The organism is uncultured Demequina sp., from assembly GCF_913055775.1.
GTDB lineage: Bacteria > Actinomycetota > Actinomycetes > Actinomycetales > Demequinaceae > Demequina.
Window position 1 is genome coordinate 1 of record NZ_CAJXJX010000004.1, and the last position, 40677, is coordinate 40677.

At 70.4% G+C, this 40677-nt stretch carries 37 protein-coding genes, 1 pseudogene and 1 riboswitch; of the genes and pseudogenes, 15 read left to right on the forward strand and 23 right to left on the reverse strand.

Features of this window, described 5'->3' with window-relative positions; translation table 11 throughout:
* The 6 genes and pseudogenes from QZ483_RS00705 to QZ483_RS00730 all read left to right on the forward strand — a co-directional run.
* Positions 1-467, forward strand: a pseudogene (locus tag QZ483_RS00705) (gfo/Idh/MocA family oxidoreductase); the annotation flags it as partial.
* 1 nt (position 468) lies between these two features.
* Positions 469-1656, forward strand: coding sequence for a dihydrodipicolinate synthase family protein (locus QZ483_RS00710; RefSeq protein WP_297081026.1), 1188 nt, complete (start codon positions 469-471; stop codon positions 1654-1656).
* The gene (locus QZ483_RS00715; protein ID WP_297081028.1) at positions 1653-2534 is read left to right on the forward strand and encodes a sugar phosphate isomerase/epimerase; all 882 of its coding nucleotides are present in this window, start codon (positions 1653-1655) and stop codon (positions 2532-2534) included. Before QZ483_RS00710 ends, QZ483_RS00715 begins: the two co-directional genes overlap by 4 nt.
* Before the next feature lie 51 nt (positions 2535-2585).
* Complete coding sequence (locus QZ483_RS00720; protein WP_297081031.1) at positions 2586-3266, forward strand: nucleoside triphosphate pyrophosphatase; 681 nt, start codon at positions 2586-2588, stop codon at positions 3264-3266.
* 193 nt (positions 3267-3459) lie between these two features.
* Complete coding sequence (locus tag QZ483_RS00725; RefSeq protein ID WP_297081033.1) at positions 3460-5247, forward strand: biotin carboxylase N-terminal domain-containing protein; 1788 nt, start codon at positions 3460-3462, stop codon at positions 5245-5247.
* A 20-nt stretch (positions 5248-5267) separates the two neighbouring features.
* Positions 5268-7403 (forward strand): endonuclease/exonuclease/phosphatase family protein, encoded by a 2136-nt coding sequence (locus tag QZ483_RS00730; protein WP_297081035.1) that lies wholly within the window; start codon positions 5268-5270, stop codon positions 7401-7403.
* A gap of 9 nt (positions 7404-7412) precedes the next feature.
* On the opposite strand, the gene QZ483_RS00735 is transcribed toward QZ483_RS00730, so the two are convergent.
* On the reverse strand, positions 7413-8813 hold the full coding sequence (locus QZ483_RS00735; RefSeq protein ID WP_297081036.1) for an NAD(P)H-quinone dehydrogenase: 1401 nt from the start codon (positions 8811-8813) through the stop codon (positions 7413-7415).
* A 108-nt stretch (positions 8814-8921) separates the two neighbouring features.
* Between QZ483_RS00735 and QZ483_RS00740 the strand changes: the two genes are divergently transcribed.
* Entirely contained in the window at positions 8922-9722 is an 801-nt protein-coding gene (locus QZ483_RS00740) for a purine-nucleoside phosphorylase (RefSeq protein WP_297081037.1), read from the forward strand.
* Positions 9719-11416 carry a phospho-sugar mutase gene (locus QZ483_RS00745; protein ID WP_297081039.1) on the forward strand — a complete coding sequence of 566 codons (1698 nt, stop codon included), beginning with the start codon at positions 9719-9721 and terminating at the stop codon, positions 11414-11416. Before QZ483_RS00740 ends, QZ483_RS00745 begins: the two co-directional genes overlap by 4 nt.
* 147 nt (positions 11417-11563) lie before the next feature.
* Here the strand turns inward: QZ483_RS00745 and QZ483_RS00750 are convergent, their stop codons facing one another.
* On the reverse strand, positions 11564-13921 hold the full coding sequence (locus QZ483_RS00750) for an excinuclease ABC subunit UvrA (protein ID WP_297081041.1): 2358 nt from the start codon (positions 13919-13921) through the stop codon (positions 11564-11566).
* 163 nt (positions 13922-14084) lie between these two features.
* A complete protein-coding gene (deoC, locus tag QZ483_RS00755; protein ID WP_297081043.1) occupies positions 14085-14756 on the reverse strand; it encodes a deoxyribose-phosphate aldolase in 672 nt (223 codons plus the stop codon).
* Positions 14757-14921: 165 nt separating this feature from the next.
* A riboswitch (guanidine-III (ykkC-III) riboswitch) is annotated at positions 14922-14984 on the forward strand.
* 12 nt (positions 14985-14996) lie between these two features.
* Here deoC and QZ483_RS00760 point away from each other — a divergent pair.
* Complete coding sequence (locus tag QZ483_RS00760) at positions 14997-15311, forward strand: multidrug efflux SMR transporter (protein ID WP_297081046.1); 315 nt, start codon at positions 14997-14999, stop codon at positions 15309-15311.
* A gap of 60 nt (positions 15312-15371) precedes the next feature.
* Here QZ483_RS00760 and QZ483_RS00765 read toward each other — a convergent pair whose 3' ends face one another.
* The 9 genes from QZ483_RS00765 to QZ483_RS00805 form a co-directional block, all read right to left on the reverse strand.
* Positions 15372-16439: an adenosine deaminase gene (locus tag QZ483_RS00765; protein WP_297081049.1), complete on the reverse strand. Its 1068-nt coding sequence runs from the start codon at positions 16437-16439 to the stop codon at positions 15372-15374.
* A gap of 222 nt (positions 16440-16661) precedes the next feature.
* Entirely contained in the window at positions 16662-17681 is a 1020-nt protein-coding gene (locus QZ483_RS00770; protein ID WP_297081051.1) for a hypothetical protein, read from the reverse strand.
* A 23-nt stretch (positions 17682-17704) separates the two neighbouring features.
* Positions 17705-19012, reverse strand: a complete 1308-nt coding sequence (locus QZ483_RS00775) for a thymidine phosphorylase (protein WP_297081054.1) — start codon at positions 19010-19012, stop codon at positions 17705-17707.
* Positions 19012-19410, reverse strand: coding sequence for a cytidine deaminase (locus QZ483_RS00780; protein WP_297081056.1), 399 nt, complete (start codon positions 19408-19410; stop codon positions 19012-19014). Before QZ483_RS00780 ends, QZ483_RS00775 begins: the two co-directional genes overlap by 1 nt.
* 7 nt (positions 19411-19417) lie before the next feature.
* The gene (locus tag QZ483_RS00785) at positions 19418-20707 is read right to left on the reverse strand and encodes an ABC transporter permease (protein WP_297081060.1); all 1290 of its coding nucleotides are present in this window, start codon (positions 20705-20707) and stop codon (positions 19418-19420) included.
* Complete coding sequence (locus QZ483_RS00790) at positions 20704-22011, reverse strand: ABC transporter permease (protein ID WP_297081061.1); 1308 nt, start codon at positions 22009-22011, stop codon at positions 20704-20706. The genes QZ483_RS00785 and QZ483_RS00790 overlap by 4 nt, the downstream gene beginning before the upstream one ends.
* On the reverse strand, positions 22008-23531 hold the full coding sequence (locus QZ483_RS00795) for an ABC transporter ATP-binding protein (protein WP_297081063.1): 1524 nt from the start codon (positions 23529-23531) through the stop codon (positions 22008-22010). The genes QZ483_RS00790 and QZ483_RS00795 overlap by 4 nt, the downstream gene beginning before the upstream one ends.
* A 118-nt stretch (positions 23532-23649) precedes the next feature.
* A complete protein-coding gene (locus QZ483_RS00800; protein WP_297081065.1) occupies positions 23650-24690 on the reverse strand; it encodes a BMP family protein in 1041 nt (346 codons plus the stop codon).
* 199 nt (positions 24691-24889) lie between these two features.
* Entirely contained in the window at positions 24890-25972 is a 1083-nt protein-coding gene (locus QZ483_RS00805) for a mannose-1-phosphate guanylyltransferase (RefSeq protein ID WP_297081067.1), read from the reverse strand.
* Between the two features lie 52 nt (positions 25973-26024).
* Between QZ483_RS00805 and sdhC the strand changes: the two genes are divergently transcribed.
* From sdhC to QZ483_RS00825, 4 genes are read left to right on the forward strand one after another with little or no spacing between them, the layout of a single operon-like run.
* A complete protein-coding gene (sdhC, locus tag QZ483_RS00810; RefSeq protein WP_297081068.1) occupies positions 26025-26399 on the forward strand; it encodes a succinate dehydrogenase, cytochrome b556 subunit in 375 nt (124 codons plus the stop codon).
* Between the two features lie 35 nt (positions 26400-26434).
* Positions 26435-26857 carry a succinate dehydrogenase hydrophobic membrane anchor subunit gene (locus QZ483_RS00815; RefSeq protein WP_297081098.1) on the forward strand — a complete coding sequence of 141 codons (423 nt, stop codon included), beginning with the start codon at positions 26435-26437 and terminating at the stop codon, positions 26855-26857.
* The gene (gene sdhA / locus QZ483_RS00820) at positions 26854-28623 is read left to right on the forward strand and encodes a succinate dehydrogenase flavoprotein subunit (RefSeq protein WP_297081070.1); all 1770 of its coding nucleotides are present in this window, start codon (positions 26854-26856) and stop codon (positions 28621-28623) included. The genes QZ483_RS00815 and sdhA overlap by 4 nt, the downstream gene beginning before the upstream one ends.
* A 14-nt stretch (positions 28624-28637) precedes the next feature.
* Positions 28638-29405 (forward strand): succinate dehydrogenase iron-sulfur subunit, encoded by a 768-nt coding sequence (locus QZ483_RS00825; RefSeq protein WP_297081072.1) that lies wholly within the window; start codon positions 28638-28640, stop codon positions 29403-29405.
* 71 nt (positions 29406-29476) lie between these two features.
* Here the strand turns inward: QZ483_RS00825 and QZ483_RS00830 are convergent, their stop codons facing one another.
* The 7 genes from QZ483_RS00830 to sigE all read right to left on the reverse strand — a co-directional run bounded on the left by QZ483_RS00830 (position 29477) and on the right by sigE (position 36205).
* Positions 29477-30217: a DUF4190 domain-containing protein gene (locus QZ483_RS00830; protein WP_297081074.1), complete on the reverse strand. Its 741-nt coding sequence runs from the start codon at positions 30215-30217 to the stop codon at positions 29477-29479.
* A gap of 114 nt (positions 30218-30331) precedes the next feature.
* Positions 30332-31792 (reverse strand): YihY/virulence factor BrkB family protein, encoded by a 1461-nt coding sequence (locus QZ483_RS00835; RefSeq protein WP_297081076.1) that lies wholly within the window; start codon positions 31790-31792, stop codon positions 30332-30334.
* 3 nt (positions 31793-31795) lie between these two features.
* Entirely contained in the window at positions 31796-32818 is a 1023-nt protein-coding gene (trpS, locus tag QZ483_RS00840) for a tryptophan--tRNA ligase (RefSeq protein ID WP_297081078.1), read from the reverse strand.
* Between the two features lie 177 nt (positions 32819-32995).
* Positions 32996-33322: a twin-arginine translocase TatA/TatE family subunit gene (locus tag QZ483_RS00845; RefSeq protein WP_297081080.1), complete on the reverse strand. Its 327-nt coding sequence runs from the start codon at positions 33320-33322 to the stop codon at positions 32996-32998.
* 5 nt (positions 33323-33327) lie between these two features.
* The gene (locus QZ483_RS00850; RefSeq protein WP_297081082.1) at positions 33328-34740 is read right to left on the reverse strand and encodes a S1C family serine protease; all 1413 of its coding nucleotides are present in this window, start codon (positions 34738-34740) and stop codon (positions 33328-33330) included.
* 11 nt (positions 34741-34751) lie between these two features.
* Entirely contained in the window at positions 34752-35597 is an 846-nt protein-coding gene (locus QZ483_RS00855; RefSeq protein ID WP_297081083.1) for an anti-sigma factor, read from the reverse strand.
* Complete coding sequence (sigE, locus tag QZ483_RS00860; RefSeq protein WP_297081085.1) at positions 35594-36205, reverse strand: RNA polymerase sigma factor SigE; 612 nt, start codon at positions 36203-36205, stop codon at positions 35594-35596. Before sigE ends, QZ483_RS00855 begins: the two co-directional genes overlap by 4 nt.
* A gap of 123 nt (positions 36206-36328) precedes the next feature.
* On the opposite strand from sigE, the gene QZ483_RS00865 reads away from it, so the two are divergent.
* Positions 36329-36961, forward strand: a complete 633-nt coding sequence (locus QZ483_RS00865) for an O-methyltransferase (protein WP_297081088.1) — start codon at positions 36329-36331, stop codon at positions 36959-36961.
* 66 nt (positions 36962-37027) lie between these two features.
* Here QZ483_RS00865 and QZ483_RS00870 read toward each other — a convergent pair whose 3' ends face one another.
* The 3 genes from QZ483_RS00870 to dapE all read right to left on the reverse strand — a co-directional run bounded on the left by QZ483_RS00870 (position 37028) and on the right by dapE (position 39204).
* Entirely contained in the window at positions 37028-37195 is a 168-nt protein-coding gene (locus tag QZ483_RS00870; RefSeq protein ID WP_083966629.1) for a DUF3117 domain-containing protein, read from the reverse strand.
* A 97-nt stretch (positions 37196-37292) separates the two neighbouring features.
* Positions 37293-38066: a TIGR00730 family Rossman fold protein gene (locus QZ483_RS00875; protein WP_297081092.1), complete on the reverse strand. Its 774-nt coding sequence runs from the start codon at positions 38064-38066 to the stop codon at positions 37293-37295.
* A gap of 43 nt (positions 38067-38109) precedes the next feature.
* Positions 38110-39204, reverse strand: coding sequence for a succinyl-diaminopimelate desuccinylase (gene dapE / locus QZ483_RS00880; protein ID WP_297081094.1), 1095 nt, complete (start codon positions 39202-39204; stop codon positions 38110-38112).
* Between the two features lie 53 nt (positions 39205-39257).
* Here dapE and dapD point away from each other — a divergent pair, with 53 nt between their 5' ends.
* Positions 39258-40205: a 2,3,4,5-tetrahydropyridine-2,6-dicarboxylate N-succinyltransferase gene (gene dapD, locus QZ483_RS00885; RefSeq protein WP_297081095.1), complete on the forward strand. Its 948-nt coding sequence runs from the start codon at positions 39258-39260 to the stop codon at positions 40203-40205.
* Here dapD and QZ483_RS00890 read toward each other — a convergent pair.
* A partial coding sequence (locus tag QZ483_RS00890) for a hypothetical protein (RefSeq protein WP_297081097.1) occupies positions 40180-40677 on the reverse strand: 498 nt, incomplete at its 5' end. The two genes, dapD and QZ483_RS00890, sit on opposite strands and share 26 nt — an antisense overlap.

The following is a 40677-nucleotide window of genomic DNA, read 5'->3' on the forward strand; positions in this document are numbered from 1 at the left end:
TCGCCGGCGGCATCACCGCCCAGATCAACTCGAGCTGGACCACCCGCGTCAACCGCGACGAGCTGGTCGAGTTCCAGGTGGATGGCACTCACGGCTCTGCGGTCGCGGGGCTGTTCGGCTGCAAGATCCAGCCGCGCAACGCCACCCCCAAGCCCGTGTGGAACCCGGACCTCAAGAACGAGATCGACTTCGACTCGACCTGGCTCGAGGTGCCGGACACCGAGGATGCTGTCAACGGCTTCCGCGCACAGTGGGAGCAGTTCCTGCGCCACGTGGTCGAGGATGCGCCGCACGCGTACGACTTCCTCGCGGGCGCCCGCGGCATGCTGCTCGCAGAGAAGGGACTCGAGTCAGACCGGACCGGCGCTCGAGTCGCGCTGCCGACGATCACCGCGGACGGCGTTCCTGCGTCGCCTGCCGGGGCGGACACCGCGCCCACCGACGCGCTCGCCTCCACGGACAGCTGACGTGTCCGACCTCACCCTTCTCGACGCGGACGGCGCGACGCGGACCGTCGCCCTTGCCGAGGCTCCTGCATTCGAGCGTCCCCCCGGCCCGCTCAAGTCCCGCGTCGCCTACGCCGCCGCTCACGTGGTGCCCCAGCCTCACGCCGACAACACCCCCGGGCAGCCCGCGGAGATCGATTGGGACGCGACGCTCGCCTACCGTCACCACCTGTACTCATGGGGCCTGGGAGTGGCGGACGCCATGGACACCGCCCAGCGCAACATGGGCCTGGATGCGGCCGCGACGCGCGAGCTCATCACGCGCAGCGCGGCCGAGGCCACCGCGGCCGGTGCGCGCCTCGTGGTGGGCGTCAACACGGATCACGTCGAGGACCCCGACCTCACTCTGGACCAGGTGATCGACGCCTACAAGGAGCAGCTCTTCCACGCCGAGGATGCAGGCGCTGGAGTGGTGCTCATGGCGAGCCGACACCTCGCGAGAGCCGCGCAATCCGCGGCCGACTACCGGCGCGTCTACGGCGAAGTTCTCGCGGTCGCGGGCGCGCCGGTAGTCCTCCACTGGCTGGGCACCGCGTTCGACCCGCAGCTCGCCGGGTACTTCGGCTCGGACGACTGGCGCGTCGCCTCGGACACCCTGATCGACATCATCGAGGCCGAACCCCAGGCCGTGAGCGGCGTCAAGATGAGCCTGCTCGACGCCGACTCCGAGGTCGCTGTGCGACGCCGCCTCCCGGACAGCGCTCGGATGCTCACCGGCGACGACTACCACTACTGCGCGCTCATCGAGGGCGACGAGAAGGGACACTCTGACGCACTGCTGGGCGCCTTCGCGGCTCTGGGGCCTCACGCCTCTGCGGCGATCCAGGCTCTCGACGCGGCGGATGTGGCGCGCTACCGCGACATCCTCGCCCCCACCGAGGAGCTGTCGCGGCAGATCTTCGCGGCTCCCACCTTCTACTACAAGACCGGAGTCGCCTTCATGTCTTGGCTCAACGACCACCAGGAGGCCTTCCAGATGGTCGGCGGCCTGCACGGTGCCCGGTCGCTGCCGCACCTGTCGCGCATCGTCGAGCTCGCGAACGCCTGCGGCGCGCTCGAGAAGCCCCCGGTGGCGCTCGAGCGCTGGCACGGCATGCTCGCGCTCAACGGCGTCGAGACCGCGCACCGTACGGCGGGAGCCCTCGCATGACCGCGCACCCCCGACTCTCGCTCAACCAAGCGACCGTCCGCAAGGCCACTCTCGCGCAGGCCATCGAGGCCGCCGTGGGCGCCGGCTATCAGGCGCTCGGCACGTGGCGCGAGCCCGTGCAGGAGGTGGGCCTCGACACGGCCGTCTCGATGATCGCGGACTCCGGGCTGCGCGTCTCGACGCACTGCCGCGGGGGCTTCTTCACCGTTCCCGAAGGACCGGACCGGCGCGCGTCAATCGCCGACAACATCGTCGCGATCGAGGAGACTGCGCGGCTCGCCGCCGCGGGCGCTCCAGGGTCGCGGCCCGTGCTCGTCCTCGTGGTGGGAGGCATCCCCGAAGGCTCGCGCGACCTCGTGGGCGCACGCGCTCGGGTGGCCGATGCGCTGGCGGAGCTGGCGCCGCACGCGGCCGCCGCGGGGGTCACGTTGGCGATCGAGCCACTGCACCCGATGTACGCGACCGACCGCGCGGTGGTGTCGACGCTGGGCCAGGCGCTCGACCTCGCAGAGCCCTTCGACCCCGCCGTGGTGGGAGTGACCGTCGATACGTTCCACGTCTTCTGGGACCCGCAGGTTCTCGACCAGATCGAGCGCGCGGGCCGCGAGCGTCGCATCGCGACCTACCAGGTGTGCGACTACGCGACGCCCCTGCCGGCGGACGTGCTGCTCGCGCGGCGGTACATGGGCGAGGGCGTCATCGACTTCGCGCTGCTGACCCGCGCCGTAGAAGCCACGGGCTACGACGGCGATGTCGAGGTGGAGATTTTCAACGCGGGCGTCTGGGCCGCTCCCTTCGACCAGGTCGCGGAGCGCACCGCGCAGGCGTTCGACCAGACGGTCGCCCCGCGACTGCGCACACCCTCTGCACTCGCGTAGCCCGGAGCAGCGAGCGGCGCCCGCCTGAGCCAGGCAGGTAGGCTCGCGCGCATGCCGGTCCCGTTCGTCCTCGCCTCGCGCTCGCCCGCTCGTCTTGCCACACTGCGGTCCGCCGGCGTCGAGCCGCGGGTGATCGTCAGCGACGTGGACGAGGACCAGGTCCTGGCCGATGCCCGGGACGCCGCCGCGCGCAACGTCGCCGCCGGCATCGGCTTCGCGCTCGAGCTGCGCGACCAGCCCGCGCTCCTCGCCCGCGCCAAGGCCGATGCCGTCGTGGCGCGCCACGACCCCGACGCGCTGGTCCTGGCCTGCGACTCGATGCTGGAACTCGACGGCGAGATCATGGGCAAGCCCGCGGATGCGGCGCAGGCCCGCAAGCGCTGGAGGGCGATGCGTGGGCGCATCGGCATCCTCCACACGGGGCACGTCCTCGTGGACAACCGCCACGAGCGCCGCGCGCCCACGGGATCGCCCACGCTCGCGGGCGACACCTCGTCGACCGTGGTGCACTTCGCCGACCTCACCGACGAGGAGATCGACGCCTACGTCGCGACGGGCGAGCCGCTCCACGTCGCCGGGGCCTTCACCGTCGATGGACTGGGCGGCCCGTACGTGACGCGAATCGAGGGCGACTTCCACGGCGTGGTGGGCGTGAGCCTTCCGCTCCTGCGCGACCTGCTGCGCACGTGCGGCGTGGACTTCCACGAGCTGCGCAGCGGCCGCGGCTCCTGACCGCCGCCAGGCTTCGACCGACGGTCCCGGTTGTGGAACCGCTACAACCTACGCGCACGTAACCCAAGAATTCACCAAGTCCGTTGGAGGAACCCCACAACGGCGCTGACTCAGGCCTATCCCGCCTGCCAAAGTTCCCCCGCCGCCCTCGCACCGGTGGGGAACGCCTGGTGAGGCGCGCTACCGTAGCCGCGTGTCTGCCTTCTCCTCCGTTCTGATCGCGAACCGCGGCGAGATCGCGGTCCGCATCATCCGCGCGTGCGCCGATGCCGGTCTGCGCTCGATCGCCGTGTACGCCGATCCCGACCGCGACGCGCCGCACGTCCACCTCGCGGACGAGGCGTATTCGCTGGGTGGAGCGACAGCGGCGGAGACCTATCTCGACATCCCGTCGCTGATCGACGTCGCCCGCCGCTCCGGCGCGCAGGCGGTCCACCCGGGCTACGGCTTCCTCGCGGAGAACTCGACGTTCGCCCAGGCCGTGATCGATGCCGGGCTCACGTGGATCGGACCGTCGCCCGCAGCCATCGACGCCCTCGGCGACAAGGTCAGCGCGCGCCACATCGCGCAGCGCGCCGGCGCTCCTCTGGTGCCCGGCACCCAGGACCCCGTCGCCAACGCGGACGAGGTCGTGGCCTTCGCGGACGAGCACGGGCTGCCCGTCGCGATCAAGGCGGCCTTCGGCGGCGGCGGCCGCGGCCTCAAGGTCGCCCGCACGCGCGAGGACATCCCCGAGCTGTTCGAGTCCGCCACCCGCGAGGCCGTTGCGGCGTTCGGTCGCGGCGAGTGCTTCGTCGAGCGCTTCCTCGACCGTCCCCGCCACGTCGAGACCCAGTGCCTCGCGGACAGCCACGGCAACGTGGTCGTGGTCTCGACGCGCGACTGCTCGCTGCAGCGTCGCCACCAGAAGCTGGTCGAGGAGGCGCCCGCGCCGTTCCTCTCCGATGAGCAGAACCGGCGACTGATCGAGGCGAGCGAGGCCATCCTGCGCGAGGCCGGCTACGAAGGCGCGGGCACCTGCGAGTACCTCGTGGGCACCGACGGCACCATCAGCTTCCTCGAGGTCAACACGCGCCTCCAGGTCGAGCACCCCGTGACCGAGGAGGTCACCGGCGTCGACCTGGTGCGCGAGCAGTTCCGGGTCGCGGCCGGCGAACCCATCAGCAACCTCGCTCCCGTCACCCGCGGCCACTCGATCGAGTTCCGCATCAATGGCGAGAACCCCGCGCTGAACTTCATGCCGTCGCCGGGCACGCTCCACCGCGTGCACTTCCCCACCGGTCCGGGCGTCCGCATCGACGCGGGTGTCCGCCAGGGCGACAAGGTCTCCGGCGCCTTCGACTCCATGATCGCCAAGGTCATCATCACGGGCGCGACTCGCGAGCAGGCCCTCGAGCGCTCGCGCCGCGCGCTCGCAGAGATGGAGGTCGAGGGCATCCCCACGGTCCTGCCCTTCCACCGCGCCGTGCTCGACGCGCCAGAGTTCACCGCCGCCCACGGGAGCTTCGGCGTCTACACCACGTGGATCGAGTCCGAGTTCGCCGATGCCGTGGCTGAGCTGGGAGGCGCCGGCGCCGGAGCGGATCTCCCGTCAGACGCCGACGCGACGGAGCGCGTGGTCGTCGAGGTCGGCGGCAAGCGGCTCGAGGTCGTGCTGCCCGCATCGCTCGCGCAGGCCGGGCGCGCCAACGCCCGTCGCACGGCGCCCGCGAAGCGCTCGACGCGTCGGGGCAACGGCGGCGGCCGCGCAAGCGTGTCCGGCACCTCGCTGACGTCGCCCATGCAGGGCACCATCGTCAAGATCGCGGTCGAGGACGGCGCGAGCGTCGCCGAGGGCGACCTCATCGTCGTGCTCGAGGCCATGAAGATGGAGCAGCCGCTGGTCGCTCATCGCGCGGGCACCATCACTGGTCTCGCTCACGCCGTGGGCACCTCCGTGAGCTCCGGCACCATCATCTGCGAGATCGCTGACCCCGCCTGACCCCAGGTACGGTGTGGTTTATGCACACCGCTCAGCGCCGTGTCCTCGGCGTCACGGCTGTCGCCGCGTGGCTGCTGCTCGACGCGATCCGCGCCGCAGGGCCCCTCGTCGCCAACCTCCTCGACACCAGCACGCTGCTCGCTCTCGGAGGCGCCGTCGCCGTGTTCGCGGCGGGCGGCGTCCTCGCGTGGGTGTGCGCGCTGGCCGGGCGGCACTTCGGCCACGGCGTGGTGCTCCTGTTCATGCTCGGCCTCGTGGGCATCACGCGGCTCGGCATGCCCCTGGTCGGCGGCGGCTGGCTGGTCGCGGCGGGCCTGTACCTGGCCGCGCTCGCGCTCACCACCATGGTGCTGGCCGCCCGTGTCGCTCTCGGCAACGGCGGCTCCGGACCTCTCGTCGCGGGCACGATGCTCGGGATCGCGGCGGCGATCGCCGAGCAGACGGTCCTGCGCACGTGGGACGCCGTGTGGCGTGGCGACCTGTGGGGATGGATCGCGCTCGGTGGCCTGGCGCTCCTCGCGCTGATCAACGGGTGGCGCTGCCGTCACCTCGAGCCTGTGGCATCCTCCCGAGGCTGGTGGTCCTACGGGCTGCTGTGGGGACTGATCGCAGTGGCATTCGGCAACCTCGCCTGGATCGCCGCACAGACCGGGCTGCGCACGTCGGCGACTTCCGCGCTCGCCATCGTCTCCCTGGTCACGGGAGCCGTCCTGGCCGCACAGGTGCGTCGCGTGTCCGCGGTCGTGACCGCAGTGCTGGCGGCCACGGGGCTGGCGGCGGTGTGGTTCCTGGTCGCCGATGCGGACGCAGGCCTCGCCACCGGAGGCGCCGCTGCGGTGGAGCCGGCGGTCTCGCTCGCCGCGATCGCGCTCCCGATCGCCGTTGCGGTCACGGCTCTGGCAGCGGCGCAGATCATGCGCCCGGCGCACAGCTCGGTCGCACGCAGGCTGGGCGCGGCGACGGTCTTCGGGCTCGCGATCCTGCTTCCGGCCGCCGGATCGGAGGCGTACGCGCTCGTCGACCTGCCGGGCGCTCCCGGCTGGGTGCTGGCCGCGAGCGCCGCCGCCGTGATCGCGGTCGCGGTGTGGCGCGCCTTCGCGCCTCAGCCTGCGCCCGGGAGCCACGAGCCCGCGGACGCAGACGCTGCCATGGTCGAGGACGGCGGGAGTGAGGGTCGGGAGGCCGCTGCCGTCGACGGCGACCAGGACGGCGGGGTGGGGGACCCCGACCCGGCGCCCTGGATCGCCCCCGGCGTTCTGCTCCGAGCCGGCCTCGGGCTCGTCGTCGCAGCAGGCGCCTACGCCTGGACCAGCGCGACCTACGAGCAGCCGCGGGCCCTGTCCGCTGACTTCCTCAACGCCCCCACCATCGCGACGTGGAACATCAACGGCGGGGTCCAGCCGGGCATCACTGGCGGGCCTGCGGTCGAGCTCGGTGAGATGGCGACCGCGCTCGTCGACGGCGCGACGGACGTGATGATGCTGCAGGAGGTTGAGCGTGGATCGCTCTTGTCCGGCGGCGCCGACACGCTGGAGTTCCTCGCCGGCGAGATCGACCTGCCGTACGCGTACGCGGGCGGCCACCACGGCGTCGCGCTCTTCACCTCGCGCGCACACACGAATCCTCGGTCGCTCGCGCTGCCGGCGGTCGACGGGCCGCGCGATCACGCCGCGGTCGCCGTCGACTTCATGGGCGCCACCTACGCGACCACCCGGCTGGCAGGGCCGGGCCTCGACGCCGACCGCGCCACTCAGGCGGACCAGCTGATCACCTGGCTCGACGCCCCGCAGCCCACGATCGTGGGCGGTGACCTCGGCGCCGAGCCCGGCACCCCGGTCCCGACGGCGTTCAAGGATGCGGGCTTCGTCAGCGCGCAGGACACCGTGGGAACGCCGGGGCCCACCTACCTGGGCACGGACCCGTCGGGATCCGCCGCCACCATCCGCGACTACGTGCTGGGCCGTGGCGTCGAATTCTCCGTCTTCGGCACGGTGGGGGTGCCGTGGTCCGACCACCTGCCCGTCGTCACGCGAGGCGCCACCGGCGCCGTGGCCCCGACGGACACCGATACGGACGTCAACGAACCCCAGCCCGAGGCCGGGCCTTCGGCGTCCCCGACGCCCACCGCATCGGCCTCCCCCAGCGCGGAGGAATAGCGCGCCGCGTCAGCGCCCCTGCGGGTCCTGCATGTGGTGCAGCCTCCGCGCCACCTCGGACACGGTGCCCGACAGCGACGGGTAGACCGTGAAGGCATTGGCGACGTCGTCCACCGTCAGGTGCTGCGCCACCGCGAGCGACAGCGGGAAGATGTGCTCGCTCGCGCGCGAGCCCACGATGACGGCGCCCAGCACCTGTCCCGTGACGGTGTGCCCGAAGATCTTGACGAAGCCGGTGTCGATGCCGAGCATCTTCGCGCGCGGGTTGCGCGCGAGCTCGAGCTTCGAGACCTCGTAGAAGATGCCTCGCTCCTTGAGCTGCGCCTCTGTCGATCCCACCGACGCAATCTCCGGAGCCGTGAAGACGTTCGAGGACACGTGGCCCAGCTCAAGCGGCTGCACGGCATCGCCGAGCGCGTGCGCCATCGCGATGCGGCCCTGCGTCGCCGCGACCGAGGCGAGCGGGAACACCCCCGTGCAGTCACCGGCGGCGTAGACGCCGCGTGCGGTGGTGCGCGAGACGCGGTCCACGCGGATGTAGCCGCGCTCGTCGAGCTCGACGCCGGCCTCCTCGAGCCCGACTCCTCTGGTGTTGGGCTCCGAGCCCACGGCCATGAGGCAGTGCGAGCCCTCGATCACGCTGCCGTCGCCCAGCGTGACGCGCACCCCGTCGCCGGCGTTCTCGACGGCCTCGGCGCGCGCGCCGCTCAGGAGGGTCATGCCGCGCGAGACGAAGACCTCCTGCAGCAGCTCGGCCGCCTCGGGGTCCTCGCCGGGCAGGACGCGCTCGCGGCTCGACACCAGGGTGACCTCGCTGCCCAGCAGGCGATAGGCACCGGCGAACTCGGCGCCGGTCACGCCGGAGCCGACCACGATCAGGTGCTCGGGAAGCTCCGTCAGGTCGTACAACTGCGTCCACGTGAGGATGCGGTCCCCGTCAGGAAGGGCCGATGCGAGGGTGCGCGGGCGGGCGCCCGTCGCCAGCAGCACGGCATCGGCGTCGAGGACCTCGTCGGGCGTCTCGACCTGCGTGGGGCTGAGGAGTCTCGCCTCGCCGTCGATGACGCGGATGCCGTTCTTCGCCATGCGGGTGGAGATGTCGTGCGACTGCTTGAGCACCAGCTTGCGGATGCGGGAGTTGACCGCCGCCATGTCCACGACGTGCTCGGCGAATTCCGCCGAGTCGGACCCGTCGAGGTCCCTGATGCCCAGCTGCGGTGCGCGGTCGGCGATCGTGCGCCACTCGGCCGTGGCGATGATGGTCTTGGACGGCACCACATCGGTGAGCACCGCGTTGCCGCCCAGTCCCTGACGCTCGACCAGGGTGACCTCGGCCCCCTGCTTGACGGCGACGATCGCCGCCTCATAGCCGCCGGGCCCGCCACCGATGATCACCATGCGTGTCGCCATGCCCACCATTGTCCCTGATCTGGGCGCGGGCGCAGGCACTGCCCCACCCGCGCATCGGCCCTGCTGCGCCAGCAGGTGAAGCCGCTGGAACGGGGATAGTCTCGAGGTATGACTGATGCCACCACTCGTGCGGCGGAGGCCGCCGATGCCCTGCGCGCCGCGACCGGCGTGGACTCCTTCGACATCGCCCTCGTGCTCGGCTCCGGCTGGGGCGGGGCGGCAGACCTGATCGGCGAGGAGGTGGGCTCGATCGAGGCGGCGGACCTGCCCGGCTTCGACGCGCACGCGGTCGCCGGCCACAGCTCGCGGATGCGCGCGCTGCGCACCTCCGACGGCCGCCACATCCTGGTGCTAGGCTCGCGCCAGCACTTCTACCAGGTGCGCGATGCCGGCAAGGTCGCTCACGGCGTGCGGATGGCCGCCGCAGCGGGCGCGAAGCAGCTCGTGATCACCAACGGCTGCGGCTCGACACGTCCTGAGGTGGGTCCGGGCTCCGTCGTGCTGCTCGCGGACCACATCAACTTCACCGGCGCGACCCCCCTCGAGGGCGCGAGCTTCGTGGACATGACCCAGGCCTACTCGCCTCGACTGCGGGACCTGGCGCGGTCCATCGACCCCGAGCTCCCCGACGGCGTCTACATCCAGTTCACCGGGCCCCAGTACGAGACCCCGGCCGAGGTGCGCATGGCCGCGATCCTCGGGGCGAACCTCGTGGGCATGTCGACCGCGCTCGAGGTGCTCGCCGCCCGTCAGGCGGGGCTCGAGATCCTGGGCCTCTCTCTCGTCACGAACCTCGCGGCCGGCATCGGTGGCGACACCCTGGATCACTCGGAGGTGCTCGACGTAGGCGCCTCGTCGGGCCCGCGCATCTCGCGCCTGCTCGCGGACATCGTGGAGGGCATGCAATGACGGACATCGGCGCGCTGGCTGAGGCGTGGATCGAGGACGACCCTGATCCCGTGACACGGGAGGAGCTCACGCGCCTGCTCGAGGGGTATCGCGCCGGCAGCGCGGACGCCGGCGCGGAGCTCTCCGACCGTTTCCGCGGCACTCTCGAGTTCGGCACCGCCGGCCTGCGAGGAGCGATCGGCGCCGGCCCCAACCGCATGAACCGAGCGGTCGTGATCCGCGCCGCTGCCGGGCTGGCGCAGTACCTGACGGACGCGCTCGCCTCTGTCGGAGTCGAGGGTCCGGCGCGCGTGGCGATCGGGTACGACGCGAGGCACGGTTCGCATCAGTTCGCCGTCGACACGGCCGCCGTCATGACCGCGGCAGGTCACGAGGCGCTGTTGCTGCCGCGCACGCTCCCCACTCCCGTGCTCGCCTACGCGACGCGCTCGCTCGACGCCGATGCGGGGGTCATGGTGACCGCCTCGCACAACCCCCCGCAGGACAACGGATACAAGGTCTACCTGGGCGGAAGGGTGGTCACAGACCAGGGTCAGGGCGCTCAGATCGTGCCGCCGTACGACGCGGAGATCGCCGCGCGCATCGCGGCCGTGGCGGCCGTGGCGGACGTGCCTCGAGCCGAGAGCGGCTGGACGACCCTTGGCGACGAGGTCGCGGCCGACTATGTCGATGCTGTCTCCCGCGTCGCCGGACCGTCGGACCCCGTCGAGCGCGAGGCCGTGCGCATCGTGCTGACCCCGCTGCACGGCGTGGGCGGCGACACGGTCGAGGCCGCGCTCAAGGAGGCCGGGTTCCACGACCTCCACACCGTGCCCGAGCAGGCGGATCCCGACCCGAACTTCCCGACCGTCGACTTCCCCAACCCCGAAGAGGCGGGCGCGATCGATCTGTCGCTCGCACTCGCCCGCGCGGTCGATGCCGACCTGGTGATCGCGAACGACCCCGACGCCGACCGCTGCGCCGTCGCGACCCAGATCGACGGAGCGTGGCACATGCTCCACGGGGACGTGGTGGGCTCGCTGCTGGGCGAGCGCATCGCCGGTCACGCGGACACCAGCAAGGGGACCGTGCTGGCCAACTCGATCGTGTCCTCGCAGCAGCTCGAGAAGATCGCCGCTGCGCACCACCTGGACCACGCGAACACGCTCACGGGCTTCAAGTGGATCGGGCGGGCGGACAACCTGCTGTTCGGGTACGAGGAGGCGCTGGGCTACTGCGTGGCGCCGGATCTCGTGCGCGACAAGGACGGTGTCAGCGCCGCGGTACTGGTCGCGGACCTGGTTGCCGAGCTCAAGGCGGCCGGGCGCACACTGCAGGACGCGATCGACGACCTCGCGCGCACGTACGGCGTGCACCTCACGCGCCAGGTGTCCGCGCGATTCGTGGACATCGCGCAGATCCCGGCACTCATGGAGCGGCTGCTCGCGTCCCCGCCGTCCACGCTGGCCGGATCGCCCGTGACGTCCACGGACGACATGAACGCGGGCTTCCGGGGGCTGCCTCCCACCAACGGGCTGCACCTCGCGACCGAGTCCGGCGCGCGGGTGATCATCCGGCCGTCGGGCACCGAGCCCAAGGTCAAGGCCTATCTCGAGGTGATCGAGCCTCCTGGCGAGGACGTGGCCGGCGCCCGGGAGGCGGCCGCGGCCGCGATGGACCAGCTCGAAGCAGACGTGCGCGCGCTCTTCCCCTGACCGCGTCCGGCACTCAGCGACCTCTATCTGAACCCCGCGCGTGCTGTCCGGCACTCAGCGACCCGCGCCGCCGGACAGGAAGCCGCGAGCGCGCACAGGGGTCTGCCAGTGCCGGACACCGGACTGGGCCATAGGCACCGCGGTGGCTCAGCCGCCCACGTACTCCTTGAGGTGCTTGCCGGTGAGCGTCGAGCCGTCGGCCACCAGCGCAGCCGGGGTCCCCTCGAACACGACCCGCCCACCATCGTGGCCGGCGCCAGGCCCGAGGTCGATGATCCAGTCCGCGTGCGCCATCACCGCCTGGTGGTGCTCGATCACCACGACGGTCTTGCCCGAGTCCACCAGCCTGTCGAGCAGCGCGAGCAGGTTCTCGACATCCGCCAGGTGCAGTCCCGTGGTGGGCTCGTCGAGGACGTAGACGCCGCCCTTGTCCCCCATGTGCGTCGCGAGCTTGAGGCGCTGACGTTCGCCGCCTGACAGGGTCGTGAGCGGCTGGCCGAGCGCCAGGTACCCGAGCCCCACGTCGACCAGGTGGCCCAGCGTCTTCGCGGCGGCCGGGGTCTTCGCCTCGCCTTCGGAGAAGTACGCGAAAGCAGCCTCGACGGACATCTCGAGGACGTCGGCGATCGACTGACCCGCAAGCAGGTACTCGAGGACCTCGTCCTTGAAGCGGCGGCCCTCGCACGCCTCGCACGTCGACTCGACCGTCTCCATCACGCCCAGCTCGGTGTAGATCGCGCCCGCACCCTTGCACACCGGGCACGCGCCCTCCGAGTTGGCGCTGAACAGCGCCGGCTTCACGCCATTGGCCTTCGCGAAGGCCTTGCGGATGGGCTCGAGTGCCCCGGTGTAGGTGGCCGGGTTCGAGCGCCTCGACCCGCGAATAGGTGCCTGGTCCACGGTGATGACCCCCGCATCGGCCGGGATGCCCCCGTGGATGAGCGTGCTCTTGCCGGAGCCCGCCACGCCGGTCACGACGGTCAGGACTCCCAGCGGCACGTCGACATCGACGTCCTGCAGGTTGTGCTGCGAGGCGCCGCGGATCTCGATGGCACCGTCGCCTGCACGTACGGCGTCCTTCAGCGACGCGCGGTACTCCAGGTGCTTGCCGGTGAGTGTGTCCGAGGCGCGCAGCGCCTCGACGGTCCCCTCGAAGCAGATCTCGCCTCCCCCGGTCCCGGCGCCGGGGCCCAGGTCGACCACGTGGTCCGCGATCGCGATCGCCTCGGGCTTGTGCTCGACCACGAGGACCGTGTTGCCCTTGTCGCGCAGCCGCAGCAGCAGCTGGTTCATGCGCTGGATGTCGTGAGGGTGCAGGCCCACGGTGGGCTCGTCGAACACATAGGTGATGTCGGTCAGCGCGGATCCGAGGTGGCGGATCATCTTGGTGCGCTGCGCCTCACCGCCGGACAGCGTGCCCGCGGCGCGGTCGAGCGACAGGTATCCCAGCCCGATCTCCACGAACGAGTCCAGCGTGTCCCGTAGCGAGACCAGGAGCGGCTCCACCGACGGGTCGTCGAGTTCGCGCATCCATGCGGCCAGGTCGCTGATCTGCATCGCGGCCAGGTCGTGGATGCCCTTGCCCGCCACGCGAGACGAGCGAGCCAACTCACTCAGTCGCGTTCCGTCGCAGTCGGGGCACGTCGCGAACGTCACCGCGCGGTCCACAAAGGCGCGAATGTGGGGCTGCATCGCGTCGGGATCCTTGGACAGCATCGACTTGGTGATCTTGGGGATGAGCCCCTCGTAGGTCATGTTGATGCCCGCGACCTTGACCTTCGTGGCGTCCTTGTAGAGCAGGTCGTCACGCTCGCGCTTGGAGTACTTCGCGATGGGCTTGCCCGCGTCCAGGAAGCCCGACTCGGTGTACATGCGCACGGCCCACCCGTCTGCGGTGTAGCCGGGGATCGTGATCGCGCCCTCGGCCAGCGACTTCGACTCGTCGACGATCTGCGCCAGGTCGAGCTCCGAGACCCGCCCCGTCCCCTCGCACCGCACGCACATGCCGCCGGTCACGGAGTACTCGCGATGCTCGCGCACGGTCGAGCCGTCCTTGCGGGTCACGGTCGCGGAGCCGCTCCCGCTGGACGTCGCCACGTTGAAGCTGAAGGCCTGCGGCGGACCCACGTATGGGTCGCCCAGCCGCGAGTACAGGATCCGCAGCATCGCGTGCACGTCAGTCGCGGTCCCCACGGTCGAGCGCACGTTCGCGCCCATGGGCTCCTGGTCCACGATGATCGCGGTGGTGAGTCCCTCGAGGACGTCGACGTCGGGGCGCTGCTGGCTCGGCATGAACCCCTGGATGAACGACGAGTAGGTCTCGTTGATCATCCGCCGTGACTCCGCCGCGATGGTCTCGAACACCAGCGAGGACTTGCCTGAGCCCGACACTCCGGTGAAGACCGTCAGCCTGCGCTTGGGCAGATCGACCGAGACGTTCTTGAGGTTGTTCTCGCGTGCTCCCTGGACGCGGAGGACGTCGTGGGCATCAGCGGCGTGGGACATGGGGACTCCCTTCGCGGCGGCGCGCCGCTGGGTTGATGGTGGCAGGCGGACGGCCGATGCGCGGGCGGGGCGCCGCGCTCACCCTCCAGCAGGAATCAGCGACACCTGGATTTCCACACTCACGCTCCTCTGGCACGCTAAGGAAGTGCCACCGGGGGTTGGGTCAGTAGGAGTCCGTCGACTCTGTGCCATCCAAGACCGCGCGGGTGCCGGACAGTCCGAGGCGCGTGGCGCCGGCCTCGATCATCGCGAGCGCATCCTCGGCCGTACGGATCCCGCCCGAGGCCTTCACGCCCAGGCGTCCGCCCACGGTCTCGGCCATGAGGCGCACCGCCTCGACCGACGCACCGCCGGCGCCGTGGAAGCCCGTGGAGGTCTTCACGAAGTCCGCGCCCGCGGCCTCCGCAGCACGGCACGCACCCACGATCGCGTCGTCGCTGAGCGCGGCGGATTCGATGATGACCTTGAGGATCTTGCCTGCGGGCACGGCCGCGCGCACCGCGGCGATGTCCGCCTCGACGTCCGCGAAGCGCCCCGCGTTGGCCGCGGCGACGTCGATCACCATGTCGATCTCGTCCGCGCCCTGCTCGATCGACAGCGCGGCCTCGGCGGCCTTTACCGACGAGTGGTGCTTGCCCGACGGGAACCCGCACACCGTCGCGACCGCGAGACCCTCGGGGGTCACGACGGGCAGCATCGACGGCGACACACACACGGAGAACACCCCCAGGTCTGCGCCCTCGGCGATCAGCGCGGCGACGTCCTCGGGCGTCGACTCGGGCTTGAGCAGCGTGTGGTCGACGTACTTGGCGAGCTCGGCGCGGGACAGGGTCATAGCGGGCCTCCTGGCAGATGGTGGACTGCCTCCAGCCTACGCCGCGCGAGCCCGCCGCACCGTCTAACGAGCCCACCCGGCCGCGCGGCCACCCCAGCCCACCTGCCGTGTGGTGACCTTCGTCACCACGCTTTGCCACCGCATCGGCCGTGTGCGATCCTCGAAGCAGAGCCCACCCGGCTCCCGGACGAGGTGACGTACCCGGCGCATGCGACAAGACGTCTCGAACGGGAGCACGTCATGGCGTGGGTCATTCTTCTCATCTCCGGCATTCTCGAGGCCGTCTGGGCGACCGCGCTCGGCCGCATCGACGGCTGGGCCAAGCCCCTGCCGATCATCGTGTTCGGCACCGCGCTGGCGCTCAGCATGGGCGGCCTGGGCCTCGCGATGAAGTCGCTGCCCATCGGCACGGCCTATGCGGTGTGGGTGGGCGTGGGAGCCGCGCTCACCGTCGGCTACGCGATGTGGTCCGGTGCGGAGTCCGTCTCGATCGCCAAGGTCGCGCTGATCCTGGGCATCGTGGGCTGCGTCGTGGGCCTCAAGCTGCTGCACTGACGCACACATGCGAACGGCCGGGCCCCGGCGCGGGGCCCGGCCGTCAGCTGCTCAGGGGCGCTACAGCTCGATGCCGTAGCCCTCGAGGATCAGCTCGGCGAGGTCGCCGCGCTCCTCGTAGGGCAGGAACGCGCCCCACGCGGCGGCCAGGGTCGCCTCGAGCAGGTCCTCCGCGGTCCAGCCGGCCTCGACCAGCGCAGCGAACTCCCCGGACATCGACACGCCGGACACGAGCCGGTTGTCGGTGTTGACCGTCACGGCGAAGCCCAGGTCGCGCAGCGCGTGCATGGGGTGGTCCTCGATCGACGGCGCCGCGGCGGTCTGCACGTTCGAGGTCGGGCAGCACTCGAGCGGAATCTGCTGGTCGAGCGCGTGGCGGGCGATCAGCCCGAGCACCGGCTCATCGGAGTCGAAGCCCTTGATGTCCTCGTGGATGCGCACACCGTGGCCCAGGCGGCGAGCGCCGTGGAACAGGGCGTCGGACACGGAGTCCGCGCCGTCCGCCTCGCCGGCGTGAATGGTCACGGGCAGATGCGCGGCTCGGAGGGCGGCGAAGGCGGCGGCGTGGTTCGAGGCCGGGAAGCCCAGCTCGGGGCCGGCGATGTCGAAGCCCACGCAGCACTTGTCCCGGTTCACGATCGCGAGCGCGGCGATCTCCTCCGAACGATCCAGGTGGCGCATCGCGTCGAGCAGTGCGCCCACGCGGATGCCGTTGCCGGCCTCGGCCGCCTCGGCGATGCCCTCCTCGATGCCGGCCTGCACGGCCTCGACGACCTCCTGCAGGTCCAGCCCGCCGGCGACGTGCTGCTCGGGCGCGTAGCGCAGCTCGGCGTAGATGACACCGTCCGCCGCGAGGTCCACCACAGCCTCGCGCGCGACCCGGCGCAGGTTGTCTGCGGTCTGCATGACCGCGGTGGTGTGGGCGAAGGCCTCGAGGTAGCGGACCAGGTCGCCGGAATTGGCGTTCGTGGAGAAGATGGTCGCGAGCTCGTCGGGGTCGGTCGAGGGCAGCTCGTGGCCGATCTCCGCCGCGAGCTCGATCAGCGTCGACGGGCGCAGGCCGCCGTCGAGGTGATCGTGCAGGAGGACCTTGGGCAGGGCGACGATCTCGTCGTGAGTGAGGGTCATGGCTCCAGGCTAGCCGCGCGCGGGCTTCCCCACCGACCGGCGCGGGCACCCGACGATCGTGTGCCCACCGGTCCTGCACACGCCTGGGACTGGCGTGACGCCTGAGGCCCCTGTGCCGTCACAGGGGCCACTCCAGCGACAGCGTTCCCAGCCGTGTGCAGAACGGGTAGCGGTCAGCCGCGGCGCACACCCGAGTGCTCCGACGCGAGGCCCGTGAGTCCGTCAGCGGTCCTCGCGCTTGCGCTGCGGCAGGATCATCCAGCACGCCCGCGACCACGCGCCATACGCGGGTTCCTTGGGCCCCGCCCCGTACAGCCGCGCCTCGCCGAGCGGCAGCACGCGCCCGGAACCGGGCTCGTAGACCGCGAACCCGTGCGACGTGCGCCCCACCAGCAGCACCACGTGCCGCGGCACCACGTCCGACAGTCCGCCGCTCGAGTCGCCGCCGGTGTACAGCGGCACCGGGATACCGTCCCGCAAGGAGGCCGATGCGTGGGCGATGGCCGCCGCGACCACGTCCCGGTTGGCGTCGTCCAGGATCGCGCCACGGAACCTCAGCCCCGCGAAGCGCGTCTCGTCGTCCACGCGCCACGGCGGCGTGCCCAGCGCGCGCGGCCAGGGCAGCGGTCCGAGCCCGCCTCGCGTGGTCCGCGCGTGCAGCACCCGCTGAAGCGCGCGCCACCGCTCCTCGAGCGTGCGGGCCTCGGGGTGACGCACGAGGACCTCCAGCACCTCGGGAGGGCTGTAGTCGCCGAATCGCCGGCCGGTCATCAGCCACGCGGTCACGAGCGGGTCACCCATCATCAGCATCACAGCCATCGACGCCGCGCCGCACGTGGTCTCATCGATCTGCTGGGCTCGCATGCCGCCGTAGCGCAGCGCCCCCATGCCCGAGCCCGCAGGGTGGCGGATCACCGCTCGATCGCGAGCGTTCAGGCCCGCCCACGCAGCCGCGAGGCCCGCGACGGCGGCGACAGGAGCGCCGGACGCAGCCGCGCGGCGGATCACCTCGGCGTCCTCTCCCACCTCGGACAGCGCCGTGGTGAGGGCTTTCGCATCGGCGGCCGATGCTGTGGCCAGCCGGCGCGACGTGGCCCTCGCGAAGACGGTGTCGGTCGAGGAGCCGCCGCGCTGCGCGCGGCCGGCGGCATGGGCGGCGCTGTAGGGCGTGGACCAACTGCCGCGCAGGCCGATCGCACGGCCGATGCGGGAGGCGACGGAGGTCAGCGTCCAGCCGGGCATGGAGTCAGGATGTCATGCGCGGCTCAGGTCGCGGTGCCGACGCGGTCGAGGATGATCTGTCGCTCCGGCGCCGAGTCGCCGATCTCCACGGCGCCCGCGCCGTCGCACGCCTCGTCGAGCGCCTGGAGACCGCGCGGCATGCGCGTCTCCGTCTCCGTGTGGAGCGTCATGATGACGTCGCCCTTCGACACCCGCTCGCCGAGGGTCTTGTGCAGCATCACGCCCGAAGACACCTCGACGGCGTCCCCCTGGCGGGCGCGCCCGGCGCCCAGCCGCCAGGCCGCGACGCCCACGCCCAGCGCGTCGAGACGGGTGATGACGCCATCCGACTCGGCGCGCACCTCCTCGACGTGAGGCGCGTCGGGCATGGCGGCATCGGCGTCGCCCCCCTGCGCCTCGATCATGCGCCGCCAGGCATCCATCGCGCGGCCGTCCTTCAGCGCATCGGCCGGGTCGACCCCAGTGACGCCGGCGCCGGCGAGCATCTCTCGCGCGAGCTCGACCGTCAGCTCGATCACGTCTGCCGGACCGCCGCCGGCGAGCACCTCGACCGACTCGGCGACCTCGTTGCCGTTGCCGATCGCCAGTCCCAGCGGCGTGGACATGTCGGTCAGCAGGGCGGAGGTCTTGACGCCAGCGTCGGTACCCAGGTCCACCATGGTGGCCGCGAGCTCGCGCGCCTGGTCCAGGTCCTTCATGAACGCGCCGGTGCCCACCTTGACGTCGAGCACCAGGCAGCCGGTGCCCTCGGCGATCTTCTTGGACATGATCGAGGAGGCGATCAGCGGGATGCATTCCACCGTGCCGGTGACGTCGCGCAGCGCGTAGAGCTTCTTGTCCGCCGGAGCAAGCCCGGACCCTGCGGCGCAGATGACCGCGCCGACGTCCTTGAGCTGCTCGTGCATCTCCTCGTTGCTGAGCGCCGCGCGCCAGCCCGGGATGGACTCGAGCTTGTCGAGCGTGCCGCCGGTGTGACCCAGCCCGCGCCCCGACAACTGCGGGACGGCGACGCCGTAGGCGGCCACGAGAGGCGCCAGCGGCAGCGTGATCTTGTCCCCCACGCCGCCGGTCGAGTGCTTGTCCGCGGTCGCCTTGCCGAGCCCTGAGAAGTCCAGCCGCTCCCCCGTCGCGATCATCGCTGCGGTCCAGCGCGCAATCTCCTCGCGCGTCATCCCGCGCTGCAGAATCGCCATCGCGAGGGAGCTCATCTGCTCGTCCGCGACCACGCCGCGCGTGTAGGCGTCGACCACCCAGTCGATCTGGTCGTCGGCGAGCGTGCCTCCGTCGCGCTTGGTACGGATCACATCAACGGCATCGTGACGCTCGGTCATCACACTCTCCCCAGGTCGTCGGGCCCGAACGCGCCGGGCAGGAACTCGTCCATGGTCATCACCCCGTGAGCCGTGTCGACCAGCAGCGCGCGACCGCCGTGCTCGAACAGCAGCTGGCGGCACCGGCCACACGGCGCGAGCAGGTCGCCGTTGGCGTCCACGCAGGTGAACGCCACGAGCCGCGCGCCGCCGTGGTCCACGTGCAGCTTCGACACCAGCGCGCACTCGGCGCACAGCGTGAGGCCGTAGCTGGCGTTCTCCACGTTGGCGCCCACGACCACGTCGCCAGCGTCGGTGAGCGCGGCAGCTCCCACGGGGAACTTCGAATAGGGCACGTATGCCCTCGTGGAGACCTCGCGCGCCTCAGCGCGCAGTGCCTCCCAGTCGACGTCGGGCATGACGCTCCTACTTCTTGTACGGGATGCCCTCGGCGGCCGGCGGACGCGAGTGGCCCACGAGGCCGGCGACGGCGAAGATGGTCGCCAGGTACGGCAGCATCAGCAGGAACTGCGACGGAATCGGCGAGCCGATCACTCCCAGCTGCTGCTGTAGCGCATCGGCGAAGCCGAACAGCAGCGCGGCGGCCAGGGCACCCTTGGGGCTCCACCGGCCCAGGATCATCGCGGCGAGCGCGATATACCCCTTGCCTGCAGACATGTCCTTGCCGAACGCGAGGCCTGACGCCACCGTGAAGAACGCTCCGCCCAGGCCGGCGATCGCGCCGCCCAGAACCGTGTTGCGCACCCGCGTGCGGTTGACCTTGATGCCCACGGTGTCCGCGGCCTTGGGGTGCTCGCCCACGGACCGCATGCGCAGACCCCAGCGGGAGCGGAACAGCATGATCTGGATGATCACCACGACCGCGTACATGATGTAGACCAGCAGGTTCTGGTCGAACAGCACCGGGCCGATCACCGGGATGCTCGACAGCACGGGGATCGCGATGTCGGGCATGTTGAGCGGCTGGTTCAGGTTCGGGTTGTCGCTCATCACGGTGCTGAAGAAGAAGCTCGTGAGCCCCAGCACCAGCAGGTTGAGCACCACGCCCACGACAATCTGGTTCACCCAGTACCTGGTGGAGAACACCGCGAGCAGCCAGCCCACGAGCGCACCGGCGATGGGTGCAGCGATCAGACCCACGTAGGCGTTGCCGACGGCGGACGCGACCAGCGCGGCGAGGAAGGCACCCGCGAGCAGCTGCCCCTCGATGGCGATGTTGATGATGCCCGAGCGCTCGCACAGGGTTCCGGCGAGGGAGCCGAACACCAGCGGGACCGCCAGGAACAGCGCGGACGTGAGCAGCCCGGTGAGCTGGATCGTGGTCGTGGAGCGATCCGCACCGGCCCACGTGAGCAGCGCGCCCATGATCGCCATGCCGAACACGATGGGCAGCCAAATGCCCACCTTGCGGTACTGATTCGCGCGGTAGGCGACCCACGCCACGAGCAGCAACGCGACGATCGACAGTCCGACGGCGGCCGCGCGCGAGGGCACGGTCACGCTCGGCAGCTCGATGAAGTCGCTGCTGCGCGCGATCGTGAAGGTGGTCTGCACGCCGGTGGGCGTGCCGAAGCCGAAGAACAGCAGCGACAGGAGCGCGACCACGCCCAGGCCGATGGTGGACTTCCAGCTCTTCGTGCGGGGGGCCTCGGCGCCAGCGGCGGCTGACGACGTCTCGACGGCGGTGGTGCTCATGCCGCGACCTCCTTTTCGTGGGCCGGGGCAGGCAAGCGGAAGATGGACCTCACCAGGGGCGGCGCGGCGATGAACAGCACGATGAGCGCCTGGATGACGAACACAATGTCGACCGGGAGGCCCGCCTGCACCTGGAGCGTGGGCCCGGACGCGCGCAGGCCGCCGAACAGGATCGCCGCCATCACGGTCCCGAGCGGCCGCGAGCGACCCAGCAGCGCGACGGTGATGGCGTCGAAGCCGAGAGATCCCGCAGTGGCCGTCGTCAGCACCTTCTCGGTGCCGAGCACGGGCGCGGATCCCGCGAGGCCGGCAAGCGCACCGGCGATGACCATGACCAGGATGTACGCCTTCGTGACGTTCATGCCCGCTGTGCGCGCGGCGTGCGGGTTCGCGCCCACGGCGCGGAATTCGAATCCGAGCGTGGACCGCTCCATCAGCCACCAGACGCCGGCCGCGCACGCGAGCGCGAGCACGAAGCCCCAGTGCAGGTTGAAATCGCTGCCGAGCAGCAGCGGATACTGCGCGGTCTCATCGACGATCGGGGTGATGGGGTTGTCGCTGCCCTCGCGCTGGAACGCGTCGAGGGTCAGCAGCCACGCCACCAAGTTGAGCGCGATGTAGTTGAGCATGATCGTGACGATCACCTCGTGCGCGCCGGTCCTGGCCTTGAGGAAGCCGGGGATGAAGCCCCAGATGGCTCCGCCCAGCGCGCAGCCCACGATCGCGACGAGCAGGTGGATGCCCCATGGCAGGTGCCACGCGAATCCGACGTAGGCACCGAGCGTGGCGCCGATGAGCAGCTGTCCCTGCGCACCGATGTTGAACAGGCCTGCACGGAAGCCGATGCCCAGGCCCAGTCCCGCGAAGATCAGCGGCGTCGCCTGGGTGAGAGTCTGGGTGAACGGCTTGATCACTCCGGAGAAATCGTTCGCATTGAAGTTGAGCACCGCGCCGCTGAACATCGCGGAGTAGGCGCCACCGAGCGCGTCGCCCATCGCCTGGAACGTGTCCGCCGGGCGAGAGAAGAAGTAGGTCGCGGCCTCACGCACGTCCTCGTCCGCGAACACGATGAGCAGGCCGCCGATCGCCAGCGATGCGACGATCGCCATGATGACGACGAGCGTCGAGGACTCGAGGATCTCCCGCAGGACAGTGCGCGACCGGCTGCCGGAGTCAGCGCCGGGGTCTCCAGGGGCGTCCGCCCGGGGCGGCTCGGGCGCGGTCTCCGGGTCAGCCGGCGACGCGGCCTCCGGCTCATTCGGCGTGCGCTCCTCGGCAGCGCCGCCCTTCTCCTCGCCGCTCACGCCGCCTCCTCCTCATCTCCATGCGCACCGGCCATCATCAGGCCCATGGTGTCGCGGTCCGTGTCAGGGCTGACGATGTCGACGATCCGCCCGTGGTACATCACGGCGATGCGATCAGCGAGCGCGTAGACCTCGTCGAGCTCGGAGCTGACGATGACCACCGCCACGCCCTTGTCGCGCTCCTCGATGATCCGTTTGTGCACGAACTCGATGGATCCCACGTCCAGTCCACGCGTGGGCTGGGAGGCGATCAGCAGCTTCAAGTCGCGCGCGAGCTCGCGCGCCAGCACGACCTTCTGCTGGTTTCCACCGGACAGCGAGCCGGTCAGCGCCTCGGTCGAGGTGGTGCGGACGTCGAACTTCTCGACCTGCTCCTCCGCGTTGCGGGACACGACGCCGGGGTCGATCGCGCCGCGCTTCGAGTAGGGCTCGCGGTCGTACAGGTCGAGGATCAGGTTGTTGGCGACGGTGAAGGATGCGACCACGCCGTCCTCGGTGCGGTCCTCCGGCACGAAGCCGATGCCCGCATCGAGGTTGTCGCGGATGGAGCGACCCATGAGTTCCGTGCCATCGAGCGTGACGCTGCCCTCGACAGCATCGACCACACCCAGGATTGCCTCGGCGAGCTCGGTCTGGCCGTTGCCCTGCACACCTGCCACCGCCAGGATCTCGCCGCCGCGCACCTCGAACGAGACGCCGTCGAGCAGCTTGATCCGCGTGTCCTCATCGATCACGGTCAGGTTCTCGACGCGCAGCATGGGCTCGCCGGGCGTGGCGTCGTCCTTGTCGACGGTCATCGACACGTCGCGGCCGACCATGAGGGACGCCAGTTCCTCCTGCGACGCGGTCGGCTCGGCGGTGCCGACCACCTTCCCGCGCCGGATCACCGTGATGGTGTCCGCGATGGCCTTGACCTCGCGCAGCTTGTGGGTGATGAGAACAACGGCGGTGCCGGAGTCGCGTAGCTGGCCCACGATCTCGAGGAGCTCGTCCGTCTCCTGCGGCGTGAGCACCGCCGTGGGCTCGTCCAGGATCAACACCCTCGCGTCCCTGGACAGCGCCTTGATGATCTCGACGCGCTGCTGCGCGCCCACGGACAGGTCCTCGACCATGGCGTCCGGGTCCACGTGGAAGCCGAACCGGTCAGAGATCTCGCGCACCTTCTCGCGCGCGGCCTCGAGGTCGAGCAGCTTGGCGGGCCCGCGCACCTGCTCGTGGCCCAGCATCACGTTCTCGGCGACGGTGAAGACGGGCACCAGCATGAAGTGCTGGTGAACCATGCCGATGCCTGCGGCCATGGCGTCTCCCGGGCCGGCGAAGACGCGCGTCTCGTCATCGAGCAGGATCTCGCCGCCGTCGGCGTCGTACAGGCCGAACAGCACATTCATGAGCGTGGACTTGCCGGCGCCGTTCTCGCCCAGCAGAGCGTGCACGGTCCCCGACTCGACCACCAGGTCGATCTGGTCGTTGGCGGTGAAATCGCCGAACTTCTTCGTGATCTTCCTGAGCTCGAGTTTCACGCCATTGTCCTTCCTCAGCGCCGGGCCTGCCTCGGCGAATACGTCAAGTCAAGCACGAGGGGCGGGCCGCGTCCACGCGACCCGCCCCTCGTGATCTGTCAGGGGTGTTCCCCGGCGACTAGCCGGCGGTCGACGGCTCGATGTCGCCCGCGATGATGCCATCGCGGAGCGTGTCGAGCTCGGAGACGACCTCGTCAGGAACGACGCCCTCGGGGAACTCGGCGATGCCGACGCCCTCGTTCTCGAGCGTGCCCACGTAGGGGTCGTTCGAGAACTCGGTGATCGAGGACTCGATGGTGTCGAACACCGCGTTCGAGATGTTCTTGAGCACCGAGGTCAGCACCACGTCCGCGTAGTCGGGAGCGCTCTGCGACCAGTCGGAGTCCACACCGATCAGCCAGGCGTCGCCAGCCGACTGCACGGCCTGGGCGGCACCGAGTCCCACGGGACCGGCCACGGGCATGACGATGTCCGCGCCCTGGTCGAGGAAGCCCTGGGCGGTGTTCTGACCGTTGGTCTGGTTCTCGAAGTCACCGGTGAACGAGCCGTCCGAGCCGTCCCAGCCGAGGACCGTGACGTCGCCGCCCATGTCCTCGTTGTAGCGGTTCGCGCCGGCCAGGAAGCCGTCCATGAAGATCGACACGGTGGGGATGTTGATGCCACCGAAGGTCGAGATCGTGCCGGTCGCCGAGGCGCCTGCGGCCGCGTAGCCGGCCAGGAACGCCGCCTCGTCGGTCTCGAAGAACAGCGGCTTCACGTTGTCGATGGGCTCGTCGTAGCCGAAGTCCACGATCGCGAAGTTGACCTCGGGGTTGGCCTCGGCCGCAGCTGCAGTGGCGTCGCCGAGCAGGAAGCCGACGGTGATGATCAGGTCGCAGCCAGCGTCGACCTGGGCCTCGAGGTTGGGGCCGTAGTCGGACTCAGCGGTCGACTCGGCCTCGGCGGTCTCGACACCGAGCTCGTCGGCGGCGCGCTGCAGGCCCTCGTAGGCCGACTGGTTGAACGAGGCGTCGTCGAAGCCTCCCGCGTCGGAGACCATGCAGGCCTTGTAGTCCTCGGCGCCCTCGGGGGCGTCGCCGTCCTCAGGGGCGGAGGAGCACGCGGCAAGCGCGAGAGCGGACGCAGCCGCGACCGCGCCGAAGCGAATCGTGTTCTTCATAGGGAGTAGTCCTCACTAGATGTCTTGCCTGTTGGGTACGCCAGGCGTGTGCGTTGGCACCAATGCTAGTCACGGTTTGTTACGGCTTCGCGTCGGATGCGGACTCTAGAGCAACGGTTCGGTATCGATCCGACCTGGCATGCGGGCCGATGCGCGGTTTCCTTGCGTACCGCGCGGCAGCGCCGCACTGGGCTGCGCCCTAGAGGTCCACGTCCTTGACGCGCTGTGCCGCGTGGCGCGACAGCACCAGCAGCGCCTCGTCCGTATCCACGACCACGGCATCGGCGATGCCCACGACGGCCACCGGCTTGGTACCGCCCACGAGCACCGTGCCCGGGGCGTCCACCAGCGAGGCCGGGGCATCCCGGCCGATGCGGATGGCGCCATCCGCGCCTGGCGCGAGGAGCGCCGCGAGCGAGTCGAAGTCGCCTACGTCGTCCCACACGAAGGAGCCGGGCACCATCGCCACGCCGCCCTCGGCGGCGACGGGCTCCGCGATCGCATGGTCGATCGCGATCTTGGTGAGAGTCGGCCAGACCCGAGCCAACGCATCGGCCCTCCCTGGACCGTCCCAGGCCGCGGCGATCTCGCGCACTCCCGACTCGAGGGTCGGGTGCAGCCGTGCGAGGTGTGCCAGCAGCACGGACGTCGACACCACGAACATGCCCGCGTTCCACGAGTAGCCACCGTCGGCGAGCATCTGCGCCGCGGTCTCGGGGTCCGGCTTCTCCGTGAACGCCTCGACCTCGAAGGCGCCCGGAGCGTGGGTGAGTTCGGCGCCGGACTCGATGTAGCCGAACGCGCTCGAGGGCTCGGTCGGTTCGATGCCGATCGTCACGACCTTGCCGGTGGCCGCCGCCGCGATCGCGGTGCGGACCGTGTCGCGGAACGCTGCAGCGTCGGGGATCACGTGGTCCGCCGCGAAGGAACCCATGATCTGCTCGCCGTGGCGGTGCTCGATCAGTGCGGCCGCGAGCGCGATCGCCGCCATCGAGTCCCGCGGACTCGGCTCGGTGACGATGTTCGCGGCCGGCACGTCCGGCAGTTGAGCGGCCACCGCATCGGCGTGCCTCTCGCCCGTGACGATCATCACCTCATCCCCCAATGGGGCGAGCCGCGCGACCGTGTCCTGAATGAGCGTCGCTCCCGAGCCCAGCAGGTCGATGAGGAACTTGGGCCGGTCCGGCCTCGACAGCGGCCATAGTCGAGAGCCGACGCCCCCGGCGGGGACCACGGGGAAAAAACCGGAGTTCTTGCGGGGGGCCGTGGGGTTTTCAGTCACGGACACCACATTAGGATGGTGGCACTCGTGAGTCACATTCGAAGGAGAGTCCGTGTCGCCCGCCCCCACGCTGTATCGAGGCCGTGAAGGCATGTGGATGTGGGTCGTGCACCGTGCGACCGGCGTCGCGATCTTCTTCTTCCTCCTGGTCCACGTCCTCGACACCTCGCTCGTGCGCGTCTCCCCCGAGGCCTACAACGAGGTGATCGGCGCCTACAAGACGCCCATCTACGGCCTGATCGAGGCCGGCCTGGTCGCGGCGATCGTCCTGCACGCGTTCAACGGCCTGCGGATCATCGCGGTGGACCGGTGGACGTGGGCGCTGCGCCGTCAGCGCATGCTGGTGTGGATCGTGTGGGGCATCTTCGCCGTCCTCATGGCCGGCTTCCTGCCGCGCCACCTCATGCACGTGTTCGGAGGTGCCTGATGACCGCCCCCGAGCTCACCGCACCCCGGCGGCCCATGAACCGCCGCACCGTGGGCGGCGCCGAGCGCTGGTCGTGGATCTTCCAGCGCGTCTCCGGCGTGGTCCTCATCGTGCTGATCTTCACCCATCTGTTCGTCAATCTGCTCACCGGCGACGGCGTGAGCCAGATCGACTTCGCGTTCGTGGCCGGCAAGTGGGCATCGCCGCTGTGGCAGTGGTGGGACTTCGTCATGCTGGTGCTGGCGATGATGCATGGCACCAATGGCATGCGCATGCTGGTCAACGACTACGCGACGCGGCCCTTCGTGCGCGCGATGCTGCACTGGGCGCTGCGGATCTCGATGATCGTCATCATCGTGCTCGGCTCCCTGGTGATCTGGACCTTCGACCCCTGTCCCACTGACGCCGCCGGCGAGCTGCTGGAAGGCGTCCCCAGCTTCTGCGAGAGTGTGCTGTGACCAACCACGAGTTCGACGTCGTGATCGTGGGCGCTGGCGGCGCCGGCATGCGCGCCGCGCTGGAGTCCTCCCAGCGCGCCAAGACCGCGGTCCTCACCAAGCTCTACCCCACCCGCTCGCACACCGGCGCGGCCCAGGGCGGCATGGCCGCCGCGCTCGCCAACGTCGAGGACGACAACGCCGAGTGGCACACGTTCGACACCGTCAAGGGCGGCGACTACCTCGTGGACCAGGACGCCGCGGAGATCCTCTGCAAGGAGGCGATCGACGCGGTCCTCGACCTCGAGAAGATGGGCCTGCCCTTCAACCGCACCACGGCCGGCAAGGTGGACCAGCGCCGGTTCGGCGGCCACACCCGCAACCACGGCGAGGCCGCGGTGCGACGTGCCTGCTACGCCGCGGACCGCACCGGCCACATGATCCTGCAGACGCTGTACCAGCAGTGCATCAAGCAGGAAGTCGAATTCTTCAACGAGTTCTACGTCCTGGACCTGATCCTCGACTCCGACCCGCAGGCCGCCGCCGACGGCGACGAGGTCGCGGTCGCCGGAGTGGTCGCGTACCAGCTGTCGACGGGCGAGGTCCACACGTTCCGTGCCAAGTCCGTGATCTTCGCGACCGGGGGCGCGGGCAAGGTCTTCAAGACCACCTCGAACGCCCACACCCTGACCGGTGACGGCATGGGCATCGCGCTGCGCGCGGGGCTGCCGCTGGAGGACATGGAGTTCTTCCAGTTCCACCCGACCGGGCTGGCTGGCCTGGGCATCCTGTTGTCCGAGGCCGCGCGCGGCGAGGGCGGCATCCTGCGCAACTCCGAGGGCGAGCGCTTCATGGAGCGCTACGCCCCCACCATCAAGGACCTCGCGCCGCGCGACATGGTGGCGCGAGCGATGGCCAATGAGGTGCGCGAGGGCCGCGGCTGCGGGCCCCACAAGGACTACGTGCTGCTGGACCTCACCCACCTCGAGCCCGCGCACATCGACGAGAAGCTCCCCGACATCACCGAGTTCGCGCGCACGTACCTGGGCGTCGAGCCGTACACCGAGCCCGTGCCGGTGTTCCCCACTGCGCACTACGCGATGGGCGGCATCCCCACGAACGTGAACGCCGAGGTGCTGCGCAACAACACCGACGTCGTGAAGGGCCTGTACGCCGCCGGCGAGTGCGCGTGCGTGTCCGTCCACGGCGCGAACCGCCTGGGCACCAACTCGCTGCTCGACATCAACGTGTTCGGGCGCCGCGCCGGCATCGCCGCCGCAGAGTACGCGAACTCGGTCGACGCCGCTCCTGAGCTCCCGGCCGATGCGGATGCGACCGTGGCCGGGCTCGTCGCCTCGCTGCGGGAGACCGTGGGCGGCGACGGCACCGAGCGCGTCGCACAGATCCGCAAGGAGCTCCAGGAGACCATGGACATGAACGTCCAGGTGTTCCGCACGGCAGAGTCGCTGGCCGAGGCCGCGGGGGCGGTCAAGGGCCTGCGCGAGCGCTTCGCGTCGATCGCGATCCACGACCGTGGTCAGCGCTTCAACACGGACCTCCTCGAGGCGGTCGAGCTGGGCTTCCTGCTCGAGCTCGCGGAGGTGGTCATCGCTGGCGCCGATGGCCGCAAGGAGAGCCGCGGCGGGCACTACCGCGAGGACTTCCCCACCCGCGACGACGAGAACTACATGCAGCACACCATGGCCTACGCGACGCCCGAGGGTCTGCGCATGGACTGGAAGCCTGTGGTGGTCACCAAGTATCAGCCCATGGAACGCAAGTACTAGGCCGGGGAGGGCTGATGACTGCGACTGCAGAGAAGACCGAAGAGGTCGGCGCCGTGGAGTCCTTCACGGTGACGCTGAAGATCCTCCGCCACGACCCCGACGGGCTCGACGGGCGTGAGCCCGGCGCCGAGTATTGGGAGGAGTTCCAGGTCGAGGCACACGCGACCGACCGCGTCCTGGACGCGCTCCACGCGATCAAGTGGGAGCAGGACGGCACGCTCGCCTTCCGCCGCTCGTGCGCCCACGGTGTGTGCGGCTCGGACGCGATGCGCATCAACGCGCGCAACCGGCTCGCCTGCAAGACGCTGCTCAAGGACCTCAACCCGGCGCGACCCATCACCGTGGAGCCCATCAAGGGGCTGCCGGTCGAGAAGGACCTGATCGTGGACATGGAGCCGTTCTTCGCCTCCTACCGCGACATCATGCCGTTCCTGATGCCCTCGGGCCCCACGCCCGAGCGCGAGCGGCTGCAGTCGCCGGAGGACCGCGAGCGCTTCGACGACACCACCAAGTGCATCCTGTGCGCGGCCTGCACCACGAGCTGCCCGGTGTTCTGGACGGACGGCCAGTACTTCGGGCCGCAGGCCATCGTGGGCGCCCACCGCTTCATCTTCGACTCGCGCGACGACGGCGAGTGGGACCGTCTCGAGATCCTCAACGACCAGGCCGGCGTGTGGAAGTGCCGCACGGCCTTCAACTGCACGGAGGCCTGCCCACGCGGCATCGAGGTCACCAAGGCGATCTCCGAGGTCAAGCGCGCGCTGACCAGCGGCGAGGTGTGAGCGCCCTCACCCCGACGTGACGAGGGCGGCACCCCACTGGGGTGCCGCCCTCGTCTTCTGTTCAGGGTCGGTCAGTACTCGCACCAGACCTGTCCGTCGGGCCTGCCGAGGCCGCCGCAGGTGTCACCGAACTCCTCGTACTCGGAGTTCAGCGGTGACTCGAAGTAGAGGTCGTCGCACGCCGCCATGTCGCCGGCGGCGCAGCCGTCCCACAGCGCGTCGAGCTCGGGGTCGTCGCCGTAGGTGTCGGCGTCCGAGAAGATGATGTCCGTCGAACCCTCGAGGTCGTCGAACTCGAGCCCCGAGGAGGTGACGATCGCGGCGCCCGCGATGAACCATGCCGCCGCGAGCGACCACCCGATCGTGCCCAGGATTCCCAGGATCACTCCCGCCCAGGCCATGCCGGTTCCCTTGCGCGTGCCGTCCGCGGTCTTGCGCAGCCCGATCGCGCCCAGGATGGTCGCGACGGCGCCCAGGCCCAGGACGCCGGTGACGAGGGCCGCGATCGACGTGCCGTCGGTGCCCTGCGAGCCGGGCGTGCCGTACGCGGGCTGGTAGGCGCCGGCGTAGGTGGGCTGCGCCTGTGCGGCCGACGCATCCGTCGCCTGCTGCGAGAAGCCCGGCGCAGGCTGAGCGTACGTGGAGGCGGACGCCGGCTGGCCGTAGTCGTAGGTGGCGTAGTCCGGCTGGCTGGGGGCGGTGGGCGGCTGCTGCGAGGGCACAGTTGATGCCTGCCACTGGGTGGCCGGCGGCTGGCCGGGCTGCTGCGCGCCGGGGTCCGGGGTCGAGGCGAACGGATCGGGCGTGGTCACCGGGAGTCCTTCCAGGTAGGCGGCGCACCGCCGGCGGCGGTGCGAGACTCCCGAACGCTATCGCACGGGCGTGCCACGCGAGAAGACGCACGTGACGCGGTTCACGCCGGGGACTCAGCGCCGGAGCCAGGCCCGCACGTGGTCGCCGATGCTCGCCCGGCGACCGTCCGGGCCGCGGAAGATGTCGCCGCCATCGGATTCGAGCACTGCCTGGCCGATCTCCTCCATGGTCGTGGCCAAGTACACGCCTGCCTCCCGGGCGTCGCTGGCGCGAGCGAATCGCCCCAGCTCGTCCTCCCCAAACCGCACCACGAACGGGAAGCGCTCATTGGAGGTCGCAGCGAGTTCGACGCCCGGCAGCCGCGCATCCCGGTCGCCGCGCACCACCAGCGTGCCGTCGACGTTGCCGCGCTTGCGGGCGGGTCCGGCGAGCGCGAACACGGCGTGCCGTTGCGCGACTCGCAGGGAGGAGGTCTCCATAGCCTGCCAGGGTTCGCCCACGGCAGCGACGTGCGCGACCGTGATCACGTTGTCCGGCGCGCGCGAGAACTCGAGCGCCACATACTGCGGACCGGGGTCGATGCGCAGGACTCCGGGCCGCACCTCCGAGATGGTCGCGCCGGCCCGCTCCCGGGCCCAGTCCGCGAACCAGTCGGACAGCTCCTCGATCTCGAGCAGCCCGAGTTGGCGACGGGTGCCCAGGAAGGCGGCCGAGTACAGCATGATGCGCGCCGAGTAGGCGGTGAACAGCAGCAGCGTCAGGATTCCGGCGAACGGCGCGAGCACCGCGTTGTCCGAGACCCCGGAGATGATGAGCGACATCGCCTGCCGCAGGACGCCCATGGCGAAGGCCGCGATCGCCAGCGTCCACAGCACCGACCGCAGAGGCATCCGCACGCCCCCGAGGAACACCAGCACGATGGCCGCGAACAGCATGTCCACGATGAACATCACGCCGGCGCCCGACAGCCGCACCAGCCACTCCTGAGGCGCCTCACCGAAGAGGATCTCCGAGACCTGGTTCGCGACCACGGAGGTCGCCACCTGCAGTCCAGCGCCGAGGATCACCATGAGCGCGATTCCCAGCAGCGCCGCGAAGTCGCGGAGCTTGCCCTGCAGCGGCGTGCGGTCGTCCACCTCGAGCATCGCCCACACACCCATGCGCATGCCGCTCACGTAGCGCGCTGCGGTGTTGAACAAGATGAGGAAGGCGATGATGCCGACCAGGCCGGTCACTGCCGTGGGCTGCAGCGACTCCGGGTCGACCAGTCCCGATGACGAGTCCGTCGAGATGATGCCTGGCACGGCGTCGTCGATGAACCCGAACAGCTGATCCGAGAGCTCCTCGTCGCCCGCGATGAACCAGCTCGCGAGCGTCACGGCGATCAGGACGCCGGCCGCGATGGAGGTCAGCGAGTAGAACGCGATGCCGCCGGCGACGACGTTGCCGTTGCCGTCCCGGTAGCGCTCGAGCGTGCGACCCACGTGCGAGGCGTCGAAGCGCTCCTTGAGCGTCTTCGCCTGCGCGACCGCGTCCTTGCCGCGGTCGACGAGTGACTCGTCGCTGTCCGTCACGCACTACCTCCCGGGTGTCGGCGGAACCAGTCCCACTCTGTCGTACAGGCGGTCGAGCGTCGCGCTCGCGATCGTCCGCGCCTTGGCGGCGCCGTCCGCGAGGACGGCGTCGAGCCGGTCGGGCGACTCGATCCAGTCGAGCGCGGCCTCCCTGATCGGAGTCAGGTACTCCACCACCACGTCCGCTACGTCAACCTTGAGGTGGCCGTACATCTTCCCCTCGTAGTCGGCGACCAGCTGCTCGACGGAGCGGCCGTCGAGCGCCGAGTAGATCGTGAGCAGGTTCGACACGCCCGCCTTGGACTCGCGGTCGAACGCGATGACCGTGTCAGAGTCCGTCGCGGCGGACTTGATGTTCTTGGCGATCTTCTTGGGGTCCTCGAGGATCTCGATGGTGCCCTTGGGGCTCACCGAGGACTTCGACATCTTCTTCGTGGGCTCCTGAAGGTCGTAGATCTTCGCCGTCGCCTCGACGATGTGCGCGTCCGGCACCACGACGGTTCCCTCGCCCAGCCGGGTGTTGAGACGCTCGGCAAGATCGCGCGACAGCTCGAGGTGCTGGCGCTGGTCCTCGCCCACCGGCACCAGGTCGGTGTCGTACAGGAGGATGTCCGCGGCCATGAGGATCGGGTACGTGAACAGGCCCACGTTGGTCCCTGACTCCCCCACCTTGGCGGACTTGTCCTTGAACTGGGTCATGCGGCCGGCCTCGCCCATGCCCGTGTAGGTGCTGAGCAGCCACGCGAGCTCGGCGTGCTCGGGCACGTGGGACTGCACGAAGACGATCGACCGCTCGGGGTCCACGCCCGCGGCCAGGAACTGCGCCGCGGTCGCGCGGGTGCGGTCGCGCAGCTGCTGGGGCTCAGGCGCGACCGTGAGAGCGTGGAGGTCGACCACGCCGTAGATCGCGTCGTGCGTGTCCTGCAGCTTCACCCACTGGACCAGCGCCCCGAGGTAGTTGCCGAGCTGGAGGGAATCGGAGGTCGGCTGCATGGCCGAGAACACGCGGGGCTTCATGGCCCCCATTGTTCCCCACGCCCGGGCGAGAACCCAACCCGCGCATCGGCCCTCCCCCCATCCCCCTGGCGGTGCATTCTCGCTCACCTAGCGCCTGAGGCGAGCGAAATGGGCCCGATTCGCTCGGTTAAGCGCGTACGCGAGCGGAAATCGACCGCGGGAGCGTGGGGAGGGCCGATGCGGTTGTCAGGTGGCGTCGGCGTCGAACGGCGCCGGGCGCCCCGGCTCGGACGGCCGGGGCGGCTCGGCGGCCGGAGCGGGAGCGGCAGGCTCGTACAGGGCCTCGCGCACGATGCGGCGCGGGTCGTACTGGCGCGGGTCGTACTGCTTCCAGTCGACGTCGTCCGCACCGAGCTCGGTCTTGAGCTGGTCCGTGTTCCGCGTCACGAGGTCACGAGCGCTGCGAATCCACTCCCGCAGCTGGCGGGCGTACTCGGGCATGCGTTCCGGCCCCACCACCAGGATGGCGACCAGGACGATGACCAGGAACTCCCAGCCGTTGATGCCGAACATGCCGCCTATTCTTGCGGCTCGGTCGTCTCGTCCTCAAGCTGGAAGTCGACCTGGGCGCTCGAATCGAGCGTCACTCGGATCTCCAGCTCCTCGCCGTCACGCTGAATGGTCAGCACGACGTCGTCGCCCACGGCCTTGGCGCGGATCGCGACCACCAGCTTGTCGAGATGCGTGATGGGACGTCCGTCGATGCCCGTGATGACGTCGCCGGGCTCCACGCCCGCGTTGTCCGCAGGGCCGCCTGCCACCACGCCCAGCTCGTCGTCGATCACGAGGACGCCCTCGCCGGTGTAGCGCTCGTCGAGCTGCACGCCGATCACGGGGTAGGTCGCGGTGCCGGTCTCGATCAGCTGCTCCGCGGTGCGCATGGCCTGGTTGGACGGGATCGCGAACCCGAGCCCCACGGACCCGGTGCTGGAGCTCGACACCCCTGGCAGCGCGGCGATCGCGGAGTTCACGCCGATCACCTCGCCGCTCGCGTTCAGCAGTGGACCGCCCGAGTTGCCGGGGTTGATCGCGGCATCGGTCTGGATAGCGTCGATGAACGCCGTGCTCGAACTGTCGCCGGCGGTGACCGGGCGGTGCACGGCGGACACGATGCCGGTGGTCACGGTGCTCTGCAGGCCCAGCGGCGAGCCCACCGCGATGGTGTCGTCGCCCACGACCACCTCATCCGAGTCGGCGAACGTCAGCGGCGCGAGGCCCTGGGCGTCGATGCTCACCACGGCCAGGTCGTAGTCGGCGGTGGCGCCCACGACCTCGGCCTCGAACTCGGTGCCGTCGGACATGACGACGGTGATCTCCTGCGCGCCCTCGACCACGTGGTTGTTCGTCAGGATGTAACCGTCCTCGCGGATCACGAAGCCCGATCCCGTGGACGTGCCGATTCCGCCCACGGAGGCCTCGAGCGAGACCACCGACGGCATGACCGATGCGGCGACGGCGGCAACCGAATCCTCGGCTCGCTCGACCGGGTCGCTGGTGGCCACCTGGACCGTCGGCGTCGAGGAGAAGAACTCGTCATAGGCCCACGCTCCACCGAATCCGCCTCCCACGCCGAGCAGGAGTGCGGTCGCTGCGATGCCGGCGACCGCGCGCTTGCGCACGCGTCCGACGGGACGCTCCGAGGGCGGCGCCTGCGGCGGCTCGGGAGGCTCGTAGCCGGCGCCGTCGTGGCTGGGCTCTGCGGTGGAGATCACGCCCTGGGCGTCAGGCGCGAGGGGATCGCGCGGAGCCTGCGCCGGGGTCGCCGCCGTGGCTGGCTGCACCGGGGTGGCCGCCGTGGGGTGCGCGTGGACCGGCGCTTCGGACGGCGAGGAGTCGGTCGCGACCGAGCCCTCATCGCCCACGCGGCGCTGCTCGTCGGGGGTGGGGCCGCCCTGGTTGCTGCCAGGAGGCGCGAAGATGTTGTCGTTCATGGCTGCTCTCCTCACGCGCCGGGAGTAGTGGCATCGGCGATATCGCTCAGGCCGTCCAGGACGCGGTCGATGAAAGTGGGGTCGTCATGCGCCGGGAACGTCGAGGCCGCGGCCTCGAGCGTGGTCAGGGGGCATGAGCACGTCACGGAGATCACGACATCTCCGGTCTGCCATACCAACTGTCGAGGCTGATCGCTGACCAGGTACGCCTGGCCGTGGCCCAGGTCCACGCTGACGTAGTAGTCCGAGATCGACGCCGACAATCGGCCGTGTCGTTCAGTGATGATCATAGGGTCCAGGCCCGAGAGCATGGACGCCACGAGGATGTTCTCGCCGTTGCTGGCGCGCAGGACCTTGGCGTTCACGGGCTTGAGCCCGGTCTCCTCCCAGTCCGGGTGGACCCAGCTGCGCAGCTGGTCGCCGGTGCGCATGTGCTGCGCGTTCAAGGCGAGCAGCGCCGGCTCGCCGTCGTAGTCGCTCTCGGCAAACTCGAGGGAGACCTCATCCGGGGCACCAGCCAGGTAACCGCTCACCACCAGGACGCCCAGCACCGCGATCACCGCGACGGCGGCGACGCTCATGCGCCGGTCGCGCGGGCGCGCGGCGCGGGCAAGATGGCGCGGCTCCCCGCTGGCGATCTGCGCCATGCGGTCGCGGTCCAGCAGCTGCTGCGCGAAGGTGAGGTCGATGCCGGCGTCGGAGGTCTTGAGGGCGTCCCTTGCGGCTCGCAGCTCGTCCCAGCGGGTGCGACACTCCTCGCAGGCGTCAAGGTGCGCCATGGCGAGCGCGGACTTCGCCGGGCTCAGCCGGTTGTCGAGAAGATCGTGGATCTCGTCGCCGAGGTGCTCGTCGCTCACTCGCCACCTCGCACCGGCGCGCGGTGAGCCAAGGACTCACGGAGCTTCGCACGGGCGCGAGACAGTCGGGAGCGGACGGTGCCCATCTTGATGCCGAGCGTGGCGGCGATCTCCTCGTACGACAGGCCCTCGATGTCGCTCAGCACCACGGCCGCCCGGTATTCGGGCTGCAGATCGGCGAGCGCGGCGACGATGTCGTCGCCCAGGTGAGACATGTCGAACGCATCCTCGGGCTGCCCCGACCGCTCATGGCGGTCGAAGCTGTCGGACGTGGCCACCGCCGCATCGTCATCCGCCATGAAGTCGAAGCGGATCCTCTTCTTGCGACGCATGCGGTCGAGGAAGAGGTTGGTGGTGATGCGGTGAAGCCAGCCCTCGAAGGTGCCGGGCTTGTACTGCGACAGCGAGTTGAACACGCGGACGAACACGTCCTGCGTCAGGTCCTCGGCGTCGTGCTGATTGCCCGTGAGGTGATAGGCGAGTCGGTAGACCCGTCCGGAGTGCTCCGCGACGATCCGCTCCCAGGTGAGGTCCTGGGGCTGCGCCTCGGTCGCGAAAGGGGTCGCCTGAGACGCGTTCGTGATGTTCTTCACGACCGTGCTCGTCATTCGGGCTCCCTCCTCCACGCTTCGCTCAACGGATACCGACAGACCAATGTTCCCATGAAAGGGGCTGCGCGGCATCGGCCGCAGGGAGGATGTGACGGATACCATTCGGGAAAGGAGGCCGCCATGAGCACCGATTCCGCCAACTGGGCGTACTGCGAGGACTTCGTCCCCGAGGACGAAGTACTGCTCGCGGCACGCGACACCGCCGATCAGCTGGGGTGCGTGCCGGTGCACCCCGGAGCAGGCCGGGTGCTCGAACTCGTCGCGCGCATGGCGGGGATCCGCTCGGCCGTCGAGATCGGCACCGGTGCGGGCGTCTCCGCCACGTACCTGCTGCGCGGCATGGGCGACGCCGGAGTGATCACGACCATCGACGTCGAGGCCGAGCACCACAAGGCCGCGCGCCGCACGCTCGCCTCGGCTGGATTCGCGCCCGAACGGGCACGCATGATCACGGGGCGGGCGCTCGACGTCCTTCCCCGACTCACCGACGGCGGCTACGACCTGGTGCTCATCGACGCCCGCAAGGCCGAGTACCCCGAGTACCTCGAGCAGGCCATGCGACTGCTGCGCGTGGGAGGCGTCGTCGCGATCGACAACGCGCTGTGGCACGGGCGCGTGCCGGACCCGGCGCAGCGCGACGAGAACACCACGGCGGTGCGCACGACTCTCAAGGCAGTGCGCGAGTCCGACGCGCTCGCGCCGATGCTGCTGCCCAGCGGCGACGGACTCCTCGTGGCGGTCAAGATCGCCTGAGCCACCGCATCGGCCGCATGCGAGCCGAGCGAGGGAGACTGCCGGGAGGCGGGCCCGGCAAGACGACTACTGGAGAGCGCCTGCGAGGGCGTCCCGGAGCTCCGCGACCTCGTCCGCGTTGATCTCGACGACCAGACGGCCACCGCCCTCGAGCGGGACGCGCATCACATAGCCACGACCCTCCTTCACGACCTCCATCGGGCCGTCACCGGTACGGGGCTTCATCGCAGCCATGTGTGTGTCTCCTCCGTGATGCTCAGGTCGCCGTCGATCGGACGGCGATCGAATCCATTCTACGCTGGACCGTCGGTCGTCAGAACCCCGCGGCCCGTCACATCGCCTCGGTCGCGGGCCTGTTCTCGTCGTCCTCCGGGCCGGTCTCCTCGCCACGGGCGTGAGCCGTGACGATGTGCACCGCCTCCTCGACGCTGTCGGTGACGTGGAAGAGCTCGAGATCGGTCGCCGCCGCCTTGCCGTCGGCCACCACAGAGTCGCGCAGCCACGTCACGAGTCCGTCCCAGTACGCGTGCCCCACGAGCACGATCGGGAAGCGGGTGACCGTGCGCGTCTGGACCAGCGTGAGCGACTCGAACAGCTCGTCCATCGTGCCGAATCCGCCCGGCAGGACAATGAATCCCTGCGCGTACTTGACGAACATCGTCTTGCGCGCGAAGAAGTAGCGGAAGTTAATGCCGAGGTTCACGTACTTGTTGACGCCCTGCTCGAACGGCAGCTCGATGCCGAGCCCCACGGACACGCCCCCGGCCTCGTGGGCACCCTTGTTGGCGGCCTCCATCACGCCCGGGCCTCCGCCCGTGATGACCGCGAAGCCCTCTTCGACCAGGCGCCTGCCCGCCTCCTCGCCCTGGGCGTAGTCGGGAGCATCGGCCTTCGAGCGGGCCGAGCCGAACACCGAGATCGCCGGTCCCAGCTCCGCGAGCGCCCCGAAGCCCTCGACGAACTCGGACTGGATGCGCAGCACGCGCCACGGATCCTCGTGCAGCCAGTCGGGCGAGTCCTGCTCGCCCAGCAGTCGGCCGGAGGTCGACAGCTGCGGGACGTTGGGGCCGCGCAGAATCACGGGACCCTTGTGGTAGTCGGTCATGTCGCCTCCTGAGTTCGTCGGTGCCGCGCAGCCGATGCGCGGGTCAGGCTGTCAGCCACGCCTCCAGACCGGCGCGGCACGAGCGGATGTCGCTGGCGGGGCAGGCCTCGTCGGCGGGGTGGGCGAGCTCGGGGTTGCCGGGCCCGTAGTTGACGGCGGGGATCCCCAGCGCCCCCAGGCGGGCGACGTCCGTCCACCCTTCCTTCGCTCGAGGGGCGCCTCCACCGGCCGCCGCCACCGCATCGGCGAACGAGACCGCGAGGGGCGCGTCGAGACCCGGCCGGCAGGCGGCCGCGAGGTCCGTCCATTCGAGGGTGTGCTCGACTCCCGACCGGGCGATGACGTCCGCCACGTGCTGCTGGGCCTGCTCCAGAGTCTTGTCCGGCGCGAAGCGGTAGTTGACGGTGACGGTCGCGGCGTCCGGGATGACGTTGCCGGCGATGCCGCCACGAACTCCGACCGCGTTGAGTCCCTCGCGGTACTCGAGCCCGTCGACGGTGACCGTGGCGGGCTCGTAGGCCGCGAGCGTCCCGAGAACCGGAGCGAGCCCGTGGATCGCGTTGACGCCCTTCCACGCGCGGGCACTGTGGGCGGCGCGTCCGGCGATCGTGATGTCCGCCCGCAGGGTGCCGTTGCAGCCGCCCTCGATGCCGGCGCTGGTGGGCTCGCAGAGCACCGCGAAGTCCGCGCGGAGCAGCTCGGGGTAGCCGCGTGAGAGCCGCCCCAGGCCGTTCTTGGTCTCCTCGACCTCCTCGTGGTCGTAGAAGACCCACGTGATGTCGCGGCTCGGGGCATCGAGCTGCGCGGCAAGAGACAGCATCACGGCCACGCCGGCCTTCATGTCGACGCTCCCCCGTCCCCACAGCGTCGCACCCTCGTCGCGCCACTCGTGCGGCACGTTGGTCTTGATCGGCACCGTGTCGAGGTGGCCGGCGATCAGCGCTCGCTGTGCGGCGCCGGTCTCGGTGCGCGCGATGAGCGCGTCGCCGTCGCGCGTGAGGCTCAGGTGCGGGGCCTGGCGCCGCAGGGCGGATTCGACGGCATCCGCGATGGCCGCCTCGCCCCCGGAGACCGACGGGATGTCGATGAGGTGCGCCGCGAGCTGCTCGACGGGCGCGGTCAGGTCGAGATCGGCCATGGGCCCACCCTATCCGGGGGCTCGGCGCGTGTAGCCTCAACTACCCTGGTGCCATGACGCGACCCGCATACGGATTCGGCCTGGCCACCATCGACGAGAGCGGCACGGTCCTCGATACCTGGTACCCGTCCCCCGCCCTGGGCGACGCGCCGTCCGGCGCCACCGCGCCGCAGGATCTCATCGACGCGGAGCGCAGTGATGACCTGCGCGCGGTCGAGGTGCGCGCGGTGCGCACCGTGATCGATCTGGACGCAGCGCCCGGATCCGTCGAGGACGCCTACCTGCGCCTGCACCTCATCTCCCACCGCCTGGTCCAGCCGCATGGGCTGAACCTCGACGGCGTCTTCGGCGCGCTGACGAATGTGGTGTGGACGTCCGCTGGGCCGTGTGCGATCGAGGGCTTCGAGGCGACGCGCCTTCGCTTCCGCGCCGCGGGCCAGCAGCTCACGGTGTACGGCGTGGACAAGTTCCCGCGTCTGGTCGACTACGTGGTGCCGTCCGGCGTGCGCATCGCCGATGCCGACAGGGTCCGCCTGGGTGCCCACCTCGCGGAGGGCACGACGGTCATGCACGAGGGCTTCGTCAACTTCAATGCCGGCACGCTGGGCCACTCGATGGTCGAGGGACGCATCTCCGCGGGCGTCGTCGTGGGCGACGGTTCCGACGTCGGCGGCGGCGCGTCGATCATGGGCACGCTGTCCGGCGGCGGTACCGAGGTCATCTCGATCGGCGAGCGCTCGCTGCTGGGCGCGAACTCCGGATTGGGCATCCCGCTGGGCGACGACTGCATCGTCGAGGCGGGCCTCTACGTGACCGCGGGCTCCAAGGTGCTGCTCGTGGGCCAGACCGGCGAGGACGGGTCGCCGGTGGTTGTGAAGGCTCGGGACCTGGCCGGTCGCGACGGGGTTCTGTTCCGCCGCAACTCCGTGACAGGCGCACTCGAGGCCGTCGCCCGCCAGGGCAAGGGCGTGGAGCTCAACGCCGCCCTGCACGCGAACTGACCGTGGCCCGCCGGCGGCGGGGCGGCGGTGTCGCCGCCATGCTGGTGCTCGTCTTGGCCGCGGGGGCGGCCATCCTGTGGGGCCCCACGCTGTGGGACCGGTTCGGTGACGAGGTGCTGCCGTCGGGCCGATGCACGGTCACGCTGGGCGACCGCAGTGACACCAAGACGGCCGAGCAGGCGAACAACATCGCGCTCATCGTCGCCGGCTCGATTCGGCATGGCCTGCCGGCGCGCGCGGCGTCGATCAGGTCGCGCACACCCTCCGGCGGATTGCCGGTGGCCGCCGCGATCACGTCGCGCATATGGGGGAAGGAATAGGCCTGCTCGGTCAGCGCGGCCGCGCCATAGGCGGTCTGGCCGAGGCCGGAGTAATGGCGGAGCGATCCGCCCGCGCGGCGCAGGCGTTTCTCGAAGATCGAACAGGCGATGAGGCAGGTATCGGCAAGGGCGCGCATCTCGGCCGGAGCGGC

What these genes read in the sequence shown, in the direction of transcription:
- QZ483_RS00765 (WP_297081049.1), bottom strand. Translation starts at nt 16,439, where the DNA reads ATGACCCTCACTCACGACGAGATCGTCGCCCTGCCCAAGGTCCTCCTG.
- QZ483_RS00775 (WP_297081054.1), bottom strand. Translation starts at nt 19,012, where the DNA reads ATGACCGAGCGTCACGATGCCGTTGATGTGATCCGTACCAAGCGCGAC.
- QZ483_RS00875 (WP_297081092.1), bottom strand. Translation starts at nt 38,066, where the DNA reads ATGACCGACTACCACAAGGGTCCCGTGATTCTGCGCGGCCCCAACGTC.
- deoC (WP_297081043.1), bottom strand. Translation starts at nt 14,756, where the DNA reads ATGACCCTGTCCCGCGCCGAGCTCGCCAAGTACGTCGACCACACGCTG.
- QZ483_RS00760 (WP_297081046.1), top strand. Translation starts at nt 14,997, where the DNA reads ATGGCGTGGGTCATTCTTCTCATCTCCGGCATTCTCGAGGCCGTCTGG.
- dapE (WP_297081094.1), bottom strand. Translation starts at nt 39,204, where the DNA reads ATGGCCGATCTCGACCTGACCGCGCCCGTCGAGCAGCTCGCGGCGCAC.
- QZ483_RS00770 (WP_297081051.1), bottom strand. Translation starts at nt 17,681, where the DNA reads ATGCCCGGCTGGACGCTGACCTCCGTCGCCTCCCGCATCGGCCGTGCG.
- QZ483_RS00850 (WP_297081082.1), bottom strand. Translation starts at nt 34,740, where the DNA reads ATGAACGACAACATCTTCGCGCCTCCTGGCAGCAACCAGGGCGGCCCC.
- QZ483_RS00735 (WP_297081036.1), bottom strand. Translation starts at nt 8,813, where the DNA reads ATGGCGACACGCATGGTGATCATCGGTGGCGGGCCCGGCGGCTATGAG.
- trpS (WP_297081078.1), bottom strand. Translation starts at nt 32,818, where the DNA reads ATGGGGGCCATGAAGCCCCGCGTGTTCTCGGCCATGCAGCCGACCTCC.
- QZ483_RS00745 (WP_297081039.1), top strand. Translation starts at nt 9,719, where the DNA reads ATGACGGACATCGGCGCGCTGGCTGAGGCGTGGATCGAGGACGACCCT.
- QZ483_RS00730 (WP_297081035.1), top strand. Translation starts at nt 5,268, where the DNA reads ATGCACACCGCTCAGCGCCGTGTCCTCGGCGTCACGGCTGTCGCCGCG.
- QZ483_RS00780 (WP_297081056.1), bottom strand. Translation starts at nt 19,410, where the DNA reads ATGCCCGACGTCGACTGGGAGGCACTGCGCGCTGAGGCGCGCGAGGTC.
- QZ483_RS00750 (WP_297081041.1), bottom strand. Translation starts at nt 13,921, where the DNA reads ATGTCCCACGCCGCTGATGCCCACGACGTCCTCCGCGTCCAGGGAGCA.
- dapD (WP_297081095.1), top strand. Translation starts at nt 39,258, where the DNA reads ATGACGCGACCCGCATACGGATTCGGCCTGGCCACCATCGACGAGAGC.
- QZ483_RS00845 (WP_297081080.1), bottom strand. Translation starts at nt 33,322, where the DNA reads ATGTTCGGCATCAACGGCTGGGAGTTCCTGGTCATCGTCCTGGTCGCC.
- QZ483_RS00870 (WP_083966629.1), bottom strand. Translation starts at nt 37,195, where the DNA reads ATGGCTGCGATGAAGCCCCGTACCGGTGACGGCCCGATGGAGGTCGTG.
- QZ483_RS00825 (WP_297081072.1), top strand. Translation starts at nt 28,638, where the DNA reads ATGACTGCGACTGCAGAGAAGACCGAAGAGGTCGGCGCCGTGGAGTCC.
- QZ483_RS00715 (WP_297081028.1), top strand. Translation starts at nt 1,653, where the DNA reads ATGACCGCGCACCCCCGACTCTCGCTCAACCAAGCGACCGTCCGCAAG.
- QZ483_RS00800 (WP_297081065.1), bottom strand. Translation starts at nt 24,690, where the DNA reads ATGAAGAACACGATTCGCTTCGGCGCGGTCGCGGCTGCGTCCGCTCTC.
- QZ483_RS00720 (WP_297081031.1), top strand. Translation starts at nt 2,586, where the DNA reads ATGCCGGTCCCGTTCGTCCTCGCCTCGCGCTCGCCCGCTCGTCTTGCC.
- QZ483_RS00865 (WP_297081088.1), top strand. Translation starts at nt 36,329, where the DNA reads ATGAGCACCGATTCCGCCAACTGGGCGTACTGCGAGGACTTCGTCCCC.
- QZ483_RS00815 (WP_297081098.1), top strand. Translation starts at nt 26,435, where the DNA reads ATGAACCGCCGCACCGTGGGCGGCGCCGAGCGCTGGTCGTGGATCTTC.
- QZ483_RS00740 (WP_297081037.1), top strand. Translation starts at nt 8,922, where the DNA reads ATGACTGATGCCACCACTCGTGCGGCGGAGGCCGCCGATGCCCTGCGC.
- QZ483_RS00785 (WP_297081060.1), bottom strand. Translation starts at nt 20,707, where the DNA reads ATGAGCACCACCGCCGTCGAGACGTCGTCAGCCGCCGCTGGCGCCGAG.
- sigE (WP_297081085.1), bottom strand. Translation starts at nt 36,205, where the DNA reads ATGACGAGCACGGTCGTGAAGAACATCACGAACGCGTCTCAGGCGACC.